This is a genomic window from Arcicella aquatica (assembly GCF_034928825.1).
In the GTDB taxonomy this organism is placed as follows: Bacteria; Bacteroidota; Bacteroidia; order Cytophagales; family Spirosomataceae; genus Arcicella; species Arcicella aquatica.
In genome coordinates this window covers 1-55249 of record NZ_JAYFUL010000039.1, presented here as the reverse complement: position 1 = coordinate 55249, position 55249 = coordinate 1, and the positions used below count along the sequence as shown (strand labels likewise).

49 protein-coding genes and 1 tRNA gene are annotated in these 55249 nt (G+C 36.3%); 24 read left to right on the top strand and 26 right to left on the bottom strand.

Translation table 11 applies throughout. From position 1 onward, the window contains the following. The first annotated feature begins 512 nt into the window (after positions 1–512). Positions 513–1178: a heavy metal-binding domain-containing protein gene (locus VB264_RS19055; RefSeq protein WP_323251929.1), complete on the top strand. Its 666-nt coding sequence runs from the start codon at positions 513–515 to the stop codon at positions 1176–1178. Between the two features lie 368 nt (positions 1179–1546). Here the strand turns inward: VB264_RS19055 and VB264_RS19050 are convergent, their stop codons facing one another. The 6 genes from VB264_RS19050 to VB264_RS19025 all read right to left on the bottom strand — a co-directional run bounded on the left by VB264_RS19050 (position 1547) and on the right by VB264_RS19025 (position 7512). Then, entirely contained in the window at positions 1547–2167 is a 621-nt protein-coding gene (locus VB264_RS19050; RefSeq protein WP_323251926.1) for an ABC transporter ATP-binding protein, read from the bottom strand. Positions 2168–2242: 75 nt separating this feature from the next. Further along, entirely contained in the window at positions 2243–3019 is a 777-nt protein-coding gene (lpxA, locus tag VB264_RS19045; protein ID WP_309922908.1) for an acyl-ACP--UDP-N-acetylglucosamine O-acyltransferase, read from the bottom strand. 38 nt (positions 3020–3057) lie between these two features. Beyond that, positions 3058–4452 (bottom strand): bifunctional UDP-3-O-[3-hydroxymyristoyl] N-acetylglucosamine deacetylase/3-hydroxyacyl-ACP dehydratase, encoded by a 1395-nt coding sequence (locus VB264_RS19040; RefSeq protein WP_323251923.1) that lies wholly within the window; start codon positions 4450–4452, stop codon positions 3058–3060. Then, positions 4445–5479 (bottom strand): UDP-3-O-(3-hydroxymyristoyl)glucosamine N-acyltransferase, encoded by a 1035-nt coding sequence (gene lpxD, locus VB264_RS19035; protein WP_323251931.1) that lies wholly within the window; start codon positions 5477–5479, stop codon positions 4445–4447. The genes VB264_RS19040 and lpxD overlap by 8 nt, the downstream gene beginning before the upstream one ends. 53 nt (positions 5480–5532) lie before the next feature. Then, the gene (locus VB264_RS19030; protein ID WP_309922903.1) at positions 5533–6765 is read right to left on the bottom strand and encodes an HD domain-containing protein; all 1233 of its coding nucleotides are present in this window, start codon (positions 6763–6765) and stop codon (positions 5533–5535) included. 333 nt (positions 6766–7098) lie between these two features. After that, complete coding sequence (locus VB264_RS19025; RefSeq protein ID WP_323251920.1) at positions 7099–7512, bottom strand: hypothetical protein; 414 nt, start codon at positions 7510–7512, stop codon at positions 7099–7101. Positions 7513–7651: 139 nt separating this feature from the next. Here VB264_RS19025 and VB264_RS19020 point away from each other — a divergent pair. Next, positions 7652–7725: transfer RNA gene (locus VB264_RS19020), tRNA-Ile, on the top strand. Between the two features lie 308 nt (positions 7726–8033). Here VB264_RS19020 and VB264_RS19015 read toward each other — a convergent pair. The 7 genes from VB264_RS19015 to VB264_RS18985 all read right to left on the bottom strand — a co-directional run bounded on the left by VB264_RS19015 (position 8034) and on the right by VB264_RS18985 (position 17661). Next, positions 8034–11171 (bottom strand): efflux RND transporter permease subunit, encoded by a 3138-nt coding sequence (locus tag VB264_RS19015; protein ID WP_323251918.1) that lies wholly within the window; start codon positions 11169–11171, stop codon positions 8034–8036. Then, the gene (locus tag VB264_RS19010) at positions 11172–11474 is read right to left on the bottom strand and encodes a DUF190 domain-containing protein (protein WP_323251916.1); all 303 of its coding nucleotides are present in this window, start codon (positions 11472–11474) and stop codon (positions 11172–11174) included. It lies immediately after the preceding gene. A gap of 11 nt (positions 11475–11485) precedes the next feature. Then, positions 11486–12859 (bottom strand): magnesium transporter, encoded by a 1374-nt coding sequence (mgtE, locus tag VB264_RS19005; RefSeq protein ID WP_323251914.1) that lies wholly within the window; start codon positions 12857–12859, stop codon positions 11486–11488. Positions 12860–12955: 96 nt separating this feature from the next. Beyond that, complete coding sequence (locus VB264_RS19000) at positions 12956–14005, bottom strand: efflux RND transporter periplasmic adaptor subunit (protein WP_323251912.1); 1050 nt, start codon at positions 14003–14005, stop codon at positions 12956–12958. 4 nt (positions 14006–14009) lie between these two features. Then, positions 14010–15266 (bottom strand): TolC family protein, encoded by a 1257-nt coding sequence (locus VB264_RS18995; RefSeq protein ID WP_323251910.1) that lies wholly within the window; start codon positions 15264–15266, stop codon positions 14010–14012. Positions 15267–15616: 350 nt separating this feature from the next. Next, positions 15617–16984 (bottom strand): HAMP domain-containing sensor histidine kinase, encoded by a 1368-nt coding sequence (locus tag VB264_RS18990; RefSeq protein ID WP_323251908.1) that lies wholly within the window; start codon positions 16982–16984, stop codon positions 15617–15619. Beyond that, positions 16981–17661 (bottom strand): response regulator transcription factor, encoded by a 681-nt coding sequence (locus tag VB264_RS18985; protein WP_323251906.1) that lies wholly within the window; start codon positions 17659–17661, stop codon positions 16981–16983. The genes VB264_RS18990 and VB264_RS18985 overlap by 4 nt, the downstream gene beginning before the upstream one ends. Before the next feature lie 387 nt (positions 17662–18048). Here VB264_RS18985 and VB264_RS18980 point away from each other — a divergent pair, with 387 nt between their 5' ends. The 4 genes from VB264_RS18980 to VB264_RS18965 all read left to right on the top strand — a co-directional run bounded on the left by VB264_RS18980 (position 18049) and on the right by VB264_RS18965 (position 21563). Beyond that, positions 18049–18603 (top strand): DUF4833 domain-containing protein, encoded by a 555-nt coding sequence (locus tag VB264_RS18980; RefSeq protein WP_323251904.1) that lies wholly within the window; start codon positions 18049–18051, stop codon positions 18601–18603. Positions 18604–18714: 111 nt separating this feature from the next. Beyond that, positions 18715–19923, top strand: coding sequence for an NADH-quinone oxidoreductase subunit D (locus tag VB264_RS18975; protein ID WP_323251902.1), 1209 nt, complete (start codon positions 18715–18717; stop codon positions 19921–19923). Positions 19924–20253: 330 nt separating this feature from the next. Beyond that, positions 20254–21222, top strand: a complete 969-nt coding sequence (locus VB264_RS18970) for a hypothetical protein (protein WP_323251900.1) — start codon at positions 20254–20256, stop codon at positions 21220–21222. Between the two features lie 2 nt (positions 21223–21224). Next, on the top strand, positions 21225–21563 hold the full coding sequence (locus VB264_RS18965) for a hypothetical protein (protein WP_323251898.1): 339 nt from the start codon (positions 21225–21227) through the stop codon (positions 21561–21563). A gap of 147 nt (positions 21564–21710) precedes the next feature. On the opposite strand, the gene prfB is transcribed toward VB264_RS18965, so the two are convergent. Beyond that, positions 21711–22785, bottom strand: a protein-coding gene (prfB, locus tag VB264_RS18960; protein WP_323251896.1) for a peptide chain release factor 2 whose coding sequence is annotated in 2 segments (ribosomal slippage) — positions 21711–22724 and positions 22726–22785 — 1074 coding nt in all. Because the reading frame shifts where the segments join, the coding sequence is not laid out codon by codon here. A 277-nt stretch (positions 22786–23062) separates the two neighbouring features. Next, positions 23063–23986 (bottom strand): class I SAM-dependent methyltransferase, encoded by a 924-nt coding sequence (locus VB264_RS18955; protein ID WP_323251893.1) that lies wholly within the window; start codon positions 23984–23986, stop codon positions 23063–23065. A gap of 219 nt (positions 23987–24205) precedes the next feature. Here VB264_RS18955 and lpdA point away from each other — a divergent pair, with 219 nt between their 5' ends. From lpdA to VB264_RS18930, 5 genes are all read left to right on the top strand, one after another. After that, positions 24206–25600 carry a dihydrolipoyl dehydrogenase gene (lpdA, locus tag VB264_RS18950; protein WP_323251891.1) on the top strand — a complete coding sequence of 465 codons (1395 nt, stop codon included), beginning with the start codon at positions 24206–24208 and terminating at the stop codon, positions 25598–25600. 171 nt (positions 25601–25771) lie between these two features. Beyond that, positions 25772–27601 carry an FAD-dependent oxidoreductase gene (locus VB264_RS18945; protein WP_323251889.1) on the top strand — a complete coding sequence of 610 codons (1830 nt, stop codon included), beginning with the start codon at positions 25772–25774 and terminating at the stop codon, positions 27599–27601. 142 nt (positions 27602–27743) lie between these two features. After that, positions 27744–28466 carry a lipoyl(octanoyl) transferase LipB gene (lipB, locus tag VB264_RS18940; RefSeq protein ID WP_323251887.1) on the top strand — a complete coding sequence of 241 codons (723 nt, stop codon included), beginning with the start codon at positions 27744–27746 and terminating at the stop codon, positions 28464–28466. A gap of 110 nt (positions 28467–28576) precedes the next feature. Next, a complete protein-coding gene (locus tag VB264_RS18935; RefSeq protein WP_309924591.1) occupies positions 28577–28984 on the top strand; it encodes a hypothetical protein in 408 nt (135 codons plus the stop codon). A 246-nt stretch (positions 28985–29230) separates the two neighbouring features. After that, on the top strand, positions 29231–29953 hold the full coding sequence (locus VB264_RS18930) for a 3'-5' exonuclease (protein WP_323251885.1): 723 nt from the start codon (positions 29231–29233) through the stop codon (positions 29951–29953). A 3-nt stretch (positions 29954–29956) separates the two neighbouring features. Here VB264_RS18930 and VB264_RS18925 read toward each other — a convergent pair whose 3' ends face one another. The 3 genes from VB264_RS18925 to VB264_RS18915 form a co-directional block, all read right to left on the bottom strand. Continuing rightward, a complete protein-coding gene (locus VB264_RS18925) occupies positions 29957–30406 on the bottom strand; it encodes a sterol desaturase family protein (RefSeq protein WP_323251883.1) in 450 nt (149 codons plus the stop codon). A gap of 199 nt (positions 30407–30605) precedes the next feature. Beyond that, positions 30606–31352 carry a pirin family protein gene (locus tag VB264_RS18920; RefSeq protein WP_323251882.1) on the bottom strand — a complete coding sequence of 249 codons (747 nt, stop codon included), beginning with the start codon at positions 31350–31352 and terminating at the stop codon, positions 30606–30608. 153 nt (positions 31353–31505) lie between these two features. Continuing rightward, positions 31506–32033, bottom strand: coding sequence for a YceI family protein (locus VB264_RS18915; protein ID WP_309924587.1), 528 nt, complete (start codon positions 32031–32033; stop codon positions 31506–31508). 241 nt (positions 32034–32274) lie between these two features. Between VB264_RS18915 and VB264_RS18910 the strand changes: the two genes are divergently transcribed. The 3 genes from VB264_RS18910 to VB264_RS18900 are packed head-to-tail and all read left to right on the top strand — an operon-like array spanning position 32275 to position 35461. Beyond that, entirely contained in the window at positions 32275–33510 is a 1236-nt protein-coding gene (locus VB264_RS18910; RefSeq protein ID WP_323251880.1) for a voltage-gated chloride channel family protein, read from the top strand. A gap of 19 nt (positions 33511–33529) precedes the next feature. Continuing rightward, a complete protein-coding gene (locus tag VB264_RS18905; protein ID WP_323251878.1) occupies positions 33530–34804 on the top strand; it encodes a M14 family zinc carboxypeptidase in 1275 nt (424 codons plus the stop codon). A 24-nt stretch (positions 34805–34828) separates the two neighbouring features. Further along, complete coding sequence (locus VB264_RS18900; protein WP_323251876.1) at positions 34829–35461, top strand: NeuD/PglB/VioB family sugar acetyltransferase; 633 nt, start codon at positions 34829–34831, stop codon at positions 35459–35461. A 187-nt stretch (positions 35462–35648) separates the two neighbouring features. On the opposite strand, the gene VB264_RS18895 is transcribed toward VB264_RS18900, so the two are convergent. From VB264_RS18895 to VB264_RS18885, 3 genes are all read right to left on the bottom strand, one after another. Beyond that, positions 35649–36638 (bottom strand): toxin-antitoxin system YwqK family antitoxin, encoded by a 990-nt coding sequence (locus VB264_RS18895; RefSeq protein ID WP_323251874.1) that lies wholly within the window; start codon positions 36636–36638, stop codon positions 35649–35651. Between the two features lie 247 nt (positions 36639–36885). Further along, positions 36886–37239 (bottom strand): YraN family protein, encoded by a 354-nt coding sequence (locus VB264_RS18890; RefSeq protein WP_323251872.1) that lies wholly within the window; start codon positions 37237–37239, stop codon positions 36886–36888. A gap of 106 nt (positions 37240–37345) precedes the next feature. Next, positions 37346–40297 (bottom strand): M16 family metallopeptidase, encoded by a 2952-nt coding sequence (locus VB264_RS18885; protein WP_323251871.1) that lies wholly within the window; start codon positions 40295–40297, stop codon positions 37346–37348. Between the two features lie 309 nt (positions 40298–40606). Here VB264_RS18885 and VB264_RS18880 point away from each other — a divergent pair, with 309 nt between their 5' ends. The 4 genes from VB264_RS18880 (at position 40607) to VB264_RS18865 (ending at position 46082) form a co-directional block, all read left to right on the top strand. Continuing rightward, entirely contained in the window at positions 40607–41986 is a 1380-nt protein-coding gene (locus VB264_RS18880) for a monooxygenase (protein WP_323251869.1), read from the top strand. Positions 41987–42185: 199 nt separating this feature from the next. Next, positions 42186–44129 carry a KUP/HAK/KT family potassium transporter gene (locus tag VB264_RS18875; protein ID WP_323251867.1) on the top strand — a complete coding sequence of 648 codons (1944 nt, stop codon included), beginning with the start codon at positions 42186–42188 and terminating at the stop codon, positions 44127–44129. Between the two features lie 24 nt (positions 44130–44153). After that, positions 44154–45215, top strand: a complete 1062-nt coding sequence (locus tag VB264_RS18870) for an NAD-dependent epimerase/dehydratase family protein (protein WP_323251865.1) — start codon at positions 44154–44156, stop codon at positions 45213–45215. Positions 45216–45479: 264 nt separating this feature from the next. Beyond that, positions 45480–46082 carry a YkgJ family cysteine cluster protein gene (locus VB264_RS18865; protein ID WP_323251863.1) on the top strand — a complete coding sequence of 201 codons (603 nt, stop codon included), beginning with the start codon at positions 45480–45482 and terminating at the stop codon, positions 46080–46082. Positions 46083–46133: 51 nt separating this feature from the next. Here VB264_RS18865 and VB264_RS18860 read toward each other — a convergent pair whose 3' ends face one another. The 4 genes from VB264_RS18860 to VB264_RS18845 form a co-directional block, all read right to left on the bottom strand. Continuing rightward, complete coding sequence (locus VB264_RS18860) at positions 46134–46709, bottom strand: NAD(P)H-dependent oxidoreductase (RefSeq protein ID WP_323251861.1); 576 nt, start codon at positions 46707–46709, stop codon at positions 46134–46136. A gap of 77 nt (positions 46710–46786) precedes the next feature. After that, positions 46787–47599 carry a helix-turn-helix domain-containing protein gene (locus VB264_RS18855; RefSeq protein ID WP_323251859.1) on the bottom strand — a complete coding sequence of 271 codons (813 nt, stop codon included), beginning with the start codon at positions 47597–47599 and terminating at the stop codon, positions 46787–46789. Between the two features lie 116 nt (positions 47600–47715). Further along, positions 47716–48882, bottom strand: coding sequence for an FAD-dependent oxidoreductase (locus VB264_RS18850; protein WP_323251857.1), 1167 nt, complete (start codon positions 48880–48882; stop codon positions 47716–47718). A gap of 31 nt (positions 48883–48913) precedes the next feature. Beyond that, positions 48914–49672, bottom strand: coding sequence for a helix-turn-helix domain-containing protein (locus VB264_RS18845; protein WP_323251855.1), 759 nt, complete (start codon positions 49670–49672; stop codon positions 48914–48916). 213 nt (positions 49673–49885) lie between these two features. Between VB264_RS18845 and VB264_RS18840 the strand changes: the two genes are divergently transcribed. Beyond that, positions 49886–50551, top strand: a complete 666-nt coding sequence (locus VB264_RS18840) for a hypothetical protein (RefSeq protein WP_323251853.1) — start codon at positions 49886–49888, stop codon at positions 50549–50551. On the opposite strand, the gene VB264_RS18835 is transcribed toward VB264_RS18840, so the two are convergent. Further along, a complete protein-coding gene (locus tag VB264_RS18835; protein ID WP_323251851.1) occupies positions 50548–51243 on the bottom strand; it encodes an AlbA family DNA-binding domain-containing protein in 696 nt (231 codons plus the stop codon). The two genes, VB264_RS18840 and VB264_RS18835, sit on opposite strands and share 4 nt — an antisense overlap. 304 nt (positions 51244–51547) lie before the next feature. Here VB264_RS18835 and VB264_RS18830 point away from each other — a divergent pair, with 304 nt between their 5' ends. From VB264_RS18830 to VB264_RS18810, 5 genes are all read left to right on the top strand, one after another. Beyond that, entirely contained in the window at positions 51548–52237 is a 690-nt protein-coding gene (locus VB264_RS18830) for a phosphoadenylyl-sulfate reductase (protein ID WP_323251849.1), read from the top strand. A 124-nt stretch (positions 52238–52361) separates the two neighbouring features. After that, on the top strand, positions 52362–53303 hold the full coding sequence (gene cysD, locus VB264_RS18825) for a sulfate adenylyltransferase subunit CysD (protein ID WP_309924564.1): 942 nt from the start codon (positions 52362–52364) through the stop codon (positions 53301–53303). A gap of 96 nt (positions 53304–53399) precedes the next feature. After that, on the top strand, positions 53400–54644 hold the full coding sequence (locus VB264_RS18820) for a sulfate adenylyltransferase subunit 1 (protein WP_309924563.1): 1245 nt from the start codon (positions 53400–53402) through the stop codon (positions 54642–54644). 83 nt (positions 54645–54727) lie between these two features. After that, on the top strand, positions 54728–54958 hold the full coding sequence (locus VB264_RS18815; protein ID WP_323251845.1) for a hypothetical protein: 231 nt from the start codon (positions 54728–54730) through the stop codon (positions 54956–54958). Beyond that, positions 54940–55212, top strand: a complete 273-nt coding sequence (locus tag VB264_RS18810; RefSeq protein ID WP_323251842.1) for a PIN domain-containing protein — start codon at positions 54940–54942, stop codon at positions 55210–55212. The genes VB264_RS18815 and VB264_RS18810 overlap by 19 nt, the downstream gene beginning before the upstream one ends. Positions 55213–55249 lie beyond the last annotated feature (37 nt).

Here is a 55249-nt window from a genome sequence, read left to right as displayed (position 1 = left end):
CAAAGTCTATTAAAATATTTAGAATTCTTCAAATTCGACTTTAGAAAATTAGGAATGGAAAATTATAGCGTTCTATAAAATTGACCATTAAAAAGAGGCTATCCTTTTGGGACAGCCTCCTTCTATTTTTGGTATACGCCATACCGAAAAGCTATTCCTATAATTGTTTAATGCTAGGGAAAATAAAAAATAAAGACAACTTGAGAAAATTTTATCAATAATTTAAACCCGTACTTATACCTCATTTATAAGGTATAAGTACGGGTTTTAAACATGAAGGCATTAACTTGTAATTATAAACTTTTAAATTGTGTGATAATATATAGCCACTCATACCAGGAAAAAAATACCAATTACTCCCCTCCTAGCTGTTGGAATAACATTATCCTACTTTGATTATTTTGAACTGCTCTTCACCTCGTCCTACTTTAAATTATGTAGAGGATATAAAAATTGCAAGTACTTCTTGCTAAATATGGTCGTAAATGTAGGATTTGTTAATAGATAAGACGATGGAAGAAATAAAATATACTCATTGTCCAAATTGTGGAATAGAGATAAAAAAAGAAGGTATTTTGAAAATAGGAAATTCACTGTTTTATCCAAAAGACCCTAAGTTTTTTAGGAAATATGCTAATGCAACTTCGGATGTTTTTTGCGAAAAATGCCAGAGTGGTATATCAAGACATGCCAGAGAAAACTATCATAAAATTTTTGAAAGTAAAAAAGAAGAGTTGAAAGTTGCTATTGATGATATTCCAATTGTGAGTATTCAAAACCCTAGTGGTTGGGACTATTCAGTGATTGATATTGTTACTTCGCAATATGTAACAGGGACAGGATTTTTGACAGAAATTAAAGCAGATTTTAGTGACTTTCTAGGAAGAGAATCACAAAAAATGAACAGTAGATTATCAGAAGGTGAACAAAAATGCTTTCAACGTATGCGAAATATAGCTGCTTCAAAGGGTGCAAACGCAATTATAGGAGTTGATATTGACTATGCTGAAGTAGGAGGAATTAAAGGAATGTTGATGGTTTGTACCGCAGGTACAGCTGTAAATCTAAAAAATCCTGAAATTTTAAATACAGATAAACCATATTTAAAAAATGTTACTAATTTATTTAAAGAGGTAAGCGATTTAGTAGATGAATATCCCTATGATAGGTACGTTTAAGATAGAGAAGAATGTGAAACTTAATTGATAGTATTCCATTAAGCGTATAACATTAATTATGTAGTAAATTTAAGATTTAATATGCTTAGTAAAATAGAGTAGATATTGAAAAACTAAAAGACAAATTTTAAATCAAGAGTGTTTATTTATCATTGAAGCTGTTTAAACTTTTCCTTTCGGGTTAAACTAAGTCTTTTGGAATAGCTTGTTCCAAAATTTACTCAACGTAGCGATGCTATGCTTCTCAAATTTTGAAAAAATCAATTCAAAAATACAATACTTTCACCTCAGAAACGGAAAGTTTAAACAGCTTCATTATGCTACAAAATTTAATATAAAGAAATTTTGTTAAAAAACCCGAACAAAATCTACCCCTTAAAATCATGAATATTAAAAACCTTATCACAGAATTCATATTCTGAGGGCTGATTGGAACAGATAAACAATAAACGATTTTTTGAATACTCTTGCACGTTTTTTAGGTACCAATTCACTGCGTTATTATCAAGATTGGATGTTGGTTCGTCAAGCATCAAAATATCGCAGTCAGATAGGAAGGAAAGGCCTAATTTTACTCTTTGTTTCATGCCCGACGAAAAGTATTTCACTTCTTTGTTCTTGGCTTGGGGCAATTCAATAAAATCAATGAATTGATTGATAGTGAAGGAGTCTCGTAGAGGCTTAAATTTGGTATGAAAAGCTAGCAGTTCGCTAAGGGTGAAGTCTTCTATTAATTCTAAATATGGAGCTGTAATGCTGATATGCTTATAAAAATGGTCGATTTCAAGAATTTTATCTCCTTCTTGAAAAACAACATTTCCTTCAGTATGAGGCATAAATCCTGAAAGTACTTGTAATAAGGTAGATTTTCCGCTACCATTTGCTCCTGTAAATGTATAAGAGTTTCCTGCATGAAATTCCAGCGTTAACTTTCTGAAAATCCATTCATTTCTAAACTTTTTACCGAGATTTTGAGCGTTGATATTCAAGGGTTATGCTTTGATTGAATAAAAAGGTTGACAATAGATTCTTTGAAGAAAGCAATTATCAACCTTTTATAAATATTATGAAAGACCTTTCATGATACCTCTTTCTGAATTACGGATGAAGTTTACAATTTCATCACGTTCAGAAGAAGCAGGAAGATTAATTTCAATCTGAGTAAGGGCATCAGATGTATTCAGATTTTTCAAATAGATATACCTGTATGCTTCCTGAATTTGCGATATTTGTTCTTCTGAGAAACCACTTCTTCTTAATCCTACTGAATTAATGCCTACATAACCAAGTGGCTCACGAGCGGATTTTGTATAAGGCGGAATATCTTTTCTTACTAAAGCCCCACCCGAAATCATTACGTGTTTCCCGATTTTTACAAACTGATGTACTGCGGCAGTACCACCAAAACGAGCAAAATCGCCCACTTCTACGTGTCCAGCCATCTGTACATTGTTGGCAATAATTACGTTGTCGCCGATGATACAATCATGAGCAATATGGCAATAGGCCATAATTAAGCAATTTTTACCAACTTGCGTTTTATATTTATCAACAGTACCTCTGTTTAACGTTACACATTCACGAATTGTAGTGTTATCGCCTACGATGGCAAGTGTTTCTTCTCCTTGAAATTTTAAATCTTGTGGAATAGCAGATATTACGGCACCCGGAAAAATACGACAATTTTTACCAATTCTTGCCCCAGGAAAAATTGTTACGTTTGAACCAATCCAGCTACCTTCACCAATTTCCACGTTTTGATGAATCACCGTAAAAGGTTCTACGACTACATTTTGAGCAAGTTTGGCGTCGGGGTGTATGTACGCTAAGGGTTGTGTCATATTTTTTATTGATAACAACGAATAATTATTCGTAATAATTAACTCTTTCTTACTAAGCTAGCTGTCATGTCGGCTTCGCACACTACTTGTCCGCCTACATACGCTACCCCGTGCATTTTTGCAATACCTCTTCTGATAGGGGCTAATAAATCACATTTAAAAACCACCGTATCGCCCGGTACTACACTTTTTCTGAAACGACAGTTTTCAATTCCTACCAAATATGGCCAGTAGTTTTCTGGATCTGGCACTGAACTAAGTACCAATATACCACCCGTTTGTGCCATTGCTTCTACTTGCATAACGCCAGGCATCACAGGGTTGTTAGGAAAGTGACCCATGAAATAATTTTCATTCATGGTTACGTTCTTGATACCTACTACACTCTGGTCGTCCAAATAAATGATTTTATCAACCATTTGGAATGGATAACGGTGAGGAAGCAATTGGTAGATTCTCTCGAAAGTGAAAATAGGAGGTTGCTTTGGGTCGTACTGAGGCACTTTGTTTTTCTCAGTTTCCAACATCAACTTTTTGATTTTCTTCGCTAATTCTACATTGGCTGCATGGCCTGGGCGTGCTGCTAAGATTTGAGCTTTGATTGGGCGACCCACTAAGGCTAAATCTCCCACCATATCTAATAACTTATGGCGTGCCATTTCGTTATTATAATATAGCTCTAAATTATTAAGAATGCCTTTTTCTTTAGAAACGCTTACTTTTGGTTTACCTAACACCATTGCAAGGTGATTAAGCTCTTCTTCAGAATAATCGCGGTCGGCAATTACGATAGCGTTTGATAAATCTCCACCTTTTATTAAGTCTGCTTTGTATAGGGCTTCTAGCTCATGTACAAAACAAAAGGTACGGCATTTAGCAAAGCTTTCATTGAACTGGCTGATAGCCGTTAAATTGGCATGCTGACTTGTCAAGAACTTAGAGTTATAATCTACCATTGCCGTCAAACGATAATCGTTCAAAGGTAAAGCCGCTAATTCAACGCCTCTTTCAGCATCTTTATACCTGATTTCAGAAGGAATTTCAAAAAATTTACGATGTGCATCTTGCTGTTCTAAACCTGCATTTAAAATCGCTTCTACAAATTTGATAGAACTTCCATCCATAATAGGTGGTTCAGGTCCATCCAATTGTATCAAAACATTATCAACCTGACAGCCTACCATCGCTGCTAATACGTGTTCTACTGTATTAATTCGGGCTCCGTTGTGTTCTATGGTTGTTCCTCTTGAAACATCTACTACGTGATCTACGTCAGCATCTGCAATGGGCTGATTGGGTAAATCTACTCTTTGAAACTTGTATCCATGATTAGGCGGAGCTGGCAAAAACGTCATATTAGCTACAACACCAGTGTGTAAGCCACCCCCCGACATCGTAACAGATTTTTTGATGGTATGCTGTTTATTATTCATTGCTTTTTAACTTATTTTCTATTTCTCTCAATCGTTTCTCTGTAGCAGGAAGTTTACGAATAAGAGCCTGTGTTTTCAAGTAGTCTATGTTTTCAGTAGCTGGCGTACCGCTTAAAATCGTTCCTTCTTTATTAGGAGCTTTAGAAATACCCGATTGCCCCAGTGCAATCGTTTTGTTTGGTATATTAATATGGCCATTAATGCCTACTTGTCCGCCAATCATACAATTTGCACCTATTTTTGCCGAACCCGCAACACCTGTCTGCGCAGCAATTACTGTATTTTTGCCGATTTCTACATTATGTCCAATTTGAACTAAATTATCAATCTTTACGCCTTCTCTGATAATGGTAGAGCCTATCGTAGCACGGTCAATCGTGGCATTTGCCCCAATACTCACATAGTCTTCTATTAAAACATTGCCTAGTTGTGGAATCGTTTGATAAGTGCCATCAGCCTGTGGTGCAAAGCCGAAACCATCCGCACCAATTACTGCATTGGCATGGATAGTACAATGGTTGCCTATATGAGTATTAGGATAGATTTTTACACCTGAATAAATGGTACAATCGTCACCAATAATACTGGCCTCCAATATTGTTACATGAGGATATATTTTTACGTTTTTCCCAATTTTACAATTACTAGCAATATAACTAAAAGCACCAATATATTCACCTTCACCGATTGTAGCAGAATTACTGATAAATGAGGGTTGTTCGATGCCTTTCTTCTGATTTGCTAAGATTTTTTGGTATTCTTGAAGAAGTGTAGTAAAAGCCGAATATGCATTTTCAACCAAGATTAAACAAGGAGAATACTCCTTTTTAGGCTCAAATGTTTTATCAACAATTACAGCAGTTGCTTGGGTGGTATATAAAAAATGCTCGTATTTAAGATTCGCTAAGAAGGATATACTGCCTTCTGTTCCATCTTCAATTTTAGCTAACTGGCTGACTTTAAGGCTTTTATCTCCTTTTATTTCTCCATTTAGCATCAGAGCAATTTGTTCAACGGTAAATTCCATTCTTGGGGTGTGGTCGTTGGGGTTTGTTTTTGGACGGCTTCGCCTAACATATTTTACCGCAAATATACATTCTTTGCCCAACATATATAATATTTTTTGACGATGTTACTTAATGCCTTTATTGTGGGTAAATCAGAGGCCTCTGCAATATCCAATACTCTTTTGTCTTTTGTTAGGATATTAATGTTCTGTTTGCCAGATACATAGGCTGCATTAGAAGTGCTTCCTTCTATCATTAAATAGGGTAAATCGCTTACCTGAACACTAGCATGACTTAATAAATCAATTTGAATTTTTTCAAGAAAAGATGGTTCAATGGGTGAGTCTGAAATGTGAATTTTGTATAAATTCCTATCCAATAACATTTTACTGATATTAGATAGCAATTTGTCAGGGTGTTTTGCCCATATTTTTACACAAGCCCAAATGTCATAATCATCCATTTCGGCAAAGGCTTCTAAGTAAGATTTGTCAGAAATAAAGTCTTGAAGACTAACATCTTTTTGTAAAAAAACCATGAAGGCGGGTGTAGCAAAAACGTTTTCACCTGCCCTAATTAATTCTCTTGCTCTTGTAATAATTTGTATCAACATTGTTTCGGCACAAATAGAGGTTTTGTGCAAATATACTTGCCAATACATCAACCGACGAGCCGTTAAAAAGTTTTCAATAGAATAAATGCCTTTTTGTTCAACCACCAATTGGTTGTCGACAATATCCAACATTTTCAAAATTCTATCGGCCCCAATAAAACCTTCGCGTACACCTGTAAAAAAACTATCTCGGTTTAAATAATCCATTCGGTCAACATCTAGCTGACTTGAAATTAATTGTGTAAAGAATTTTCTTTCATACTTACCCGTAAACATCTTTATGGCTAAAGTCAAAGCACCACCTAGTTGCTTATTGAGCTCTTCCATCAACAGAAATGAAATATGCTCATGGGATACATGATTCAAAATGACAGACTCGAGCACATGAGAAAATGGCCCATGACCAACGTCATGTAATAAAATAGCAATTTGTGCTGATTCGCATTCTGCATCTGAAATTTCATGTCCTTTACTTTTTAGGGTAGATAAGGCCTCGTTCATTAAATACATGGCGCCTAATGCATGATGAAAACGTGTATGCAAAGCACCAGGATAAACATATTCGGCCATACCTAACTGTTTGATTCTTCTTAAGCGTTGATAGTAAGGATGCTCAATCAAATCAAAAATTAATTCAGTCGGAATATTAATAAATCCATAGACAGGATCATTAACTATTTTACGTTTATTCATGTATTGTTTTAGTTGTGATTTAAAGAGTGGAGAGTTAGTGAATAATTGACGAGTAGATATTTAATTGTATTTCTTAATTCCAAGATATAAATATCTTTCTACTTGTCATCCAAAATATCATTTCATCTTAAAATCATGTGTCTTGTATCCCAACGTCCTAAAGTCCTAAAGTCCTAAAGTCCTAAAGTCCTAAAGTCCTAAAGTCCTAAAGTCCTAAAGTCCTAAAGTCCTAAAGTCCTAAAGTCCTAAAGTCCTTCAAAGAAGCCCAATAACAAAAATAGCGATACAAAACCTGCATCGCTATTTTTTTTAATTATTTAGTCGTTAAAAAACTTAATTATTGCCATCTCTACGACCACCGCCATTTCCGCCGCGCTCTCTCATTTCGTTTTGTAACTCAGCGTATTTCGTAAGCTGTTCAGCAGTAAAAATCGTTTTCAGTTTTTCATCCTGTGCCTTAGTAAGGTCGCGTAACTCTTGCATAGCAGCACGTCTATCAGTTGCATTTCTCAAAGACTCTCTTTTTGTCACTCTTTCCATCAACAAAGGCTTAACCTGATTTACTTGCTCAGGAGTCAAACTCAAAGCCTTAGTCCATCTTTTTAATTGATTGTCCACTCTCTGTTCAGGAGTCATATCTTGTGGAGCACCATTTTGTGTTTCAGCACTTTGAGCTACAGAAGTCTGAACATTTACCATAAAAGTAGCGGCTACTAAGCACGCTGCAAAGATTAATTTCCTTTTCATTGCTGAGATAGTTAATATTTAAAAACAACCCTTAGATAACTGGTAATTGAAAAGGTTTAAATGTTTTTTTAAAAAGATATTTTGTAAAAATGCTTTTAAACCTCTAATTTTGCACCACAAAGAAATTAAAAGCTTTGTAGGGCCTATAGCTCATTCGGTTAGAGCAACTGACTCATAATCAGTAGGTGCTTGGTTCGATTCCAAGTGGGCCCACAATAAAAAACTCATAATCAATCGATTATGAGTTTTTTTGTTTAGGCGTCTATTACACTTTCATACAATAATACGCCTAAACGGTACTACTTATAAATGGTGGGTTAGGTATTCTTTGAAAAATGATTAGGTATTGTTTTTTTAAGCAGTTAGGCAATTTTATAAAAATGGTTAAGTATTGTGTGATAAATAGTTAAGTACTCTTATTAAAAGGGGTTACATATTTTTTTTTTAAATGAGAGCGTTTTTGTAAACGCTCCCGTATGAATTAACAAAGCAGATTAGGGCATTTTAATATCTTCAAATAATTATTCATTTTCTTCAGCGACCTTTATTTTTCTGTTTTTTTCTGACCACAAATAAAGTGATGGTAAAATCAAGGGTGCAAAAATTAAAGTACTGCTCAAACCACCGATAATAACCGTTGCCAAAGGGCGTTGTACATCTGAACCAATTCCTGATGAAATAGCGGCTGGTACAAGACCAATAATAGCAACTACTAAAATGGATAATAAGGCCCTTAATTGCTCTTTTGATGATACCAACACGTTTTGCTGTAACTCGGCATCATTATAACCTTTCGCTCGATTAATGGCTGATACTAATAAAACCCCTGCCATTACTGAAATACCAAAAATACTTACGAAACCAACCCCTGCCGAAACGTTAAAGTAGTATCCTCTTATTAATAAGGCGACGATACCTCCACCCAGCGCAAACAAAATACAACTCATTGTTACTAAGGTATTAGGCAAATTCTTGAATAACATAAACAAGAAAAGAAAAACCAATAGTATTGTTAATGGAATCGTGAAAGCTAATTGCTTGCCTGCGCGTTCGAGGTTTTCGTACTGACCACCATAAATTATTTGGTAACCTTTTGGTACGTGTACTTTGGCATCAATCTTATCTTGCAACTCTTTCACAAAACTACCTTGGTCTCTGCCTTTGATATTTGTACGAACAGTTACCATCCTCTTGCTTCCGTAACGATAAATATTCGTTTGACCTTCTACAAAGTGAATATCTGCTAATTGACTCATGGGAATTAAGGAACCATTTGCCGAGGGCACTAAAATATCTTTGATAGCATCGATTGAATTACGGAACTGCGGTAAAAAGCGAACAACAATATCATAACGTTTGGTACCATCATATAAAGTTGAGATTGCTTTGCCTCCAATCGCCGCTTCAATCATATTTTGTATATCAGCAACATTTATGCCAAAACGTGCGGCGGACTCACGATTTATATTAATTGCTAGTTGATCTTGCGGCCCTTCTTGCTCTACGTTAACATTGTCAGCCCCAGTGGTTTGCTTTACAATGACCGCAATGCTGTCTGCTTTTTGTCGCATCATCTTCAAATCATCCCCTACAACGGAAATAGCGAGGTCTGCGGCACTACCTGTTACGATTTCCATCACCTGATCAATGATAGGCTGACCTGAAGAAAATGATACAGAAGGTAATTGTTGTTGAAGGTCATTTTTTATTTTATCAACCAATTCTTTTTTAGAAATGGTCTTACTCCAAAGGCTATAATCCTTCAATCCGACCAAAATTTCATTTCTATTCGCAGGAAATGGGTCTGTTCCGTCGTCGTTTCTACCTGTTTGCGTAATTACAAAAGCAATTTGTGGATACTTAGCAATGATACTCCTGATTTTTGGAGCATAACTTGCGTTCTCCTGTATGGTAATACCTGAAGGAAAATTCCCTCTTAAGAAGATAGAACCTTCATCCAAACTTGGTAAGAATTCTGTGCCTAGTTTCAAGCCACATAAGATAAAAGTTGCCACAATGGTAAAACCTATAATTACTGTTCTTTTATAATGTTTCAGCAATTTTACTAATACATTACCATAGTGTTTAGACAGAAAATCCAATACATAATTCTTGTGTTCTTTCATTGGTTTTTCAAAATCTGCCAACGCTTTTTTATAGCTGAAAGAAATTAACACTGGAATAAACGTAAGTGCCGCCAACATCGAACCTATTACTGCAAACGCCAAGGTTAAGGCCATCGGTGAAAATAACTTGCCTTCTACCCGTGTCATCAATAAAATAGGCATATAAGCCAAAATGATGATGGTAACTGAAAAGAAAATTTCACGACCTACCTCTTGGGCTGAAAGCAAGGTAATTCTGATGATTCCCTGTTTCTTTTCTTCTACCGTGGCTGTTCGGTATTTCCTGATTAAATGTTCTGCCATCAAACAGGCACCATCTACAATAATCCCAAAGTCTATAGCGCCCAATGAAAGTAAATTAGCAGGAATACCCGTCAAACGCATTAATATAAACGCAAACAATAACGAGAAAGGAATGGTCAATGCCACTACAAAAGCACTACGGATACTTCCTAAGAAAAATATCAATAGAATTACGACGATAGAGATTCCCTCAAAAAGAGTATGTGCTACGGTCTCTAATGAATGGTCAATCAAGAAACTTCGGTCATAAAGTGGGCGTAAATGCACACCTTCTGGCAATTCGCTTGCTTGCAAATCCGCCATTTTTTCTTTCAATAGTTTCAGTACTTCGCTTGGGTTTTCGTAGCGTCTTAACAAAATGATGCCTTCTACGCCACTATTTACGTCAAGTTTATCTTTGGTAACGGTATAACCTAAAACACCACTAGCAGGTGGCGGAGTAATCTCCACAGTGGCCACATCTCGAATAAATACAGGCATCCCATTATCCGATTTCAACACGATATTTTGAATATCCTGTTCATTTTTAATAGCTCCTAACCCTCTTACGGCAAACCCTTGTCCGCCACGGGCTAAGATGTTTCCTCCTGTGTTTTGGTTATTTACATTTACCGCATCTGTAACATTTTGTAAAGTAAGGTTATACTTTCTTAGCTTTTCAGGCGACGTAATAATATGGTATTGTTTCAGCGGACCACCAAAAGTTACAACGTCTGCAATGCCTGCTACTTGCAATAATGCAGGTTTTATCACCCAGTCTTGTAAATCTCTTAATTGTGTCTGGCTAAAATTGGCTGGAGCTTCTACTACATAACGGTAAATTTCGCCCACAGCAGTACTCATCGGTGCTAGCTCTGGATTCACACCAGCAGGTAAAGCAGCGCTGCTTAATCGCTCTATTACTTGCTGACGAGCGAAATAATCATCTGTACCATCTTTGAAAGTCAGTTGTACAACAGATAACCCAAAGATAGTACGACTCCTACGGTCTAATACATTGGGTGTATTCTGTAAGGCACGTTCTATCGGTACAGTTACTTGTTGCTCTACTTCTTCGGCAGCTCTACCGTCGTATTGTGCTACTACAATTACACACGTATCGGCAATATCTGGGTAGGCTTCTATTTTTAATTGTGTAAAGCACCAATAGCCAACAGCCATCAATACTGTACTTATCGCAATAACAATCCAGCGATTGCGAAGGCTGAATACTAACAAGTTCTTAATCATCTATTTCCACTGTTCAACTGGGTTGGTAATAATAAATCCGCTTTTTACTTCTACTCTAAGGGCAGTTAAAACTGCTCTTACTTTTGCTGTTTCATCGATGAAAGTAATCATGATGGGGGTTTCGTCGAAACTAAATAAATCGTTTGGACGATTGAAGTGCTTGTTGGAGCCAAAGCCCGAAATGCCTTTAAAAACAGTTAATCCTTGTATTTTTTGGGCAATCAAGAATTGGATGATGAACTCATGCAGTGATTTTGTTCCAAAGAGTTCGTCTTCGTCGATATAAATCTGAGCTTGTAACATAGTGTTTTTAATTAAAGCAACGTTCCTTTTAATAGGAAAGCAGCAATGCTGAAATAAATGATAAGTCCTGTTACATCTACCAAAGTAGCCACAAAGGGGGCAGAGGAGGTAGCAGGGTCAAAGCCTAATTTCTTCAAAGCAATCGGTATCATTGAACCACTCAATGTTCCCCACATGACAATACCAATCAGCGAGAAAAATATCGTGGTGGCTACTAACAAATAATGTTCAGAATAATTAAACCAGTGAAGGTGTTGCCAAACGACAATTCTGATAAAGCCAATAGCCCCAAGGATAATTCCTAGTACAATACCCGATGAAAATTCTCTTTTCATCACAAACCACCAGTCACTGAAAGAAATCTCTTTTAAAGCCATCGCACGAATAATGAGGGTTGCAGCTTGTGAACCACTGTTACCACCGCTTGAAATAATCAAAGGGATAAAAAGAGCAAGCACCACTGCTTTTGAAATCTCTTCATCGAAATAACCCATTGCCGATGCCGTCAACATTTCGCTTAGGAAAAGTACAATCAACCAACCAGCCCTTTTTTTAATAAGCGTGAGTATTGGGGTTTTTACATACGGGAAATCTAATGATTCTAAACCCCCAAATTTTTGAATATCTTCGGTGTCTCTTTGTTCTGCAAAATCCAGTACATCATCGGCTGTTAATACACCAATCAAAACATTTTTATCTCCTACTACTGGCAATACATCGCGGTCATATTCTTTAAACTTATCAATGGCTATTTCTTTCGTGTCTTCAATATTCAGGCTTACACAAAAACCATCAAGAATGCTTTCAATAGATTTGTAGGATTCATTTAACACCAATTTGCGAATAGGAATATCATCTACTAGCTTGCCTTCTTCATCTATCACATATATCACATTGGCCGCTTCTGTATCATTCGGATGCTCTCTGAGATGTTCAATTGCTTCACCTACGGTCATATATCTTGAAATCGTAGAAAATTCTGTGTTGATTAAGCGAGCAATACTGTTGGTAGGGTATCCAAAAAAATCATGTGTTTCTGCCCGATTTTTTTCTGAGAGGTATTCAAGGAAATGAGATTGTTCTATCCCCACCAATTTTGAGAAAAACTCAAAGCGGTCATCCGAAGGTAAATTATTAAGAATGACAGAGGCTTTTTCTTTAGAAATCCCTTTGATGATTTGTAACTGCCAGTCGAAATTAAGGTAGGCAAATACTTTAGCTTGCGAGGCCTTGGGCAGAGAAATCAAAGACTGTGTGGCAACCTCTAGGGGTAAAGAGCCAATAAGGATTGCGACATCGTTGGGATGCACAAAATTTTTGTCGCTATCCAAGCCCAACAAAGTGCTGAAATCGCCTTTTAAAATTTTTGCTCTTACATCTTTCATTTGAGTAATTAGTAATTGGTGACTAGTAATTGGTTTTCGTCTTCAAGTCATAAAATCATCCAGTCTTGTGTCTTACGTCTTAAAGTCTCGAAAAACTCAATATCCAAAACTCAAACCTTTCAACTGCATAACCCCTTTGATAGCGATGCTTTCACCATTGGTCAGTCCACTAAAAATGATAATTCTATCACCTATTTGATTCCCAACGCTTACTTCTCTTCTGTCAAAAGTATTAGCGTCATTTTTGACGAAAACATAGGTTTTCCCTTGAACTGTTACCAACGCATTTTTATTAACATTAATATGAGCACCTTCGCTTACGCCAAATGAAACGGTAGCAAACATCCCTGCTTTCAACTTCTGGTTAGGATTGTTTAAGCTAACTCTTAGTTTCACCATTCTTGTCGATTCGTCAATTACGTCGGCTACGTCTTCTATTTTACCTGTAAATTTTTCGTTAGGGAAAGCCGTGAATTGCAAGGTGCAATTGCCACCTTCTTTAATTTTACTAATCTGGTTTTCAGGAATATCACAAATGATAAATGCTTTGCCTGCTGGTGCATTTCTCAAAGCCTCTGGATTAAATCCCCCTGTTTTTAGCTTGGTTTCATGTTCAATAATGGCTGTTTTTTCGTTGGCCAAATCATTTTGAACTATTGCTAATTCTGTTTCTGCACTTAATAAATCTACCTGAGCATTGGCTACATCTTTTCCTGTACCTGCACCGTTTTTTAACAAATCTTCAAACCTTTTTACTTCCACATTCTTGCGTGCGATAACGGTTTTCTTTTGCTGAATAATGGTAGCTTTTTGTCTGATATTTTGTAAATGTTGTAACAACGACGTATAGTTGGTTGCTAAATCAGAATTTTCAAATAAGATAATATTCTGCGAAGCTCCCTCTTGTGAAGAAACAACCGTCGCCGAAACTTTAGCTGGTGCTGTCACTTCATCATTTAGCGAAGAACTGCCTAAGGTTTCAGTAGCAAAAAAACTCATGCTTGTCGTAGTTGGGAAAACAATTTTGCTACCATTCTCCTGCACTTTTGGCAATACATCTACTTTCTTAACGCCTTGATTTTCTTTTCCTCCGCAAGCCGCAAGGAACCAAACAGAAAACAGTGTTATTTTTAAGGTATTTTTCATCGTTTTATTGAGCCATTTGATTAATTAAACCAGAAGCATACAGCAATTGAATATAGCTTTGGCGATATTGTTGTAATGTATCGTAATATTGTTGCTGAGTATCTAACCAACTGCGTTGGGCTTCCAGATAATCTACAATGGTTGTTCCTCCGTGTAAATAAGAATATTTTACGCTACTCAGAATATTCTCAGACTTTGTTAGCAAATCTTTAAATTGCTCAATATTCTGTTTTTGTACCTGATAAGCATTATAAGCCGTAGAAAGCTCTGTTTGAATTTGGCTTTGTGTTGCCTGCAAACCTTTTTCAGCTTGTTGTTTTTGTAAATACGACTTTTTGATTTCGCCCTGATTCCTAGCAAAAAAAGGAATGTCTATTGATCCGAAAAAACCAACGTAAGGAGCCGTGTTTTGTGGGTTATAAATAGCACCCAAGGTAGGCTGTGGAATAGCCAGTGATTTTTGTAACTTAATATTACTTTCCGCCACCTGAATACTTGCCTGATACGCCTGAATATCACTTCTATTACCCAATGCTTGCTGTAAGAGAGCGTTTAATTGAGGCGAGAAAGTAAACAGGAAATTATCATTTACATCAATCTCAATATCACCCTGAGTGCCTAATAAAAATTTTAAATTGGATAATTCATTTTGATATACTTGCTCGTTTGATTTGAGTTGCAAGGCATATTGATTAGCCAACAATTCAGTTCTAGCAAGATCAGTTGATGTAATCACTTCTTTCCCAAGTCTGATTTTATTGATGCTTACCAAACTATCAGTATTGTTTTTAGCAATTCTCAGAATTTCTAATTGTTTGCGGGCAACCCAAACATCTAGCCATTTCATCGCTACATCTTGCAAAACATTGCGTTCAGTTTCTGCAAAAGCTTTCTGAGAAAGGACAGCATTTTTATGAGCAAAGTCTATTTTGGCTTGTCGTTGTGCAGGTAACTGAACTACTTTAGTCAATTGCCACCACACTTGTCGGTTTTGTGGACTTACCAAATCTGTATTGGCAGGATACAAAGACGGGCGAGTTAAAACCAGCGTCTGATTGTTCAAGTTTGGATTAGGACGAAGCTTTGAGCTAATAATGTCTGATTCTGCAATACCAACATTCAACTGTTGAGTATTCAGCACAGGGTTGTTTGCTTTTGCTGTTTGCAAGGCTTTTTGTAAAGTATAAATTTCTTGTGCTATGGATGAAAAGCCTCCTAGTACAAGAAGACAAATAATTATGGGAATTTCTCGAAGCCGCATCATCTTATTAATCTTTGATTGTGCGGTAAAATTGGGTTATTTAATGGAGAATGTTAGTTAGAGGGGTTTTAGAAAATTATTAGAAAATCATTAGAAAATTAAGGCTAGGTACTAATGAAGCTGTTTAAACTTTCCCTTTCGGATTAAACTAAGTCTTTTAGAATAGCTTGTTCCAAAATTTACTCAACGTAGCGATGCTATGCTTCGCAAATTTTGAAAAAATCAATTCAAAAATACAATACTTTCACCTCAGAAACGGAAAGTTTAAACAGCTTCAATATCATTTGTACTTATCAACGTATTTCAAATTTGTCCGAGGAGGTCGTATGCAATACGACCCTACAGGGATATTAAAGATGCGGAAATTCAAGTGTGAATTTTGTGCCTTTGCCTACTTCTGAACTAACAGCAATCTCACCATCATGCAGCTTTACAATCTTTTGAGTAAGCGATAGTCCTATGCCATGCCCTTCGCTATATTTCTTATTACTTCCTCTATAAAAAGGCGTGAAAATATGTATGAGTTCTTCCTCTGCAATACCAATACCTTCGTCTACAAAGTGTAGCACCACATTTTCATTTTGCACGGAAATAGACACTACACTTTTTTTATTTTCCGAGAACTTACAAGCATTTTCAAAAAGGTTTGCAAAAGCTACTTTCAATAAGTATTCGTTGCCATTGATAGAAATCTCGTCGTCATTTTCTACTTCATTTTCATACAAAATGTCAATCAGATAACTAGGATTTTTTCGCTGTACTTGTTGGCGTGCATCCAATAAAATTTCGTCTAAGCGAATTTCTTTAAATGAAATTTCTGAAGGGTCATAACTCGCTTTGGCAAAGTCTAATAAACTGGTTGAAAGCCTCGCTAATTTCTGAGCATCCGTCAAGACATTCTCTATAACAAGTTGATAATCAGCAATGCTTCTTTCTTTATGAGTCGAAAGTTCTAATTCGGTAATCATCGAGGCCAGAGGCGTTCGGAGCTCGTGTGAAATATTAGATACAAATTGTTTCTGAGCATCAAATGATTTTTCCAGCCGGTCGAGCATTTCATTAAAAGTGCTAGAGAGCTCTGCCAGTTCATCTTTGCCTATGCTATTGTTCAGCCGTAAATCTAGATTAGAGGCTGTAATGCTTTTTACTTTATAGACAATTTCGGTAACGGGAGATAACGCTTTTTTAGAGAAAAAACGCCCTGTGGCATAAATGAAGATGATAGAACAGATAAAAATAATGAGGATGGTATTTCGAAGATTCTGCAACTTTTTATAACCAAACTGGTCGTAAGCTGCTGCCATAATAATGTAATCCTTTTGGTCTACATGAAAAAGTAGCCCGATTACCTGCCATTCCTTTTGATAAAAACGCACTTCGTTTTTCTTACGAATTTCATCTATCATTTGTTCGGTTTCTTTCACAAAGTCAATATCCAACGCATCATGGTAGCGTAGTTGGAAAGTAGTATCATAAATCGCTACTTCTACTTCATTAATGGTTTCGCGGTTGTTTTTATAGATTTTTTGTAATGTTGCGGTATCTACTTTGGCAGTAAAGAAAAGATTAGCCTTTGTAATACCTTCTTTTTTGAGGCGATTATAAAACTCAGTTTCTCGGTTTTGATAAGCAGCATAATATACTAAAGCCGCAAAAAGCAATAGGATTGCCGCTGTGAGCAACGTAAAAAGTAAACTAAGCCTTTCTCTGATTTTCATTCTTCCTTAAAGATAAAGCCCATTCCAGATTTTGTATGAATAAGCTTGGGTTCAAAGTCTTTGTCAATCTTTTTGCGTAAATAGTTAATATATACATCGATAAAATTAGTACCTGTATCAAAATGTGTATCCCAAACTTTCTCGGCAATTTCAGTTCTGCTCAAAATCCTTTCTGCATTTCGCATCATATATTCTAGCAGTTTAAATTCTTTGGGCGTAAGGGTAATATCTATTCCCGAACGACTGACGGTTTTGGTCTGATTGTTCAGTTCCAAATTAGTATACTTTAAGATAAAACCCTGATGACCTGTTTTACTACTTTGGCGTTTGGTCAAAGCCCTGATACGGACATGAAGTTCTCGGAAGTCAAAAGGTTTTACCAGATAATCGTCTGCTCCAGCATCAAAGCCCTCTACTTTATCATCAGTCGTTCCCAAAGCCGTCAGCATAATAATTAACGTGTTGGGTTTGGCTGCACGAATATCTTTACAAAGCTCAAGGCCATTAAGTTTGGGGAGAATAATATCAGTAATGATTAAATCATAGTCGTTTTGTAAAGCCAGTTTTTTACCCATCATACCGTCATAAGCAAGCGTTACGGTATAATCGTTTTCTTCTAATCCTCGTTTTACCAAAGAGGCTATTCGTTCGTCGTCTTCAATAATGAGAATATTCATGCCTTATTATTTACTGAATTATTTATGTTGGGAATAATACAAATTTAGATGAATTATTGAATGGGAATCTTATTAGAAGCCTAATCTGCTAAAAATACAAATTTCCTTGGTGGTTTAAATCTTTTTTCAATCTCATGACTAATAAATTACCGTTTACTCATTTATGCATTTTTCAAACAACAAAATTGAAATTCTTTCGTAGAAAATGAAGCAAATTGCTTTTTATGGAACAAAAATCTTGAGAAGCTTTGTTACCTTTGAGCCTCCCAATTTACAAATGTTCTTTTTAAGAATATTAAATTGGCTTGAAGCAATCAACAAGATATCTCAACTGCTTGTTCTCTGGTTTTTTCAATATGAAAATTGGGGAAAATAATAACATTAACAATGCGATTTTCAAAAACAATTATCCTCATTTCTATTCTATTTGTATTCAATAGTTTAGCACAAAAAAATAAGACGGTTGCTTCAAACGATGTATTCCCGACTCCTCCAGATTCAGACATTCGTTTGTTTTATATTCAGCGAAGTTCTAATGCCAACACGGTAGTATATGATGCTAACTTGATGGCTGATAAAAAATTGAATCCTAAAAGTCCTGTACATACTTATTGGATAAAATATGCAGAAGGCGGACATAAACAAGAGTTGACATCTATTCAGCGTACGCTTGCTTATGGTTTACATACTAAGGAAGTAGCCACAGAAAAGGAAAGCTATGACGGACATTTTTTGGCTTATCGAAAAAGGAAGTTTGTGGTAAAAATCACGCCCGAAGGAGAACCTGTAGCGTTATTTCCAATTAATGGTAAAATGCAAATTCTTAAAAAAGTATTTGTTAAAGTAGATGAAAGTGGCATGATGCCTTCTGTGGTTTATATCGAACTTTGGGGTAAAGACGTAGCTACAGGCAAAGAAATATACGAGAAATTTAAGCCATAACTTTTTGAGTGATGAATGTTGAGTTTTGAATGAGGAGTAATATTGTAAAATTCACTCACCACTCTGCACTCACAACTCATCACTCAAAAAACTCACAACTAAACACTTAATATGATCCAATATCAATACAAGCCCGAAAATTTTCGTCTTTCTGATTCAAACAAACACCAATTAAAGGATTTGAAGTCGGAAGAGATGATTTTGTCGCTTGGTCCTCAGCACCCATCTACACACGGGGTTTTGAGGATGGAAGTGGTTTCTGATGGCGAGCTTGTCGTAGATGTTGTGCCACATTTGGGTTATTTGCATCGTTGCTTTGAAAAACACGCAGAGTCGTTACCATTCAATCAAATCATTCCTTATGTAGATAGAATGGACTATCTGGCTGCCATGAATTCAGAACACGCCTATGTAATGGGCGTAGAAAAACTCTTGGATTTAGAAGGTAAACTCCCTAAACGCATCGAATATATTCGTGTATTGGTAGCCGAACTCAATCGACTAGCCTCACACTTTGTAGCTGTGGGTACTTATGGATTAGATATCGGGGCATACACGGCTTTTTTATGGGTAATGCGCGACCGCGAGCATATTCAACGATTGTTAGAATGGATAACAGGGGCAAGGATGCTCTATAATTATATTTGGGTAGGAGGGTTGTTTTATGATTTGCCAGTAGGCTTTGAAGAACGTTGTTTAGAGTTTGTCAATTACCTAAAACCTAAAATGGTTGAGCTAAGGGAATTGATTATCGAAAACAAAATCTTTATTCAACGAACAGCCAATGTAGGCGTATTACCAATGGCTTTGGCCATCAATTATGGATGTACAGGACCTGTATTAAGAGGGTCGGGGCTGAAAGTAGATTTGCGTAAAGTAGATGGCTATTCGGTATATCCAGAACTTGATTTTGATATTCCTGTAGGCAAAGGAGAAATGGGAACTGTAGGTGACTGTTGGGATAGGAACTATGTAAGAGTTTTGGAATGTGATGAGTCTATCAAGATTATTGAACAATGTTTGATTCAACTTACTAATGATCATAAACGCACTACTGAGTTTAATCCACAAGCCTTAGTACCTAAAAAGATTCGTCCGCAAGCGATGGATTTATATACTCGTGCCGAAAATCCAAAGGGTGAATTAGGCTTCTTTTTTCGTACTGACGGACGTTCGGATATTCCTGTTCGCTTGAAAGCAAGAGCTTGTTCGTTGCATAACTTATCTATCATTCCAGAAATCAGCCGTGGAGCAATGCTTGCAGACTTAGTAGCTATCATTGGTTCAATGGATTTAGTAATGGGCGAAGTAGATAGATAAAAACGAAGTAGTAAAATATGTGATGTAAGGTTTAAAGACGTTAATCTCCTCTTTGTAGTTTGTGTAAAACAACTACGAAGAGGAGATTTTTTGTTTACAATATACCGTATAATAAAAAAATGAAAATGTTTTATTGATGAATTTTGGGTTTTTACAAAGAAAATTTAATATTGAGTGAAATTTGAATGAAGTGTTTGACATAATATGAAGGATGTGTCCTCTATTTGCTGTGGAGCCTCAAATCACTAGAAAAATCTATACTGAAAATTAAGGCTAGCATCAAATAGCCTAATCTATAAACAATTTTTTAAAACCGTAAACACTAAGAATATGAAAATGACTCTTACCAAAATTCTCTTTTTCTGCTCAACCATTTTGGCATTAGCAATGCCTAGTAAAGCAGATGTAGCTCTTTTCGAAAAATCAGAAAAAGCGATTGCCAAAACTAACTTTTTGCGAGTAACTGAAGCAATTATTAGTCATGCTAATATTACCAAATCTGCTACTGCTGTTACAATTGATGATGATACAAACAACTCTTCAAAGAAGGCAAAAAGAAATTATATAGGCATTTCTCGTGTAAAAGCACGAAAATCAAATGCTATTGATAATAAGCAGCTTAAACTGAATGATAATTATCTGGAAGCCCAAAAAAGTTCTGATACTGTCAATTGGGTTGCACAGCGAACAGCATTTTGGAATAATTGGATTGATAAATGTTTTCCAGCAAAGAATTGGAGTAATACAACATTTCAAACAATTGGTCGTAATTATAATGATTTTAAACAAACTAATCCTATATTGGATAATGAAATGAAAGCAATGTACAATACCCTTGCTGATGCTAACAACTATTTGCCGGGTGTAATAAATTCAGGTGCTGAAAATTCTGATCCTGTAAAAGTAACAGTAGCAAAAAATGAAATCTTCTATAAGATTGTTTATAAGGGAGGTAACATAAATTCTCCGTCTCCGTATTATCTTTCGGAATCTGAATACAATTGGATAAAAGCAAATCCATCGCAATTGGAACAGAAATTAGGATTACCTTTAAGTAGTGTTAGTGCAGAATACGATGTGTTTACGATTAAATCCCTTGCTGATGATAATGTTATTTTTCAATCTATCATCGCTCCAACTAAACAATTTGCTAATGCTACCCCCAATACTGTTTATAATACCCCTGGAGGGAAAATACAGTCTTTAATCATCAATAATACTAAAAGTGACCGTTGGTTAAAATCTAGTACTCCGAAAGAGCAAATAAATCCAAAATGTTTACCTCAAATAGACAATTAATAATGGTTTCTGAAATAAGAAAAAGTATAGAGAATTATAAAAAGCTTAATGATGTCCATCATTATAAAATAATGCTTGGTGCGGCAGACATGTTTATTGAATCTTACCCTAATGGCGTAGAAACAGCGCAAGAATTAGACTTAGGAATAGATTTATTCAAAGAGTTAGTTAGTCTTACTTATATAACATCGCTGAGGGAGTATGAAAATGATACAGATTTATACAGAGAAATTCTCTACAAAAAACTAATTGTTTTTAAATTATGTATTCCTGCTAGTCATTCAAAGCTCAGAGGTTTAACAGAAATGTTAGTTGGAATGAAAGAAAATGAGTTAGGATAGCATTGCTATCTTGGGGAATCTCTTGCGGTTACGCTATTTTGTCTGAAAACAAAAAACGGTAACCGCAAGGGCTACCGCTACTAATCGTTTAATCTTCTTGGATTCAAATCACCTAAAATCTTAAAGTCCAACATCCTTTAGTCCCGATTAAGCTTCCATCAGATAAGCCTTAATAAACTCATTGATTTCGCCATTCAGAACAGCATCAGTATTAGATGTTTGATAATTCGTTCTATGGTCTTTTACACGGCGGTCGTCTAACACATAACTTCTGATTTGTGAACCCCACTCAATTTTCTTTTTACCTGCTTCTACTTCGGCACGGGCAGCATTACGTTTATCAATTTCTATTTGATAAAGCTTAGATTTCAAAAGTCTCAAGGCAACTTCTTTATTCATCAACTGCGAGCGTTCTTGTTGGCAAGCAATAATAATACCCGAAGGTCTGTGCGTTAAACGAACGGCTGTTTCCACCTTGTTTACGTTTTGTCCACCAGCACCACCCGAACGGAAAGTATCCCAATCAATGTCTGCTGGGTTTACTTCAATCTCGATAGAATCATCCGCTAAAGGATATACATAAACAGATGCAAATGATGTATGACGTCGGGCGTTGGAATCGAAAGGTGAAATTCTTACCAAACGGTGTACGCCATTTTCAGATTTTAAATTTCCGTAGGCAAACTCTCCATCAATTTCTAAGGTAACAGATTTTATGCCCGCTACATCACCATCATTATGGTCAGCTTCTTTTACTTTAAAACCATTCTTTTCTGCCCACATAATATACATACGCATCAGCATACTTGCCCAATCCTGCGACTCGGTTCCTCCTGCACCAGCGTTGATTTCGAGTACTGCCGACATGCTATCACCTTCTTCCGACATCATTTTGCGGAATTCTAGCTCAGCCAATTTTGCTTCTAGTTTTTCCCCTTCGGCATCTACTTCCGCTTCGGTAGCCTCACCCATTTCGTAGAATTCCCAGATAGTATCAAGGTCGCCTACGTAAGTATTTAGCTGGTCGAAACCCAATGTCCAGAACTTCAAACCCCGAATTTTTTGCATCGTCGATTCTGCTTTTTTAGAATCCGACCAAAAATCCGGGTCAAGCGTAATTACTTCTAACTCCTCAATTTGGAATTTCTTATTATCGTAGTCAAAGATACCCCCTCAAAGCCTCTACTTTGGCTTTCAGGTCATTGAACCTGTCTTTTGTCATGCGTTAAAATAAATTTGTTTTGTTAGTGTAAAGGCTAACTATTGCTCTGTAAACTATAGTCTTACCTAAAATAGATAGAACCTTTCATTTACAAAGATAGCTAGAAAACATGACTCATCCCGAATTCCTACTGTTTGAGCGAAGCGAGTTTAGGAATTCTTGATTTTCTTTTGTTACTTTTCTTGTATCAAGACAAGAAAAGTAAGGACTAGATTAACCTTTAAAACTCATTATTTGAAAGGAAATTTAAGATAATTCATGTTTAAAAATAGTGTATCTATAAGTAAGGATTCTTCGGAAACTCATAATATAAATAACCCTCATTTTTTAACTTAGCAATTGTTTCCTGTGTAGGTAATGTTTTGAAAATAACGGCACTTAATACCTGATAAGGCAAAATGCCCAGTTTACACAAGAAATTATCTCGACGAAGTTTAGATTGAATTTTACTGAAAGCATTTGAGTTATTATTGGCAATTTCTGTATCAAGTCCTGCTTTCCAATAGGAATTATTGATACCCTTAAAAGCAATGGCTGGTAAGTTCATGCCCATCGCTATTTTTTCCATTTCTCTGTCAGACAGTTTGAAAACATAATTACCTACTTCTTCAAAAGAATAACGATTTTTCCAATACTTCTGTAAAATGGTAGGGTCGAAACGGTCGAGGATATTTTTAACAGCCAGCATCAAAGGCATTTTTGTTAAGGGGTCTTGAGGCTCCGTTAAAATGATGGCTTTTTTCGCCACCCTAATCATTTCGTAAACACCCAAATAAGCCCTTGGAAAGTGGTGATAAGCTTCTTTGCAAAAGACATAATCAAATGAATTGTCTTCAAAAGTTAATTTTTCAACATTTTCAACCGAAAAATTATCAATCAGGTGGAGGTCTTTTACTAAGGGGAGAAAAGCGCCACCAATATCCGTTGCCATTACAGTACAGCCTTTACGCTTAAAATAATTAGCATCAAAACCGTAGCCGTCGCCAACGGTAAGCCAGCTTTCGCCTGCATTAATTAAAGGGTTGGCTAATTCAAATAATCTTTCGTGGAGCCAATAATCAATGGTATTGTTTTCTATACTTTTTTGCCATTTACGAATCGTATTCAAACGCTTTTCTTGATCGGGATACTGTTTGGCAAACCAAGATTCATGAGATAAATAACTTGTTTCTTCAAAAGTTTTTTTTGAAATATTTTCCATTGCTCTAAATAGGGAATCAAAAAATAGTGTTTTTCGTTAGACTAATGTACAGCAAAAATCTTAGGATAGCGTATTTTTTTGTCAACAAAACTTAAAGGTATATGTATTAAGGTACGATAGTTAGGGGAAAAACTTATTAATAAGCCCCTTTCAATTCCACGCTTATCCTTATCTTTGTAGCATAAAATTTGAAATTACCCTTAAAAAAATAAAAATTAAATGGCACAAGTTTATGATTTAATCGTGATTGGCTCAGGTCCTGGTGGATATGTAGCGGCAATCCGTGCTTCGCAATTGGGTTTGAAGTGTGCGATAGTGGAGCGTGAGTCTTTAGGTGGTATCTGTCTGAACTGGGGTTGTATTCCTACGAAGGCATTACTAAAATCTGCACAAGTATTTGAATACATCAAACACGCTGCTGATTACGGAATCACGGTTTCTGAATCCCACGCTGATTTTGGAGCAGTCATTAAGCGTTCTCGTGGTGTTGCCGATTCCATGTCAAAAGGTGTTCAATTCTTAATGAAAAAGAACAAGATTGATGTGATTATGGGTACTGGAAAAGCCTTAAAAAACAAAAAAGTTGAAGTAACTGCTGCAGATGGAAAAGTAACAGTGTATGATGCTAAAAACATCATGATTGCTACGGGCGGAAGAGCAAGAGCTTTACCAAATATTCCAATTGATGGCGTAAAAGTAATTGAATACCGCAAGGCGATGTCATTAGAAAATCAACCAAAAACAATGGTTGTTATTGGTTCTGGAGCTATCGGCGTTGAATTTGCTTATGTATATGCAGCAATGGGTACGAAAGTAACGATTGTTGAATTTTTACCAAACGTTGTTCCTGTTGAAGACGAAGACGTTTCGAAAGAATTAGCAAAACAATATAAAAAATTAGGGATTGATATTTATACAAACTCTTCTGTAGAAACAGTAGATACTACTGGTGAAGGATGTAAGGTTTCTGTAAAAACACCCAACGGCAATATTTCAATTGATTGTGATATCGTATTGTCAGCAGCAGGTGTAATTGCTAACCTTGAAAACATTGGTTTAGAAGAGGTTGGTATTATTACTGATAAAGGTAAAATTTTAGTAAACCAATGGTACGAAACTAACATCCCAGGTTATTTTGCTATTGGTGATGTTACACCTGGACCAGCTTTAGCACACGTTGCTTCAGCAGAGGGTATCATTTGTGTTGAGAAAATAGCAGGTCATAAAGTAGAAGCTTTAGATTACTCAAACATTCCGGGTTGTACATATTGTACACCAGAGATTGCTTCGGTAGGTTTAACCGAAAAGAAAGCTAAAGAAGCTGGTTACGAAATAAAAGTTGGTAAATTTCCATTCGTGGCATCTGGTAAAGCAACAGCAGCTGGAGCAAGAGACGGTTTTGTGAAAATAATTTTTGATGCAAAATACGGTGAATTATTGGGTGCTCACATGATTGGCTATAACGTTACTGAATTAATCGCTGAAGTAGTGGTAGCGCGTAAATTAGAAACGACTGCTCACGAAATCATGACTGCGATTCATCCACACCCAACTATTTCTGAAGCTGTAAAAGGTGCAGCGGAAGCAGCGTATGGTGTTGCAGTAGATTTGTAATAAAATAAGTATAAATCAGATAGGCAAAATCCCTTTTCCTTAGGAGAAGGGATTTTTTTGTACCATGAGTTTTCAAGTCGTTAAAACAATCATACACGAGTTGAAAACTCGTGATACAAATCATATCTTGCATCTTTAAGTCCTCCAGTCTGAAATAAAACCCAAGAAACCATGAAAACTCTTTCTATCTTCTTTTCTCTTTGTTGTTTCTGGTTCAATGCCTATGCGGGCAAAAGTAAATACAATACTGATGTGCTGATTGTAGGCGGAGGAACCAGTGGCGTAATGGCAGGGATTCAGGCAGCGAGAATGGGTGTGAAGACGATTATTGTAGAAGAAAGCGTATGGATTGGTGGAATGCTTACCTCCGCAGGAGTTAGTGCTATTGACGGGAACCATAATTTGCCATCTGGCCTTTGGAACGAATTCAGAGCAAAACTTGAAAAACACTATGGCAGTAAACAGGCGTTAGCTTCTGGATGGGTAAGTCAGGTCATGTATGAGCCTTCTGTTGGCGAGAAAATTTTGCGAGAGATGTGTGCCAAAGAAAAAAATCTTTCTGTGATTTCGTCCGTCAAATTATTAAGCATTCAGAAAAAATCAGCGCATTGGCAATTAACGTTTTCAGATGATATTTTAATCACTGCTAAAATTTTAATAGATGCTACAGAATTAGGAGACGTTGCTGCAAAAGTAGGGGTGAAATACGATGTAGGGATGGATGCCCAAGCTACCTATCAAGAAAGAATTGCACCAGAAAAAGCTAATCATATCGTTCAAGATTTGACCTATGTAGCTATTCTGAAAGATTACCACAAAGATATAACGATTAGTAAGCCTAGTTCATACAACAAAGATGAGTTTATCTGTGCTTGTGAAAAACTCTGTCCGGATAAACAAATGAAGCGTTTGTGGGATTGTCAGCAGATGAAAACCTATGGACAATTGCAAAATGATAAATACATGATTAATTGGCCCATTAATGGGAATGATTTTTATGTAAACATGGTGGAGATGAATGATGTGCAAAGGGAAGAAGCGATTCAGAAAGCGAAAGACCATACCCTAAACTTTGTGTATTTTATGCAAAAAGAATTAGGATGGAATACGTTAGGTTTGGCGGATGAATTTCCGACTGCTGATAAATTACCACTGATTCCCTATCATCGTGAAAGTCGTAGGATTCATGGGTTGGCAACAGCCAATATGAATCATTTAGAAAAACCTTTTGAGCAATCTGAACCGTTGTATCGGACAGGTATTGCTGTGGGCGATTATCCTATCGACCAACATCATGGTAAGAACAAGGATGCACCAGATTTGTATTTTGTGCCTGTACCTTCTTTTAATATTCCTTTAGGAAGCCTGATTCCCGATAATGTAGAGGATTTGATTGTAGCTGAAAAATCTATTTCAGTTTCCAATTTGGTGAGTGGTGCTAGTCGATTGCAACCCGTTGTCATGGGTATCGGACAAGCAGCAGGCACTTTAGCGGCTATTGCCATACAAGAAAAACGCCATCCGAAAGAGGTTTCTATTAGAAAAGTACAAGATAATTTATTGAAAGCAAAGGCTTATTTAATGCCTTATTTGGATGTAAAGCCCGACCATCCTAACTTTGAAGCCATTCAGCGAATAGGAGCAACGGGTATTTTGAAAGGAGAAGGTAAAAACTATAAATGGTCGAATCAGACATGGTTTTATCCTGATTCAGTAATGACGAACGGAGCGGTTATTGCCTCCTTAAAAAGCTTCTTTCCGAATTTGAATATGCAAGCTAACGAACAAGTGTTGTTAGAAAAATTAGTGGCGGATGATGCCTTTGAGATACTGACAAAAATCCAACCAGTACCTGCGGATTATCTTGCTAATATCATGAAAGACTATCCAGATAAAAATCAGCCCATTACCAGAGCAAAACTAGCAGATTTGATTGATAAGTTAATTGACCCTTTTCATCGGAAGGAAGTGGATTTTAAAGGAAACTTTATTGAGTTTTGAATATGGAGTTTCGAGTGAGGAGTTTTGAAGGTTATTTGTGGAAGGTCTTCAAATGGTAGATGCTTTCAGACATATCATCAAGAAACTTTAATCTTTAAGAAATCGTTAATTAATCTTAGTATAGATGATAAATTAGAAGAAAGTGATTCATAATAAAACTGTAATTTTCCAGAATCTGGGATTAATAGATTACCAAACTGCATGGGATTATCAAGAGAAACTCCATGCTGAAATAGTGGGTGTAAAACTTAATAACAAACATTTAGCGCTTGATAGTCAGGTGCTGACGCCAAACTATTTGCTTTTTTGTGAACATCCTCATGTTTATACCTTGGGAAAAAGTGGCAAGCCAGAACATCTGTTATTAGATGAAGCGGGTCTTGAAAACTATGAGGCTAAATATTATAAAATCAATAGGGGAGGAGATATTACTTATCATGGCAAAGGGCAATTGGTAGGATACCCGATTTTTGATTTGGAAAACTTCTTTACTGATATTCATAAGTATATGCGTTTTTTAGAAGAGGGCGTGATTCGTACTTGTGCAGATTTTGGGATTGATGCAGGAAGGATTCAAGGATTAACAGGTGTTTGGATTGATTATGTCGAACAGAAAAATCCAAGAAAAATCTGTGCGATGGGCGTGAAAGCTAGTCGCTGGGTAACAATGCATGGTTTTGCCTTGAATGTAAATACTGATTTGAATTATTTTAAACACATCGTGCCCTGTGGCATCGAAGACAAAGCCGTAACTTCTATTGAACAAGAACTTGGAAAGCCTCAAGACTTTCAGGAAGTTTCAAATAGAATGGCGAAGCATTTACAGGATATTTTTGAAATAGAGGCTTTAAGCGATAGGCAGTAAGCTTTCGGATGTGCTTGCCTAAAATAATAACCTTACTTAAAAGACTATTAATCATACAATGCTGAAAGCTGAATACCGAAAGCTGATGGCACACAACTTTATTAGATTTAATGAAAAAAGATATAGAATTTCCTAATGTTGAAGGTGTAAAAGTAGCGATTGCTAGAAAGATAAATGACCTAAATGAAGTTGAATGGGACGTATATTTAATTAACCGTTTGTCGGTAGACCTAGCGAATGTTTTTGTTAATTCTCGTGGATATGGTCATAATCCTGATGGTACAGAAATAAAGACGTCACAATTACGCCACTTTTATAAGGATGTTCCAGCCAAAGGAATTATTAAAGTTGAAATAATCACACCTGATGTTTTTCATTTGAATAATGAATACTGGGTAAGTTATTTTATTGGTAATCAGTTGTTTGATAAAAAATTTGTTTTTGTGCCTGAGTCTATTCGCGAAGAAAATTTGATTCGGATTAAACAATTGGAGTTAGAGGGAATCTTGCATGAGTAATTTTTTGGGGGAGACTTTAGGACTTGAAGACTTTAAGACTGAAGGATTTACTCAAGACTTTAGGACTAGAGGACTTTAGGATTGAAGGCTTTGATTTTGGATGCTAGACAACAGACTTAAGACTTTAGGATTTATTACAACAAAAACATTTAGGAAAAGGATTAAAGAGCGAATTTTAAAATATTAATCAATTACAAATACAAAGCTGATAGCTTAAAGCTCATCACTCACAGCTACCCTACAATTATGGATTTTCAAAAATTTGCTAAAAGTCTTTTGTTTATTGACATAGAAACCGTTTCTGGAGAAAGTAATTTCAATTTGCTTTCTGAAAGGATGAAAACGCTATGGTTGCATAAAGCTAGTTATTTGACGAACCCAAACGAGTTGAATGATGAAGCGTTTTACTTTGACCGTGCTGGAATTTATGCTGAGTTTGGTAAGATTGTATCTATTGGCTTAGGCTTTTTTCATTGGAATGACGAACAAGAGATTTGCCTAAAAGTAAAGTCTATCAGTAGTGATAATGAAGCGGAGGTTTTGAGTCAATTTAAGAGTTTAATTGAAAAAAAATATAAATCAAACCTAGCTTTTTGTGCGCATAACGGAAAGGAATTCGACTACCCATATTTGTGCAGAAGAATGTTGGTAAATAGTATAGAGATTCCTAAAGCGTTACAACTCTCAGGAAAAAAGCCTTGGGAAATACCACATTTTGATACCTTGGAAATGTGGAAATTTGGTGATAAAAAGCACTATATTTCGTTAGATTTATTGGCTTGTATTTTTGATATTCCAAGTAGTAAAAGTGAACTCAGTGGCGACAAAGTAAATCATACTTATCACCAAGAAAAAGATTTACCTAAAATAGCCTCTTATTGTCGTGAAGACATTATTGTACTGGCACAGGTCTTTCTGAAATATCAAAACATGGATTTTGTCAAGGAAGAAAATATCGAAAGAATTTAGTTTTTACTTCCTTGTATCTTCATATTTTTTCGGAGCATACAAAAAGCCAAAAGCTTCTGCGCCTTCTCGTTCATGTACTTTGTGGTGGATATAATGTGCTTTCATAATACGTTTCAAATAGGGGTGTTTTGCCACAAATTTAATTTTTATCCGACGATGCACAATGATGTCATGAAAGATAAAATAGAAAACTCCATATAGGGTTACCCCCATTCCTATCCAAAACAAGTACCATAATTCAGGTACAAAATTTCCCAAACCAATCGTGATAATTGAGACAGATGAGAACACGATAGCGAACAAATCGTTTTTTTCCAATACCTCATTATGATGTACATGATGAGAACGATGCCAACACCACATAAAACCATGCATGATATACTTATGTGTAAACCATGCTGTTCCTTCCATCAAGAGGAAAGTGCCGAATAATAAGACCAATCTGATAAGCATTATAATAAGGTTATAAGGTTAAAGTTGATATAAAAATATTACTTTAATTATTCTTTTAACCAAATGAATCTAGGTTTTGTTTATTTTTTACCCGCAGATATGGCAGATTACTACCACAGATTTACGCTGATATTATTTGTCTGCGTAAATCTGCGAAAAAATCAGCGCCCATCTGCGGGGTAAAAACAAACCCTCAAAATTATTCAAGTTCCATCGGAACTTCCATCAATAGTAATTCAACACCGTTTTCGGTTTTGAAATTTACCGCTGTAATATTTTCTAAGCCTAGACCGTCGCGTAATTCTAACAATTCTCCACTTGCGTTTACACTGCCATTTACAACCATAATAAACAAACCATTGCCTTCACGATTGATTTTGTAGGTAAATTCTTGGCCAGCCTCAAATTTTCCCATACTAAAATATGCATCTTGGTGAATACCCAAGGTATTAGGGATATTGGCTTCGATAGGGCTAACTAATAATTGAAAATCATTATGCTGTGCCGCCACATCGAATTTCATTTGACCATAACGAGGCGTAACGTTGCCTTTGTTCGGGAAAAGCCAAATCTGAAATAATTTTAGCGTTTCATCTTTCAAATGATTAAACTCTGAATGGTAAACGCCCGTACCAGCCGACATTACTTGTACTTCGCCCTTCGTGATAATGCCATGATTACCTTGATTGTCTCGATGTTCAACCACGCCTTCCAACGGAATCGTAATGATTTCCATGTTATCGTGTGGGTGCATACCGAAACCTTTTCCACCAGCAATCTGGTCATCATTCAAGACCCTCAACACACCAAAATGTACTCTTTTAGGGTCGTGATACCCCGCAAATGAAAATGTTAAGCGAGTTTTCAGCCAACCGTGGTCAGCCTGTCCACGAGTACCAGCTTTATATAATGTTTTTTTGACGGCTGTTCCTAGAGTCGTTTCCATTGTGTTATTATTTAACAATTAGTTTTGAGCTGTGAGCTTTTAGCCATGAGATTGTATTTAAAAAAAGACTCCAATCTACAACTTTCTCAGCTTTATCAACTCTTTAAGAGTTGACAAAGCTACCCCCTCCAAACTCCCAATTCCAAACTTATATTACGCTTGTTTCACTAATTGTACATTAGCGATTAATTTTACTTCTTCACTTACTAACGCACTACCTGCTTCAGTGATTGCGTTCCAAGCTAAACCGAAATCTTTACGGTTTATTTTTCCTTTTAATTCAAAACCAGCTTTTACATTTCCCCAAGGGTCCGTTGCTGTTCCGTTATATTCTACTGCTAAACTTACGGGTAAAGTAGTTCCTTTAATCGTTAAGTCACCCACTAATGTAAAATCATCACCATCTTTTGTGAATGAAGTTGATTTAAACGATAACGTTGGAAATTGTTCAGCATCAAAGAAATCAGCACTTTTCAAGTGACCATCACGTTGTTCGCTGTTGGTGTTGATTGAAGCCGTATTTGCTTCAAATGAAATTGATGCGCCATCAAAATCATCACCAGCTTCTACTGAACCACTGAATTCTTTGAAGTTACCTGTTACTGTAGTAATCACTAAATGTTTTACTTTAAACTGAATTTCTGAGTGCGAAGGGTCGATAGCCCAAGTTGAAGTTGCCATTGTTAAATATTGTTTTTTGATAATTAATGTTTATACATTTAATGTTATAACATTAAAATTAAAAATAGGTTCAAATCTTTTTCATTTTTCTGAAAAATTATTTTTTCGGGTAAATTAGGGAAGGGTACTTTGCAAATGAGACTAATGAAAAACAATTAATCAACTATTTGTTGCAAGGGTTTCGCAAAGCTATTTGAAATACATTCCGTAATTTTGTTTGTAAACAGATACCCAAAGTAGAATGAATCAACAACTCTTTGTTTTGAAATTTACCTTGAAGTGGCTTTTAGTAGCAATGATTGTTGGCTTGGCTATTGGTTCGGCTTCGGCTTTCTTTTTGGTAACGTTAGACTGGACGACCCACTATCGAGAAAACCATCCGTGGTTAATATGGCTTTTACCGCTAGGCGGATTAGCTGTGGGGGCTATCTATCATTATTTTGGGCAAGATGTAGCCAAAGGGAATAATCAGCTAATTGAAGAAATTCAGCATCCTGATAAAATCGTTCCTTTCAAAATGATGCCGCTGATTTATATTACTACCATCATTACACATTTTGTAGGTGGCTCGGCTGGAAGGGAAGGAACAGCAGTACAGATGGGTGGAGCGATTGCAGATACGCTGACAAAGCCACTCAAACTAAATGATGATGACCGCAAAATCCTGTTAATGATGGGGGTAAGTGCAGGTTTTGCCTCTGTTTTTGGAACGCCACTAGCAGGAACTATTTTTGCTTTGGAGGTTGCCTTTATTGGTAAAATACGATACGATGCGCTTTTGCCAAGTCTTTTTGCGGCATTATTGGCTGACTATACCTGTCAGGAATTATGGCATGTGGGGCATACACATTACCCTATTTTATCAGAACCTCATTTGGCAATTTTATCCATCTTATGGTCGATGTTAGCAGGAATTCTATTTGGCTTGGTCGGTATGCTCTTTGCTAAAAGTACACATTTTTGGAGCAATGTATTCAAAGCCAATATTTCATATCCTCCTTTAAGACCCGTAATTAGCGGAGTACTTTTGGCTTTGTGTTTCTGGCTGGTAGGTACTTCAAAATACAATGGCTTGGGCGTACCTATTATTGTAGCATCATTTACTGAAAAGTTACCTTTTTATGATTTTTTAGCCAAAATATTCTTTACTTCGTTAACATTAGGGTCGGGCTTTAAGGGTGGAGAAGTTACTCCTTTGTTTTATATCGGTGCCACGATGGGCAATGCGTTGACTAGTTTTATACCGCTTCCTCTGGCTTTACTGGCAGGCATGGGCTTTGTCGGAGTGTTTGCGGGGGCTTCTAATACGCCTATTGCTTGCACTTTAATGGGGATTGAATTGTTTGGGGCACAGTCTGCCATTTATTTAGCGATTGCTTGTATAATGGCCTATGTGTTTTCTGGTCATTCAGGCATTTATACTGCTCAGAAAATAGGGGTAAATAAATATAAAGTACCCAATGAAGAGTTTTTATAAACTTTCGAGCCCAAGTCCCATGAAAAAGATTTTAGTACTTTATGTGATGTTTATTATGAATTCAATATCAGCAAACTATGCTCAAAATTTAGGAGAAATGCTTCATGGATATCATGAGGTGTTTAAGGAACAAAGTATTACCAAGCGTAGGTTCGGTCATCAGACTTTGCTCGCCAACATTGAGCGACTAAAAGTCAATCCATTATTTGATGTTTCTAAAGCCACCCTCTCTAGTGAAGGAAGGGATATCTATTTGATAAAATGTGGTACAGGAAAAACGAAAGTATTGCTTTGGTCGCAGATGCATGGAGATGAAGCAACGGCTACGATGGCTTTGATGGATATTTTTAATTTCTTGGAAAACAGAACAAATTCGGGTGTCGATGACCAGCAATTAGATCAATTACGAACAGACTTATTGAAAGAATGCACTTTTTATTTCGTTCCGATGTTAAATCCTGACGGGGCAGAAGCTTGGAGTCGCTATACAGCATTGGGCATTGATATGAACCGTGATGCGTTGGCACTACAAACACCAGAAGGAGCGTTGTTGAAAAAACTAGTGTTTGACTTAAAGCCAGATTTTGCTTTTAATCTTCATGACAAAGGCAGGCGATATTCCGCAGGCAAAACGGGGAATTTGGCTACTATTTCGTTTTTGGCAACGGCCTATAACGAAGCCCAAGAAGTAAACGAAACCCGAAAGAAAGCGATGTTGGTTATCGTAGGAATGAATCATGCTTTACAGCCATTTATTCCGAATGCTATAGGGAAATGGCCTTCTGATTTCGAGCCTCGTGCTTTTGGTGATAATATTCAAAAATGGGGTTCTACCTTGATTTTGATAGAATCTGGAGGTTTTAAAAATGACCCTGAGAAACAGTATATTCGTCAACTGAATTTCGTTGCTATCCTTACTGGTTTGCAGATGATTGCAGATAAATCGTATGAAAAAGAAGATATTAGCGAATATGAAGCCATTCCTGTAAACGATAAAGTGATTTATGATTTAATCATCAGAAATGTTACTATCAAAAAAGGAAATACTACTTATCAAGCAGATATTGCGATTAATAGAAACGAAAGACCCGTAAAAGGAAGAGACTATTTTACGCAAAGCTCAGTAATTGAAGAAATTGGCGATATGTCAGTGTTTTTTGGAACAGACGAAATAGATGCTACAGGGTTAATATTTAGTGCCACCCAAGAAATAAGTTTAGGGCAAAAGGCTGAATTTGAATTAGTAAAAGACGGAAAAGTAATTTATAAAATAAATAACGGAGTAAAATTGTAGCTCGATGTTTCAATCGAGAAAATTATGGAGAATCCAGTAATGATTTTAGGTGCAGGTGGTTTAGGAGCTGTCGCCCTTGATATTTTCAAAACAAATAATGTTGTGGTCTATGCTTTTTTAGATGACAACAAGGAATTGCACAATACCGAAATAGACGATGTAATCGTGATGGGTAGTACTGACGATGAAGATTATACTAAACTTATCGGGAAAAGATGTGAAGTATTTATTGCTATCGACGAGTTGAAAGTGCGTCAGAATTTAGTGGAAATGCTTCATGACGATAAAAAGGTTCAGCCAGTAAATGCTATTCATGAACAAACAGCTATTGCATTAACAGCAACTATCGGACATGGCAACTTGATTTCTGCGGGAACTATTATCAATGCCCGTGCTGAAATCGGCAGTCATAATTTATTACACAGTCGTGTAATTGTTGACTATGATGCTAAAATTGGTAATTTCGTTCAAATCGGAGCAGGAAGCATCATTGGAGCAGGCGTTTCTATTGACGATAATGTATTTATCGGCTCAGGTGTAACGATTGTAGCAGGCGTAAAAATTGGTAAAGGAGCAAGAATTGGTGCAGGCTCGGTAGTAGTAGAAAGCATCAAGGCACGTGAAACGGTATTTGGCAATCCTGCTAAGAAGGTTTAGGGGTTATGAGCGTTCAAAGTTTATGAGTATACATTAACGTGAAAATTTATCACTAGGGAGGGACTTAAGTCCCTCCCTAGTGATAAATTTTTGATTATCAATTGATTGTGCACTTATTGGTGCTCAGTAGTACATAAGTCTAAGTACCGTATTATGGACATTTTTCTCTTTAAACTCCTAAACCCTATCAATTCTCTTCTTCATCCTCTGGTTTCTTCTTCGCTTTAGGAGCTTCGTAGATAATTTTTCCTTTGTTGTCTCGCTCTTGCAGCACTACTGCTTCGGAATTATCAAATTTATCTTTTGCGTATAAAGTCTCTTTTTTTAAACGCCCCATTGCTCCGAATTGATGGTATTCTCGCCAACGACCTACTTTTATACTATCATCAAATTTGCCTTCTTCTTTTAGCTGTCCACCTTCATAAAAAGAGCGATAATCGCCCGTTACTTTATTGAATCGTACAGGAATTACTTCTTTGATTTTTGTTTCAGCCTTATCGTAATAGCTAACCTTTGAATCTGCTAAAAAACCTCTTTTGTACTTTTCTTTCGATAACAGGATATAGTCTTGGTTATAAGTTTCCCAACGTCCATCTTTTACACCCACATAAAACGAGCCTTCTTCAACCAACTCATCATTTACATACTTTTTATAAGGGCCATGACAAACCTCTCCGTAGTTTTTATCTTTTCTAGGCACGTTCGTTACCCTTCTGAGTTTAGGGTCATACCACCAAATCTCCTTAGCATAAATGCTTGGTTCGGCTTCGTCAGGGTTTCGCAATACATGAATTTCCTCTACAGTCAATCTTACTCCAGACCCATATTCACCAATGCGTATTTCAAATTTTATGTCTTCGTATTCGTCTTTTGGCTTTTTCTTGGCTTTACTTTTCTTTTTAGATTTATGGATTTTCAAGCCTAAATCGGCCGTTAAAGCATCAACATCATTGCCTAATTTTTTAAATTCTTCTTTATTATCATCAATCGATTTCTTCGCATTTTTAACATTATCTAATATGTCCGACTGTATTAATCCACCCAATAGTCCACCTTTTTTCTTGGCCGAACTATCAGTTTTTGGTTTTGCTTTTGTTTTGAATTCATCAGTTTGAGCAAATGTTATCCTGAAAGCAAACGAAAATATAACTATTAAAAAGAAAACGATAGACTTCATTTTTATGGGTGAAAAAATAAGCATGGAATCAACAGAATTGTAAATCACACGGGGCATTATTCAATACCCTCATGCCATCAATATGAAATGGTTATCCTTATAAACGAAAATATGAATATATTTATTTTTATAGGTAAAGATAAGCATTTTCATGCTATCCTAAGAATAGCGCAATTATTCTTTCAGTAGCACGAGTTTTCAAGTCGTCATTATTTTTCACGACTTGAAAACTCGTGCTACTGAAAAATTAATAAAATGCGTCTTCAAAATGCGTTACTTCAAAAGTATTGCTTTTAAAAACAACTGATACAATATCAAAGCGAATCTGTTGATGCCAATTGTTTTTATACACATAAAAGTCGGCAGCCTTGGTTATCATTGCAACCTTATGTTTGTTTACGCCAATTTCGGGCATTCCAAATTTTGTATTAGTGAGGGATTTTACTTCGACAAATACTAAGAAGATTCCTTTTCGAACAATTAAATCAATCTCAGCCCGCCCATAGCGGTAATTTCTGTGGAGGATTTGATAGCCTTTTTCAAGTAGAAAACTGGCGGCAATGTCTTCGGCTTTTTTGCCTGTTTCAAGGTGCTGTGTCATAAGGGTGTAGAGTATAAAATTAGCTGTAAGCTGTAGGCTATAAGCAGTAAGCTTTGATTTATCATTGCTTATGCTTAAAGCTTACTGCTTACAGCTAATTGCTTAATTAATATCCAAATACATCTTCTAAAGTCAATTTCTTAACTTCTCCGTATTTTTTCAAAGTATCTAAGTTTACTTTTTTCTCAGAAGCCACCACACACATTGCATATGGTTTTTTCGCTAATAAAGTATCCTGAAATTTCTTTAAATCATCTAAGCTTAATTTATCCAAAGCCTTATAAATAGCCTGACGCTCATCTGTAGTTACGCCTTTATCAAGTCCACTTAGATAAGTATAAATAATATTATCCTGCGTAATTCTCTCAGTTTGATAATTCTTTTTCATACTCGCTATAGCTGTTTCCAAGTTCTTTTCAGACGATGGGAAATCGTTCAACAACTCATCCATACCAGCGATAGACTCATGAATTTTATCTGCTTGTGTACCAATGTAGGCAATCATGCGATATTTTTCATCCTTGATATTTGGTGTCTGATAATACGCATACGTTGAGTAAGCCAACGCTTTAGATTCACGAATAGTTTGGAAAACGATAGAAGACATCCCTCCACCAAAGTAGTTGTTGTATAACTCTACGATAGGTGTTTCGGCTGCACTAAAGGCAATCGTAGGACGAACCCAGTTGATTTCTGCCTGAACCATGTCATAATCAGTAAACAATACAACTGGCTTAGTTGGCGACTCCATTTTGAAATCTGCCACTAAAGGTAAATCTGCCTTGAAAGTACTATTAATTTGGTGAGCACCTTTTAAAGCCACAGCCAGTTCTTCCACTGTTTTTGGCCCATAATATATGATTGTATGTTTGTATGAGAACAAATCGTGCAAGAAGCTAATTAAGTCATCCGCATTCAATGCTTTCAGTTCTGCATCCGTAAACTGTAAGGCATTTCTTGGGTTTTTAGCACCAAACGAAGCATAAGTAGCCAATCCTTGCAAGATGGCTCCTTTGTTCAATTTAGCATCATTTCTTTGTTTCAATAATCTGCCTTTTAGTAATTCTAAAGCGGCATCATCTTTCTTGCATTTAGTCAATAAATCTTCAAAAAGGCTTACTGTTTTAGCAAAGTTTTCGTTCAAGCCTGACATTCCCAAAGTAATATGGTGGTCGGTATAAGAGGTATTGAAGCTACTAGCCAAACGATAAAATGCTGTACTGATTTGCTCAGCATTCATTTTGTCTGTACCTACAAATTGTAAATATTGAAGGGCAATAGGCAATACTTTACTATTCCAAGAACCCATATCAAAACGGTAGCTCAAACGGAAAAGGTCATTATCTGTATTTTTTACCGTCAGGGCTTCCAAGGCACCAATTTCCCCTTTTTTAATGTCTTTGTTGAAATCCAACCATTTTGGTTCGATGTTCGACATCGCCGTTGTGTTTACATCTTTCAAAAAATCAGATTGTGCCTCACGGTTTACTTCCACTGGCGTAATCGCAGGCTTATCAACTTTTGAAATATTAGGATCAGTACCCTTACGTTTGTAAACAACCACGTAACCATCACCACAGTATTTCTTAGCGAAATCCATTACTTCTTGTTTGGTTACTTTGCTTAAAGCATCATTTATCGCAACATCCTTATCCCACTTGTTTGATTTATCAAACACAAAGCTTTCTAAAAGTTTATAAGCACGAGAAGAATTGTTTTCTAAACCCTGAATAGCCGTTAATTTATAGTTGGCAGCAATAGCTTTGATAATAGATTCGTCAAAATTACCCGACTTCAATTTATCTAATTCGCCTAAAAGCAATGATTTTACATCATCAAGGCTTTGATCTTTTTTAGGAGAGCCCGTCATTTGCCAAACTGAATAGTCTTTGTTCCATTCTGGGCTACAGCTTGCTCTTAATACTTTTTGGGCTTTCACTAAATTCAAATCTATCAAACCTGCTTTTGAGTTCGACATCAATTCATCTACGATTGTACCAACAATTTTTTCTTTAGTATTCAATGCACCCGCCCAACGCCAAGCAATAGTAAGGGCATCTGGCGTAGGGCCAAACACTTCGCGTACTAAAGGGGCAGTAATGGGTGCTTCAGGAGCTGGCTTGTATTCAGCAATTGGTTTGCTAACCATGTATTTGAAAGAAGCCTCAATTTTCTTGATTAAAACATCCGAATTGAAATCTCCCACCATAATAATAGCCATGTTGTTTGGCACATAATATTTTTTGAAGTAATTGCGGATTTCAACCAATGAAGGATTTTTCAAGTGTTCAATCGTACCGATAGTAGTTTGTTGTCCATAATTATGCGTTGGGAACAATGCAGCATTTCTGGCTTCATAAATTTTCCAGCCATCGTTGTCAAGGCTACGGTTTTTTTCTTCGTAAACAGCTTCTAATTCTGTGTGGAAAATACGTAAGATAGGATTACGGAAACGCTCGCCTTGTAATTTCAAGAAACGGTCGATAGCATTTGCAGGGATGTCTTCTGTATAAACAGTTTGCTCATAAGAAGTAAAAGCATTAGTGCCCTGTCCACCCATCGAAGCCATCATTTTATCGTATTCGTTAGCGATAGCAAACTTAGCTGCCTCGCCCGACACACGGTCAATTTCTTTGTAAATAGCTTTACGTTGTGCCGAGTCAGTAGTTTTATTATACTTTTCGTACAATGCATCCACTTGGTCTAGCAATGGTTTTTCTTTTGACCAGTCTAATGAACCAAATTTGTCAGTTCCCTTAAACAACATGTGTTCTAGGTAATGGGCAAGTCCAGTATTAGTTCTAGGGTCAGTGTTTGAACCCGCACGTGTAGGAATTAATGCCGCAATACGTGGTTCTTTGTGGTTTTCGCTAAGGATTACAGTCAGTCCGTTAGGCAATGTGTAAAAACGAGCTTTCATTGGGTCGTTACTTACGTACTTGTAAGTATAACCAGCAGCAGAAGCTGTTTTCCAGTCAAAAGTTTTTTGAGCAAATGCGAGAGTGTTTAGAAATAGCGATAACACGACTCCCAGCAGAGATAACCTAAGGTTTTTCATGCGAAGTAGGTTGGATTTTGTAAAAAGAAACAATTAATAGATTTATTGACAAAGTAACTATTGTTTTTTGATAAACGGTATTGTTAGTTGAAAGTTTTACCCCTTACTGTAAAAGATGCTCATTTCATAAGAAAAGTTGCATAGGCGTAATCTTGCACGAGTTAGAAACTTGTGCTACAGATTAAAAGCTCTTTGGTGAAAGCTGATAAAATCTCAACATAAATCACTATCTTTTGCGTTATCTTGACAAGATAAAATAAACTATCTTTATCAGCGATGTCCAAGTAGAGAACTCTAACAAAAATAATCATGAAAAAGTATATATACCAAGGAATTATCATCTTAGCAAGTGGCTTTCTGCTGATAACAGCATGTTCAAAAAAAGCGATAGATGATAACCAACCTGTCGCTGAAACATCAAGCTTTAGCTTAATCCAAGATAGAATCATTACGCCCACTTGTGCTACTTCAGGTTGTCATGCTTCTACTTCAGACGGCACTTATGCTCAACACGGATTAGTCTTAGAAAAATCAGTAGCCTTTGCTAATTTAGTAGGAGTTGTACCTAAAAATGAACTTTCTAAGGCAGACGGGCACCTGAGAGTAAAGCCCTACAAATCTTTAGAAAGCTTATTTTACCATAAACTCAATTGGGATGTATCACATCATGGCGGTAAACAATATGGTTCGCCAATGCCTCTGGGTGGAACTGCCCTTACAGTGGGTCAGATAGAATTCGTTCGTCGCTGGATTGAAGCAGGGGCTCCTAAAACTGGAGATGTGGTAGATAAAACATTATTGGATGATAAAACACCGAGTGTTTCTAGTAGCGATGATTTTAAAACCATGCAAACGCCTCAACAAGAAGGCGTTGCGGGGTATCAGATGCAGGTAGAAAAATTTACGATTCAACCCAATTTTGAGAGAGAGATTTTTGTACGTAAGGCTGTAGGTAATACTACTGATATATACGTAAACCGTTTGAAATTTCAGTCTCGTACCAATAGCCACCACATGGTATTATACGATTTTAGAGATAAAACACCGAGTAATTTACCAACCATCAATACTATTAGAGATTTAAGAAACTCAGATAACACCTTGAATTTAGCGACAGCCTTACAGATGTCTAACCATGTGTTTCTGGGCGGAGGAACAAATGCTAGTCAGGAATATACTTTTCCCGAAGGAACGGCTTTGTTATTACCAGCAGGCATGACGGTTGACTTAAATCCACATTATTTCAACAAAACGACTGATTTCCACTTTGGTGAAAACAATGTAAATCTTTATACTGTAGATAAATCAAAAGTGAAAAATGTTGTAAAAACGATTGACTTTAATAATACCAGTTTTAGCTTGCCCGCCAAAACAGTTACTACCGTTACGAAAGATTTTAAGTTTAGTGCAGATGTAAAAGTAGTAGCCTTGACATCCCATAATCATAAATATGGACAAAAGTTTGTCATAAAAATATTGGGAGGTACAAGAAATGGGGAAGTAGTATATGAGAGTACCGACTGGGAACATCCAGCGATGATTAATTATACCACACCGATAGCCTTGAAAAAAGGCGAGGGACTCACGTCGGTGGTTACTTATAATAATACGTCTAGCCAAACGATCTCATTTGGCTTAACCTCCGAAGATGAAATGGATATTATTTTTGGTTATTATTATGAAGAATAGAGAAAAAATAACTTAGAAATGGAACTAAATTTATAAAAAGGCTTCTCAGAAATGAGCGGTCTTTTTTTGAATAATGTAAATAATCCAGAAGAGGTATTATATTTGCTTGCAATACAGACAATAATTTGCCAAATTTTGAATAAATTTTACTTAACCAACAAAAAATTGTAATAATCAATGTTACAATGGCTTCCTTTTTATGGAACATAAAAGTATGGACAAAGCCACCGCAGCAGGTCTGCTGGTAGCGATGGGAATTATTTATGGTGATATTGGTACTTCACCTCTCTACGTAATGCAGTCAATTATTGGGAATGTGCCAATAGATGAAAGAACAGTCCTTGGTGGGCTTTCGTGTATTTTTTGGACATTAACACTGCAAACCACCTTCAAGTATGTAATCCTAATTCTTCGAGCAGATAACCGTGGTGAAGGCGGCATCTTAGCCCTTTTCGCTTTGGTGAGGCGTCATGCTAAGTGGTTGACTTTCCCAGCAGTTATCGGAGCATCAACGTTGTTGGCAGATGGTGTTATTACACCACCTATCTCAGTAGCTTCTGCTATTGAAGGATTACTGAAAATATATCCTGACCTCCAAACGGTACCTATCGTATTGGCTATTATTACGGGATTATTCATGTTCCAAATTTTCGGTACGAAGGTAGTAGGTAGAGCCTTTGGCCCTATTATGCTAGTCTGGTTCTCTATGTTGGGCTTCTTTGGGATTCTGTGGATTGCGAAAGACTGGACAGTACTAAAAGCTTTGTCTCCTTATTATGCCTATGATTTGCTGACAAATTCACATGGTGGCGAAAGTGGCTTCTGGTTACTAGGAGCAGTTTTTTTATGTACAACAGGAGCAGAAGCTTTGTATTCAGATTTAGGACACTGTGGACGAGGCAATATCAGGGTTAGCTGGATTTTTGTTAAAATAGCCCTTTTGTTACAATACTTCGGACAAGGTGCTTGGCTGATTTCTCATAACGGAGAACTTTTAAATGGGCGTAAACCTATCTTTGAATTAATGCCTGGAGATTTCTTGATTTGGGGAATTGTTATTGCTACAGCCGCGGCAGTGATTGCTAGTCAGGCTTTAATATCGGGGTCATTTACGTTAGTTTCAGAAGCCATCCGTTTGAACTTTTGGCCTAAGGTTCGCTTGCATTATCCCTCAGACCAAAAAGGACAGTTGTATGTGCCAAGTATGAATATTTTCTTATGGTTAGGTTGCGTTGGTGTTGTGCTATGGTTTAAGGAGTCTGCTAATATGGAAGCTGCCTATGGTTTGGCTATCACCCTGACGATGTTGATGACTACCGCATTGATGGCGTATTACCTACATACACGCAAAATTGATATGTGGTGGATTGTCGGATTTATCATAGTTTACGTAGCCATAGAAGGGGCATTCTTGATAGCCAATCTTCGTAAGTTTGTACATGGTGGATATGTTTCGCTATTTATTGCCTCCGCTATTATTGCTTTGATGGTGATTTGGTTTAGGGCGAATATCATTAAAATGCGATTGACAGAATACGTAAAACTGGCAGATTATATAGAACCCTTGAAGGAACTGAGCCAAGATATGAGTATTCCTAAATATGCTACCCATTTAGTATTTATGTCGAATGCGGCACGAACTAGCGAAATTGAATCGAAAATTATTTACTCTATCTTCCAAAAACGCCCTAAAAGAGCAGATATTTATTGGTTTGTCCACGTAGATACAATGGATGATCCGTATACAATGGAATATAAAGTAAGCGTGATAGAACCCGACGACGTAATTAAAGTAAACTTCAGATTAGGTTTTAGAGTAGAGCAACGTATTAATCTTTATTTCAGAAAGGTTGTGGAGGATATGGTGAAAAAAGGAGAAGTGGATATTACCTCTCGTTATGAGTCATTGAACAAACAAAATGTCATTGGCGATTTCCGATTTGTAGTATTAGAAAAATTCCTATCGTTTGATAACAAATTATCATTGCTGGAAGGCTTAATCATGAAGGCTTATTTCTTTATTAAAGACTTTACACCTTCGGAAGATAAATGGTTTGGATTGGATACCAGTGCGGTAAAAGTAGAAAAAGTACCATTGATTATCCGTCCCGTTGAAAATGTTGTATTAAAAAGAGTAGAGTAAGTTATAATTATAAATCTAGATATTTTGAAAATTCTTATCACTGGCGGAGCAGGTTTTGTTGGTTCTTCTCTGGCTATTAATATTAAAACGAATTATCCTACTTATGAGGTAATCTGTTTGGATAATTTAAAACGCAAAGGCTCTGAACTTAATTTACCTCGTTTAGCCAAAGCAGGAGCCATTTTTGTTCACGGAGATATCCGTAATAAAGAAGATTTTGATGCATTGCCAGTGGTTGATTTTGTGATTGAATCTTCTGCTGAACCTTCTGTATTAGCAGGTTTGGAAGGCACGCCTGATTACTTAATCAATACAAATTTGGTAGGAACAATCAACTGTTTGAACTATACCAAAAAATGTGGTGCAGCGTTTATTTTCCTATCTACCAGTAGAATTTATCCTATCAAAGCCATTGAAAAACTGAACTTTGAAGAAGCTGAGACTCGTTTTGTGTTGTCAGATGAACAATCAGTCGGTGGGGTTTCATCAAAAGGGATAGCTGAAAACTTCCCATTGGATGGTGCAAGGTCATTATACGGGGCTACTAAACTAGCGTCTGAATTGATGATTCATGAATACAACGAATTTTATGGCATGAAAACCGTCATCAATCGTTGTGGCGTGCTGACGGGTCCATGGCAAATGGGGAAAATAGACCAAGGTGTGATGGTGCTGTGGGTAGCTAAACATTATTGGCAACAGCAATTGGCATATATTGGTTATGGCGGTTCTGGTCGCCAGACACGTGATATGCTACACGTAAAAGATTTATACAGACTGATTGATTTCCAACTTCATAACATTGATACTGTAAACGGTGAAATTCTGAATGCTGGAGGAGGTGTTGAAGTAAGTGCTTCTTTACAAGAACTTACTCAGATTTGCCAAGAGGTAACTGGTAAAACCATTCCAATTAGCAAAGTAGCAGAAAACCGTGCTGCTGATATTCGTTTATATATAACAGACAATACGAAAGTAACGGCTTTGACGGGCTGGAAACCTGAAATTTCGATAAAACAAATTGTGACAGAAATTACAGAATGGATTACTGAAAACGAGGAGGCTTTGGCTTATGTATTAAAGTAATGATATTGATTTTTAAAATCATAAAAAAACGGTCTAAACTAATTTAGACCGTTTTTTTTATGATTGATGGACAACGAATTCCTACTGTTTGAAAAGATATGTATTATATAATCTTCCGTGAGATGAACTATTATTTTTTAAACACTCCTTATAATTTTAATAAACTTGAATTACCAGCTATTCTACCTACCTTACATCGTAGCCAGAGCTTTCCGTAAATATACGTATAGGGTTAAATATTTTTAACCCCAAGGGAGAAACGGAATGAGGCTAGTAGAAAAAGTAAATGCTGTAACAAATTTTTATACCGAACTAAATGCCGATTTGGCTAATTTACAAGCAAAAAGTGGACTGTCGTGTTTGAGTGGCTGTTCCAATTGTTGTAAGTCGCCAAATGTTGGGGCAACTATCTTAGAACTTCTTCCCTTTGCCTATCATCTTTATCAGGAAAACAAAGCCGAGCTTTTTTATAATGAGCTGATAGCCAATCCCCAAACAGCTATTTGTATGTTGTATAAACCTGCATTAACTCCTTTAAACAATGGAGGTTGTAGCGATTATACTTATCGAGCCATGATTTGTCGCCTTTTTGGTTTCTCTTTTCGCCGAAACAAAGAAAACAAGCCAGAAATGGTTACTTGTAAAGAAATTAAAGCTGCCTATCCTGTAGCTTATCAGGAGCTTACTCAACAAGCAGAAGCTGGAATGCTAGTGCCACAAATAAGTTATTACCATTCAAAACTTTCAGCGATAGACTATCCGCTGTCTCAAGAACAATACCCCATCAACAAAGCCATAGAGCTGGCATTAGAAATGGTTTTAAATCATTTTTATTATGCTGAAAGTCTTGAAATAATAGAAATTTAAGGTCTTATACGACATTGAGTAATGTGGTATGATACATAATTTCAAGTGTTATTATTTTGAATAAGTGGTAATTATCTGTGATGTCCAGTTGTTGACTTTTTCTGGTGTGTTACGGTCGGCTTGGTCAAAAAAGAAATGTTGTTTTATTTCAAAACCACAATATTCGTAAATGCCTTTATCGGAAGTTAGTGATAACGCTTTGTCCATACCATTTTTTTCGTATTCAGCACTCGACTTTCCATGAGAATTTATGATGTAGGCAGATTTTCCACTCAATAATCCTTTTTGTACGCCTTGATCATAGCGATAAGCAAAACCATAACTAAAAACACGGTCGATATAGCCTTTCATAATGGCAGGCATACCTGTCCACCAAATAGGATAAATAAACGTAATGGCGTCTGCCCATGAGATAAACTCTTGTTCAAGCTTTACATCATTGTTTACAGTGCCTTTGCGTTGACCAGCCATGTCTTCAAGAGAAAGTACGGGATTAAAATTAAGTTCATATAAATCTCTGACTACAACTTCATGATTGTGTTGTGTCAGGGTTTGTTCAACAGTTTGTTTAAAAAGATGATTTAAACTCGCTTTATTAGGATGGGCATAAATAATAAGATGTTTCATTGTTTTATTTTTTAGATAATTTTATGAAACAAAGGTAGCGAGCCGTATTAGCCTAAAATTGTAAGAAAACGAAATGCCTACTTAGGTTCTGATTGGCAAATATCTTCTTGAAACTTAAGATATTGGTTTGGTGAAAGATTAAGAAAGTGCTTAAAATCGTGAATCAATTGACTTTGGTCGTAGTAACCACCTATTTCAATGATAGTAAACCAATCTGTTTTTGTACGTTGATTTTGTAGTAGTTCAATAACCTTTATAAATTTCTGATAACGGCTTTTTTCTTTGGCAGTGTATCCAAAGTATTTTTTATGATTGAGTTGTACAGTTCTTTCGCTTTGATTGGTTTCTTGTGCAATGATTTTGATTGGATTCAAAACCGTGTAATCGTTTTGTAAGGAGGTAAAGTGCTCAAATGTTTTTTCTCTTGTTTGTAAGTATGGTTTACAAAAATCTAGTATTAAATCGATACGTTTAGTTTTGTCAGTATTTTTAAGCAAACCCCAAAGGTTTGTAAAACAATTTTCGTTGAGTAAATCATCTGGATTAATAGGCAAATGGTCGGATAGTATTACTTGTCCGAAAAAACGGTAGAAGGCATCGTCTTTGAAATTGATAACTAACATTTCGGATCCTATTGGTAATGTATATTCAATAGGCTGCTTTATTGGTCCTAAAATAATACACTTATCAATCTCAATGTTCGTGTTTTGCTTAGTATTAAAACATATTGGCACACCAAAACTAAAAACCATAATAGTTTGGAAGCTTGGAACCAGTGTTTTATGAATGTCCTGTGCTGATTTATTTTCAGCGAGATAAAAATGAGAAAAAATATCTTCGAATTCAGCAGGTACCATGATTCGTTTACTAGTATATTCTTGTAGGTTCATATCTATATAAATCAATTGCTGATTATCTAGTTACAAGTTAATCATTTCTTGAGGATTAAGCACCACACTCTTTTGATAGTATTAGGTCGTGGAAAACCCACGACCAGTTTTAGTGACTAACTTGGTATTTCATTAAACATATCTAGCATTATCTGCAAACCATTTGGAGAATGCATCCAATCGGTATTATTCAAGGTTTCTTGTGCTACTTCCGCAAACCTTAAACACATCTGTTTTTCATAATGTGCAATGGCTGATTGTATCGTTGGATATGCTGAAGTAGTTAAAGCCTCGCTTAATTCTACTGCATCCAACATGGCCATATTGACACCCTCGCCAGCATAAGGGGGCATTAAATGTGCCGCATCTCCAAGCATCGTTATATTCGCTTTTGCGTCCCAAGTTTGATCTAAAGGCATACAATATAATGGTCTTGGGATGAAGTAACCTTTATCATATTCAAATAATTCTTGCCAAATAGCATCCCATGCCGCATATTCGTTTTTAAACCAGTCTAACACTTGTTTATTATCGGTAAAATCAATACCGCTGTCTTTTACCCAAGTGGCATCCATTTTACAGCCTGTGTAAAAAGCTAAACTGCCATCTCCTTTTGCACTTACTATCAATGTTTTAGCATCACCAAAGGCAAATATTTTTCCTCCCTTTAATAGCTCATGAATCTTAGGAGCATTTTTTGCTGAATCATAAACATTACCTTCTAGGGCTGTTATGCCTGAATAAAAAGGCTTAATGGGCGTAATAAAAGGTCTGATTTTAGAGTTTGCACCATCTGCACCGATAACTATATCAGCGATGGCAATATTACCATTTTGAAAAACTAATTTCCATGTGTTTGCTATCGGTTCAAGAGATAAAATATGACTATCCCATACAACAGTATCAGCTTGTAGGGAATCTAATAGGATTTCCCTTAGTGGACCACGGTCTATTTCTGGTCTAAACCATTCTTCTCCAAAAGCTTCGATGCTCTCTCCTGCGTGTTGGTCATAGAAAATCTTTGCATGCTCGTCTAAGACACGGATTCTATCTGCCCCAGGCCTATAATTTGCTTTAAAGGCATTCATTAAACCTGCTTCTTCTAAGGCTCTAAGTCCTGATTCCAAATGAAGGTCTAAAGTCGCCCCTTGTACTCTTACATTTCTATTAGCATCTCTTTCATATACTTTTACATCAGCCCCTTTCATTTGTAAAAGTCTAGCAAGGGTGAGTCCGCCAGGACCACCTCCAACAATTGCGATTTTTTTATCTTTGATTAACATTTTGATAGCTTGTTTTAAATACGCTACAAAGCTATTCAGGTGGTAGTGCTAAAAATTGTATAAATCGGTCGTTTTTATTTTTGCTCAACTCTTTCGGTACTACTCCCGAAAACCTTTTTACCTCTTTAATAAAATGTGCCTGATCAGTAAAGTTTTGTTCTGGGAAAAGCTTTCCTTCTTTCAGATGTGTAAACGAAGCCCTGAAGCGTAGGATATTACAGTAGGATTTTAAAGAGATACCAAAGGTTTGATTAAAATATCGGTTTATTTGTCGGCTACTCCAAGCTACTTCCTCAGATAATGTAGTGATATTCATTGAGCCTTTTGAGGAATAGATTAACCCAAATAGTTTCCGTTTACGGTTGTCAATATTGCCTTTTATCAATTGACTGATTTTATGCGTGGCTTTTTGGCAACAAAGCTCAAAGTTGCTTAAATCTTCTTGTTTAAATTCCCAGAAGCTAGTGGGCAAAACTTGAACATCATCGAGTAAAGAAGAAATACTAGTATGAAGTAAATATTCAATAGCTAAGAGTTTGAGGCTAACACCAAAAATGACTGTTTGGCTGGCAAATGTTGTTTGCGTAGCTTGACTTTCTAAGCCCAAAAGAACAACATGGAAAGGTTCGGAAGCTGAATAGGAAAATAAAATATCGACCCTGCCGTCAGGTAAAACAATAATCTGTTTATCATTTTCAGAATGATTGGCAACCAACCAAAAATAATCAACGTAGTCTGAAAGCAACACATCAGGCTTAATAAATTGATATTCAAAATCGTTTTTCAGCATGGTGAAAACATTAACTGGAGAAAACAAAAACTTATTAGACCGTAATTAATCGTTTAAAATTAATCATATCTACCGCTAGTAACTACCTCTTCTTTTCTCTTTTTCAGTTTTATATGAAGAAATTTCAAGATAAGCTCTCAAATAATTGACAGTCAGAAGACTAGCAATATAAAAAAGTTGTATATTCGTTATTGTATATAAACCGAATTGAATATGAAAAAACTGTTACTTATTTTGATATTCTTCCCTCTTTTCCTTCAAGCGCAAATCCAAGTCAGCACGGGAATTAGTTATGTAACAGAACCAACTTTTGGTGACGATGGCAGTTATTCTGGTTCGGGTTTAGATATCAGCCTACGAAAGCACCTTTCTGAAAAGCTAAAATTAACAGCTTATTCTGGGATTAATAAAATGAGGGTCGCCTTAGCGGTACAATCTCGGTTTGATTATAGCACAAAAATTTATGGCTATTACTACAAAGATGTTGTTCCTGTATCTTTCGGAGCAGAGTATTATCTTTATAGCAAGAAATTTATTAAACCATTCTTGGGACTAGAAACTGGTGCTTATTTCACCAGTTACGAAACGCAGATAGATCCTACTTATATTGGTTTTGCCAAAAATATTCCTTCTGGAAGCTCGGTCAATTGGGGCTTTTCCCCAAGTGTAGGTATACAGTTTCAAGAAAATGCTGACAGAATGGGATTGTTCTTGAAAATAAAGCATACAGGAATTGTTTATGGCAATACTGGATTATCGAATATGCTTAGTTTTAGTGCTGGTTTTACGTTCAAATTTGGGAAAAAAATTATGTGGAAACCGCCCGTAATAGATGTGCCAAGTCAAGCTCCTTATTACGAGAAAAAAGATTTTGACTAAGCAACTAAATACCAATCCAAAATTTCATGAGGTTGTATTTTTAGCACATTGGCCAGTACCAACAAAACCAAGGTTCTAGAAGCTAGCCAAAGAGGAATATTGGCTATTTTAGCAAATTCTGGAAGGGTAATTTTTGTGTTTTCTGATAGATATGACATTAGAATTTTTTCCTTATCGCCAAAGGTAAATTGAATACCTTCTTCATTTTCACGGCGTAGGATTTGCTTCATCTCTTTGCTAGCCTGTACTGAGCGGTCTGCAACACGCACATAGGCCTTACCCATTTCTTCGGATTCAAGCTGGACATAATGGGGCTTTTTTTTACTTTTCGGAATCGTGATGACCAAAACCTCACGGTCGTCAGTCACGCTAACTCGTTCAATTTCGTACAAAACAGGAGGGAAGCAGTTTCGTTCAATGGCTCGGACTAAGATATACTCTTCTTCATCGACGAATTTGAGGCCTGGAATACTTTTATCATCACCTACGCCAATCAGCAAAGTACCTCCTTTTGTATTGGCAAAGGCTACAACTTCACGGATAATTTTTTCAGGGTGATTTGCTTTCAGCTTAAACTCAAGTTGAATATTCTCTCCTTGACGAACAAGGCTCTTTAAATCCTTCAATTTCATTCCTGACACGCGACTGTGGTTCTCAGTCTTCTCAAAATAGGATACAAGTGCCTGATTCATACAGATTTATGATTTAGGTATTCTTATAAACAGATATGGATTTGTTTTAAAGATAACGGATTTAGCAGTACGAAATTTTTTTTGGTTTAAAAATATTTTAGCTAAAATCTACTCAATTAATAGACTTTATATGATTTTTTTTAATAGACTTTGTCTAACTTTGTACTCCTAATTACTTAGCTACCAGTTAGAACTAATTGCTAAAGGATTAACAAGTCTAAAAGCCGAAAAGTTTGCCAAGTGTAACTAAGCAGATATGAAATTTTGCCAAGCTCGGATACGAGGATAAAATTCAGGATTGCTTATGTCAGATTTAAGTCAGTTAAAACAAGCCTTAGAAGGTCTTTCACTTACAGAAGGGCTAAGTTATATGGCTGAAAACTATGGAAATGTAGTTTTCTCATCATCGTTCGGTCAGGAAGACCAAGTAATTACCGATGCTATTTTTAAGAACAATCTTGCTATCAAAGTTTTTACGCTTGATACTGGTCGTTTATTCCAAGAGACTTATGAGCTGATGGATACCACCAAAAATAAGTATGGAAAAGAATTTGACACTTATTTTCCTAATACTGCCAAAGTAGAAGCCTTAGTAAAAGAAAAAGGATTTAATAGCTTTTATTTTTCTGTTGAAAATCGTAAAGAATGTTGTGGTATTCGTAAAATTGAGCCTTTAAAAAGAGCATTGGCAGGTGCCGAAATCTGGATTACAGGCTTGCGTGCGGAGCAATCAGAGAACCGTTCTGACATGGAAATTGTTGAATGGGATAATAACAATAATGTCATTAAATACAATCCGCTTATTCATTGGACTTACGAAGATGTGTTGGCTTATCTGAAAGAAAACAGAGTTCCTGATAGCCCTTTACACAGAAAAGGCTTTATTTCAATTGGTTGTGCACCTTGTACTAGAGCCATCCAAGAAGGAGAACATCCACGTGCAGGACGTTGGTGGTGGGAAGCATCACAAAAGGAATGTGGCTTGCATAGTTAGTGATGAGTTAGGAGTTTTGAGTGATGAGTAATTTATCGTTACGATTATAATTTTAAAAGTAATAAAAAGCTTGTAGCTCATTGCTTAAAGCTGACAGTCAAAGAGTTAATAAAAAATTAAAAATATGGTTGATAATTTAAAAAATCCAAGTCCAGAAGTTTCCACTCCGAAATTTGGTTTTTTCCCTCGTGAATTAGAAGACGAAGCAATCTATATTATGCGTGAAGTTGTAGCTCAGTTCGAGAAACCAGCGCTTTTGTTTTCTGGTGGGAAAGATTCTATCACGTTAGTACGTTTAGCTCAAAAAGCTTTTTATCCGGGAAAAATTCCTTTCCCTTTACTTCATGTAGATACGGGTCATAATTTCCCAGAAACCATTGAATTTCGTGATTGGTTGGCTAAAGAGACGGGGGCAGAATTGATAGTACGTTATGTACAAGATTCTATCAACCAAGGAAAAGTAAAAGAAGAATCAGGAAAATATGCTTCTCGTAATGCCTTGCAGACGGTTACTTTACTAGATGCTATCGAAGAGTTTAAATTCGATGCTTGTATTGGTGGTGCAAGACGTGACGAAGAGAAAGCGCGTGCGAAAGAACGTATTTTCTCAGTGCGTGATGATTTTGGACAGTGGGATGCTAAGCGTCAACGTCCAGAATTATTTGATATGTTGAATGGTCGTATTGCTATTGGTGAAAACGTAAGAGTATTCCCGATTTCAAACTGGACAGAATTAGATGTTTGGAATTATATCAAAGAAGAAGAAATGGCGATTCCTTCTATCTATTATTCACACAAACGTCAGGTAATTCAGCGTGATGGAATGCTTTGGGCAGATTCTGAATATTTGAATAAAGATGCAGAAGAAATTCCTTTTGAAGAAACCGTTCGTTTCCGTACCGTTGGCGACATGACGTGTACTGCCGCTGTAGCGTCTGAAGCAATAGAATTAGACGATATTATCGGTGAAATCCTATCAGCAGAAATCTCAGAACGTGGTGCCAGAATAGATGACAAACGTTCTGAAGCAGCGATGGAAAAACGTAAACAACAAGGATATTTTTAATGAATTGAGTGATTGAGCGAATTAGTGATTGAGTGAATATTTAATATTCCAATAAAATCACTCAATCACTCAATCACCATTCACTCAATAGAAAAGATGGATATTTTAAGAATAGCAACAGCAGGTTCGGTGGATGATGGGAAAAGTACCCTCATCGGACGACTTTTATACGAAACAAAATCAATCACGCGTGATAAAATTGAAGCATTAGAAGCGGCTTCAAAACGTAAAGGTTTAGACTTTTTAGATTTATCATTATTAACAGACGGACTTATCGCTGAACGTGAACAAGGTATTACGATTGACGTAGCCAATATTTATTTCTCGACGCCAAAACGTAAATACATCATTGCAGATACGCCTGGTCACTTTGAATATACCCGTAATATGGTTACTGGGGCTTCAAACACAAAGGTATCTATGATTTTGGTAGATGCACGTAATGGTGTGTTAGAACAAACTTTCCGCCACTTCTTCATCTCATCAATGCTTCGTATTCCGAAAGTAATTGTGTGTGTGAATAAGATGGACTTAGTAGGATATTCAGAAGAACGTTTTAACGAAATCAAAGATGCTGTTCAGGCTTTGGCTGATAAAGTGTCTTTTGAAGGACAAGAAATAACCTTTATTCCAATGTCTTCTTTATATGGACAAAACCTTTCTACCCAGTCAACTGAAATGCCTTGGTTTACAGGTGCGCCATTGTTAGAAGAATTGGAATCTACCAATTTCGACGAAATTAAAAAGCCAGCTCGTTTCCCTGTTCAATTTGTGGTTCGTCCAAAAACGGAAGAATTCCATGATTATAGAGGCTATGCAGGTAAAATTGCTAGTGGTTCTTTCTCTGTTGGAGATGAAATCACTGTTTTGCCAACTGGACAAAATTCTAAAATTGCAACGATTGAAAAGTTCGGTACGCAATTAGAAAAAGCTGGAGCGAAGGAATCTGTAGTAATTACTTTAGAAACAGATGTAGATGTTTCTCGTGGTAATATGTTGGTGAAATCTACTTCAACACTTGAGCCATTGAAAGAAATCACTGCAAGAATTTGCTGGATGGATTCTAAACCATTGGTTTCAGGTAAAACTTATATCCTTCAGCATGGCATTAATGATTCGAAAGCGAAAGTAGTAGCTTTGAATAATAAAATTGACGTAGTGAACCAAGATACGATTGTAGATGCAGTTGCTGAATTGAAATTGAACGAAATCGGAGAGATCGTCTTGAAAACTGCTAAGCCAATTTTTGCAGATAAGTACGAATACAATCCTGCAAACGGCGCCTTTATTTTAGTGGACGACCAAACAAACTCAACCGTTGGGGTTGGATTTGTTTTATAGTAATAACATATTACATTTGTTTATAAATCACTCTTTCATTCTTTGGAAGAGTGATTGTTGTTTACGATAAATACTTTTAAGCGATGTTAAGAACAAGTATTATTCCACAACAGAGAGATATTCTTTTATCTGTACCACAAGAATATGTAGGGAAAAAGATAGAAGTACTCGTATATGCGATTGAAGAAATCGTTGAAGAGCTCCCTAAGAAGGTTACTATGGCTGACTTTTGGGGAAAAATGTCAGATGAATCTGCTCAAAAAATTCATGATAATATTAAACAAATGCGTAATGAATGGGAACAAGATATTTAATAGACACAAATGCTATTATTGATTTTTGTAATGGAAAAATTCCTGCTAATGGAAAAGACTTCTTATTGAATATCAATCCAGAAATATCTATCATCACGCATATAGAATTATTTGCCACTAAAAATATTACTCATGAAGAATACGAACTACTTCAAAAGTTTGTATCATTTTCGGCTTCCCTTGAAAATTATTTTTCGATATTGATTTATAATAGAATCCACTCATGTTTTGGGTGGATTTTTCATGTTTATTGAGGTGATTTATTTGAAAAATACAATTTTATTCATATTG

Coding starts and splice junctions, on each gene's coding strand:
- VB264_RS19055 (WP_323251929.1), top strand. CDS start 513: ATGGAAGAAATAAAATATACTCATTGTCCAAATTGTGGAATAGAGATA.
- lpxA (WP_309922908.1), bottom strand. CDS start 3,019: ATGACACAACCCTTAGCGTACATACACCCCGACGCCAAACTTGCTCAA.
- VB264_RS19040 (WP_323251923.1), bottom strand. CDS start 4,452: ATGAATAATAAACAGCATACCATCAAAAAATCTGTTACGATGTCGGGG.
- lpxD (WP_323251931.1), bottom strand. CDS start 5,479: ATGGAATTTACCGTTGAACAAATTGCTCTGATGCTAAATGGAGAAATA.
- VB264_RS19030 (WP_309922903.1), bottom strand. CDS start 6,765: ATGAATAAACGTAAAATAGTTAATGATCCTGTCTATGGATTTATTAAT.
- VB264_RS19025 (WP_323251920.1), bottom strand. CDS start 7,512: ATGAAAAGGAAATTAATCTTTGCAGCGTGCTTAGTAGCCGCTACTTTT.
- VB264_RS19015 (WP_323251918.1), bottom strand. CDS start 11,171: ATGATTAAGAACTTGTTAGTATTCAGCCTTCGCAATCGCTGGATTGTT.
- VB264_RS19010 (WP_323251916.1), bottom strand. CDS start 11,474: ATGTTACAAGCTCAGATTTATATCGACGAAGACGAACTCTTTGGAACA.
- mgtE (WP_323251914.1), bottom strand. CDS start 12,859: ATGAAAGATGTAAGAGCAAAAATTTTAAAAGGCGATTTCAGCACTTTG.
- VB264_RS19000 (WP_323251912.1), bottom strand. CDS start 14,005: ATGAAAAATACCTTAAAAATAACACTGTTTTCTGTTTGGTTCCTTGCG.
- VB264_RS18995 (WP_323251910.1), bottom strand. CDS start 15,266: ATGCGGCTTCGAGAAATTCCCATAATTATTTGTCTTCTTGTACTAGGA.
- VB264_RS18990 (WP_323251908.1), bottom strand. CDS start 16,984: ATGAAAATCAGAGAAAGGCTTAGTTTACTTTTTACGTTGCTCACAGCG.
- VB264_RS18985 (WP_323251906.1), bottom strand. CDS start 17,661: ATGAATATTCTCATTATTGAAGACGACGAACGAATAGCCTCTTTGGTA.
- VB264_RS18980 (WP_323251904.1), top strand. CDS start 18,049: ATGCGATTTTCAAAAACAATTATCCTCATTTCTATTCTATTTGTATTC.
- VB264_RS18975 (WP_323251902.1), top strand. CDS start 18,715: ATGATCCAATATCAATACAAGCCCGAAAATTTTCGTCTTTCTGATTCA.
- VB264_RS18970 (WP_323251900.1), top strand. CDS start 20,254: ATGAAAATGACTCTTACCAAAATTCTCTTTTTCTGCTCAACCATTTTG.
- VB264_RS18965 (WP_323251898.1), top strand. CDS start 21,225: ATGGTTTCTGAAATAAGAAAAAGTATAGAGAATTATAAAAAGCTTAAT.
- VB264_RS18955 (WP_323251893.1), bottom strand. CDS start 23,986: ATGGAAAATATTTCAAAAAAAACTTTTGAAGAAACAAGTTATTTATCT.
- lpdA (WP_323251891.1), top strand. CDS start 24,206: ATGGCACAAGTTTATGATTTAATCGTGATTGGCTCAGGTCCTGGTGGA.
- VB264_RS18945 (WP_323251889.1), top strand. CDS start 25,772: ATGAAAACTCTTTCTATCTTCTTTTCTCTTTGTTGTTTCTGGTTCAAT.
- VB264_RS18935 (WP_309924591.1), top strand. CDS start 28,577: ATGAAAAAAGATATAGAATTTCCTAATGTTGAAGGTGTAAAAGTAGCG.
- VB264_RS18930 (WP_323251885.1), top strand. CDS start 29,231: ATGGATTTTCAAAAATTTGCTAAAAGTCTTTTGTTTATTGACATAGAA.
- VB264_RS18925 (WP_323251883.1), bottom strand. CDS start 30,406: ATGCTTATCAGATTGGTCTTATTATTCGGCACTTTCCTCTTGATGGAA.
- VB264_RS18920 (WP_323251882.1), bottom strand. CDS start 31,352: ATGGAAACGACTCTAGGAACAGCCGTCAAAAAAACATTATATAAAGCT.
- VB264_RS18915 (WP_309924587.1), bottom strand. CDS start 32,033: ATGGCAACTTCAACTTGGGCTATCGACCCTTCGCACTCAGAAATTCAG.
- VB264_RS18910 (WP_323251880.1), top strand. CDS start 32,275: ATGAATCAACAACTCTTTGTTTTGAAATTTACCTTGAAGTGGCTTTTA.
- VB264_RS18905 (WP_323251878.1), top strand. CDS start 33,530: ATGAAAAAGATTTTAGTACTTTATGTGATGTTTATTATGAATTCAATA.
- VB264_RS18900 (WP_323251876.1), top strand. CDS start 34,829: ATGGAGAATCCAGTAATGATTTTAGGTGCAGGTGGTTTAGGAGCTGTC.
- VB264_RS18895 (WP_323251874.1), bottom strand. CDS start 36,638: ATGAAGTCTATCGTTTTCTTTTTAATAGTTATATTTTCGTTTGCTTTC.
- VB264_RS18890 (WP_323251872.1), bottom strand. CDS start 37,239: ATGACACAGCACCTTGAAACAGGCAAAAAAGCCGAAGACATTGCCGCC.
- VB264_RS18885 (WP_323251871.1), bottom strand. CDS start 40,297: ATGAAAAACCTTAGGTTATCTCTGCTGGGAGTCGTGTTATCGCTATTT.
- VB264_RS18880 (WP_323251869.1), top strand. CDS start 40,607: ATGAAAAAGTATATATACCAAGGAATTATCATCTTAGCAAGTGGCTTT.
- VB264_RS18875 (WP_323251867.1), top strand. CDS start 42,186: ATGGAACATAAAAGTATGGACAAAGCCACCGCAGCAGGTCTGCTGGTA.
- VB264_RS18865 (WP_323251863.1), top strand. CDS start 45,480: ATGAGGCTAGTAGAAAAAGTAAATGCTGTAACAAATTTTTATACCGAA.
- VB264_RS18860 (WP_323251861.1), bottom strand. CDS start 46,709: ATGAAACATCTTATTATTTATGCCCATCCTAATAAAGCGAGTTTAAAT.
- VB264_RS18855 (WP_323251859.1), bottom strand. CDS start 47,599: ATGAACCTACAAGAATATACTAGTAAACGAATCATGGTACCTGCTGAA.
- VB264_RS18850 (WP_323251857.1), bottom strand. CDS start 48,882: ATGTTAATCAAAGATAAAAAAATCGCAATTGTTGGAGGTGGTCCTGGC.
- VB264_RS18845 (WP_323251855.1), bottom strand. CDS start 49,672: ATGCTGAAAAACGATTTTGAATATCAATTTATTAAGCCTGATGTGTTG.
- VB264_RS18840 (WP_323251853.1), top strand. CDS start 49,886: ATGAAAAAACTGTTACTTATTTTGATATTCTTCCCTCTTTTCCTTCAA.
- VB264_RS18835 (WP_323251851.1), bottom strand. CDS start 51,243: ATGAATCAGGCACTTGTATCCTATTTTGAGAAGACTGAGAACCACAGT.
- VB264_RS18830 (WP_323251849.1), top strand. CDS start 51,548: ATGTCAGATTTAAGTCAGTTAAAACAAGCCTTAGAAGGTCTTTCACTT.
- cysD (WP_309924564.1), top strand. CDS start 52,362: ATGGTTGATAATTTAAAAAATCCAAGTCCAGAAGTTTCCACTCCGAAA.
- VB264_RS18820 (WP_309924563.1), top strand. CDS start 53,400: ATGGATATTTTAAGAATAGCAACAGCAGGTTCGGTGGATGATGGGAAA.
- VB264_RS18815 (WP_323251845.1), top strand. CDS start 54,728: ATGTTAAGAACAAGTATTATTCCACAACAGAGAGATATTCTTTTATCT.
- VB264_RS18810 (WP_323251842.1), top strand. CDS start 54,940: ATGGGAACAAGATATTTAATAGACACAAATGCTATTATTGATTTTTGT.